Source organism: Egicoccus sp. AB-alg6-2 (assembly GCF_041821025.1).
Classification (GTDB): Bacteria; Actinomycetota; Nitriliruptoria; order Nitriliruptorales; family Nitriliruptoraceae; genus Egicoccus.
In genome coordinates this window covers 288,174-344,536 of record NZ_JBGUAY010000006.1, presented here as the reverse complement: position 1 = coordinate 344,536, position 56,363 = coordinate 288,174, and the positions used below count along the sequence as shown (strand labels likewise).

The following is a 56,363-nucleotide window of genomic DNA, read 5'->3' as shown; positions in this document are numbered from 1 at the left end:
GTCGAGACCTTCCGGGACGCCGTCGGTCCGGCGGCTCGGCGCCTGGGGGAGCTCTTCTCGCGCCTGTTCGGCGTGAGCGAGGAGCTTGACCGCAAGCTGCGGCGGATCCACTCCGACGTCGACGTGACCGAGTTCAGGGTCCGGCAGGTCGGCTGGTCCCTGGCGGCGTTGCTCGCCGGCGGACTGTCCAGCGCCGCGCTGCGTCCCTCCGCCCCCGTCGCGCTGCTGTTCACCGTCGGCAGCCTGTTGCTCGCCTTCCTGCTCGTCGAGCACCAGGTCGGTTCGTCGTCGACGCGATGGAAGCGGACCGTGCACCTCGAGCTGCCCGTGGTGGCCGAACAGGTCGCCATGCTGCTCGCAGCCGGCTACTCGCTGGCGGGCGCGCTCGACCGCGTCGCACGTCGGGGTCAGGGGGCGGTGGCCAGCGACCTGCGACGGGTCCTGACGCGGGTCCGGCAGGGCCTGAGCGAGGAGCGGGCCCTGCAGGAGTGGGCCGAACTCGCCGACGTCGCGTCCGTGGACCGGTTCGTCGCCGTTCTCGCCCTCAATCGCGAAGCCAGCGATCTCGGCCGTCTCATCGCCGAAGAAGCCCGGGCCATCCGGCACGACGTCCAGCGTGAACTGGTGGAACGGCTGGAGCGGCGCGGGCAACAGGTGTGGATCCCGGTCACCGTGGCGACCCTGCTGCCCGGTGTCATCTTCATCGCGATCCCGTTCACCCGGGCGCTCGACGGCTTCCTGGGACGCTGAGGCGTGCGAGGCGCGCGCTCGTCCACAGGCCCGGCGATTCTTCACGTGCACGATCGAACCGGATAGGGCACCATCCGTTCGGACTAGACCGCCCGGGGGACGCATGAACACCACGCTCAGCCACCTGCTCCGCTTTCGCCGTGACCAGGGGGGTGAAGGCGTCATCTCGGCCGCGATCGTGGTCCTGATCATGGCGCTGCTCGGCGCCGCCATGTGGTCGGCGTTCAACGGCATCTTCGTCGACGCGACCACGGACATCCAGAACACCGTGGACTCGATCGGCAGTTGAGATGGGCGCCGGTGAGTCGGGGACCAGTCCGGTCACCGCGGTCTTCGGCGTCACCATCTTCCTCGCCTTCATCATGCTGGCGACCCAGACGCTGACGCACCTGTACGCCACCTCGGTGGTGACCGGCGTCGTGTTCGACGCCGCCCGCCGTGCCGCCTCGGAGCACGGTGGCGGCTGCGAGCTGGCCGAGACCCACCTGCGTGCCGGCATGGGTGCGCATGGGGCCGGCGCCACCGTCCATTGCCTCGACGACGGCGACCAACTGCACCTGCGGGTACGAACCGCGTCGCCGGCGCGCCTCGTCGAGGGGGTGGGCGGGCACATCGACCGCGCCGCCGCCGTGCGCATCGAGCGCGGCCGATGACCGACGGCGTCGACGCGAACGAACAGGGCTTCGTCGCCGGCCTCGAGGCGCTCGCCTTCGGGGTGCTCATCTTCGTGCTGGGCACGCTCGTGGTCGTCAACGCCTGGGCGGTCGTCGACACCAAGTTCGCCGCCAGTGCCGCCGCGCGCGAAGCCGTCCGCGCGGCCGTCGAAGCGCCTGTCGACGCCGACCAGTCCCTGGTGGCCGCGGTCGCCGCCCGCCAGGCACTCGAGGGTCACGGCGTCGACGCCGAGGCACGGCTCATGCCGCTGCTACTCGGGCTCGAGCGCTGCCAGGAAGTCGCCTTCGAGGTCCGGATCGAGGTACCGGCACTGGTGCTGCCCGGTCTGTCGACGCGGCTGGCGCCCTTCGAGGTCGTCGCCGCGCACCGCGAGGTCGTCGACCCCTACCGCTCGGGGCTCGCCGTCCGGCAGGGGGAGGTTCCCGGCTGTGGCTTCTGATCGCCCGCGGCTCGCCGAGGAACACGGCAACACGCTGGTCCTGATGCCTGCCGCCGTGCTGGTGCTGGTGATCCTGGCCTCGCTGGCCTTCGACGCCGCCGCCGTCCACCTCCAGCAGCGACGGCTCGGCGACCTCGCCGCGAGCCTCGCCAACGACGCCGTCGCCGGACTCGACCTGGGATCGCTGTACGCCTTCGACGACGTCCCCGACCTCGACCCGGCGCGTGCCGCCGAGCTTGCGAACCTCCGCCTGGCGGCGTTCGCCCACGACGACACCCTCCGGGACGTCGCGTGTACGCCGGCGGTCGCCGGTGCCGCCGTCACGGTGACCTGCGAGGGACGTGTGGTAGGTGTGTTCGGCCGCGCCCTGTCCTCCGAGCGTGCCGCCTTCCGGGTCCGCGCGGTCGAGACCGCCCGGGCGGCGGTGAGCTAGCGACCAACCGTGACTGCACTGCCCTCCCGCGCCGCCCGCCGACGCCGCGTCGTCACCCTCGCCGTCCCCGCGATCGCGACCCTGGTCGCCGATCCACTGCTCGGCCTGGTCGACACCGCCGTCGTCGGTCGCCTCGGTGCCGCCGAACTCGGTGCGCTCGGACTGGCCGTGTCGGTGCTCGGCGCGCTGTCGTGGATCTTCAACTTCCTCGTCTTCGGCACCACCTCGACCGTCGCGCGCGCCGTCGGCGCCGGCGACCTGCAGGCCGCCGGCCGGCGCGTCAGCCACGCCGGGCAGGTCGCGCTGGTGCTCGGCATCTCCATCGGCGCCGTGCTGTTCGTGGCGGCCGGGCCGATCCTGCGGCTGCTGGGCACGGTCGAGGAACTGCTGCCCCCGGCGATCACCTACCTGCAGGTCCGGGCCGTCGGCGTGCCCCTGCTCCTGCTGACCTACGTCGGGCACGGCGCCTTCCGCGGCGTGTCCGACACGCGCACCCCGATGGGGGTCGTCGTCGCCGCCAACGTGGTCAACGCCGTCCTCACCGTCGTGCTGGTGTTCCCCCTCGGGATGGGGATCGCCGGCGCCGCGTGGGCGACGGTCGCCGCGGAGGCGCTGACGGCCCTGGCCTTCGTGCTCCTGCTGCGTCGGACCGGCCTGCCGCTGGCCGGCCACCGCCGCCCCGACCGGACCCAGCTGCGCGCGCTGGTCGTGGTCAGCCGCGACCTGTTCCTGCGCACGGGCGGGCTCCTGCTGGGTCTGCTGGCCATCACCGCGGCCGCCGGACGAACCGGCGCCGTCACCGCCGCGGGCCACCAAGTGCTCTACCAGACCTTCCTGCTGGTCTCGTTCCTGATGGACGGCTTCGCCATCTCGGCGCAGGCGATCGTCGGCACCGCGCTCGGCGCCGGACGCGTCGACGAGGCGCGGGCCTACGGCCGCGACCTGGTGCTGTGGGGGGTCGGTGGTGGCGCCGTCATCGCGCTGCTGCTGCTCGCCGGCGGCGGGGTGCTCCCTCGCCTGCTCACCGACGATCCGCAGGTGCTGGCCGTGATCGCGACGGCGTGGTGGTTCGCCGCGCTCGGCCACGTCGTCAACGGCCCGGTGTTCGCCCTCGACGGCGTCCTGATGGGCGCCGAGGACTTCGCCTACCTGCGGACCTGGACGGTGCTCGCCGCGATCGTCGGCGGTGTCGGTGGGCAACTCGTCGCGAGCTTGGGAGGCGGGCTGCTCGGGCTCTGGGTCGCGGTGCAGGCCATGATGGTGGTCCGGCTGGTCTCGCTGGTGGTCCGCGTCCGCGGCAGCGACTGGACCCGGACCGGTGCCGGGCTCGTCGTCGAACCGTGATGATGTCGCGCTTCCGGCTCCATGTCGCGCCAGCCCCGCACGGCTGCGGGATCGGCGCGACATGGCGTGACTGGCGCGACATGGTCCGGTTGGCGCGCCATCCGTGCGGCGATGAGTTCACGGCGGACGGGTCGTCAGCATGCGGTCCACGAGGAACGACGGAGGAGCGAGGAACATGCGGTTGGTGGTCATGGAGTTCATGAGCCTGGACGGCGTCGTCCAGGCACCGGGCGGGCCCGAGGAGGACACCGACGGCGGCTTCGCCCACGGTGGCTGGTCGCACCCGTTCTTCGACGTCGAGGTGATGGGCGGCGCCTTCGACGCGACCATGGCCGAGACCGACGCGGTCCTGTTCGGCCGCCGCACGTGGCAGGCGATGGCCGCGGCCTGGCCGCACCGTGCCGGCGACCCGTTCGCGGACCGGCTCAACGCCGCCCCCAAGTACGTGGTCTCCGACACGCTCGCCGACGACGACCTGACCTGGGAGCACACGACGCGGATCCGGGGTGACGAGGTCGTGGCACGCGTCCGGGCGCTCAAGCAGGGCGGCGAGGGCACCCTGCTCGTGATGGGCAGTCCAACCCTGGTGCGCACGCTGTTGCAGGAGGACCTGGTGGACGAGCTGCGGCTCATGGTCGAGCCGGTCCTGCTCGGCGGCGGCAAGACGATCTTCCCCGACGACGGGCGACTGCGGACGCTCGAACTGGTGTCCACGGTGACCAGCGGCACCGGCGTGAACATCTGCACGTACCGCGCAGGCGGCGGCTGATCGCCCCGGGCCCCAGTCGGTCGCGGTCGGCACCGTCGCTACGCTGCCCCGCGTCGTCGAGCCGAGGGAGCACGGGCGTATGGCGGGTGGTGGGCCGGCGGCTGCCGGTCGGGTCGCGCTGCTGTGGGACGACGCCTTCGCGGCCTACGACCTCGGACACGGCCACCCCCTGGCGCCGGTGCGGGTCGAGCTGACGATGGCCCTGATCCGGGCGACGGGACTGCTCGGTCCCGACGCCGTGGAGTTGGGGCCCGGGCCGTTCGACGAGGCCGAACTGCTGCGCCTGCACCGGCCCGAGTTCGTCGACACGGTCAAGCGGCTGTCCGCCGATCCGACCGCCCGCGCCGACGACCAGTTCGGGCTCGGGGCCGGCGACACGCCCGCGTTTCCCGACATGCATCCCACCTCGATGCTGATCTGCGCGGCGTCCAAGGAAGCGGCCCGCCAGGTCTGGGAGGGGGAGTCGGACCACGCCTTCAACCCCGCCGGTGGTCTCCACCACGCCATGCCCGACCGCGCCGCCGGCTTCTGCATCTACAACGACCCGGCCATCGCCATCGACTGGCTGCTCGAACACGGCGCCGAACGTGTCGCCTACGTCGACGTCGACGTGCACCACGGCGACGGGGTCGAGGTCGCGTTCGCCGACGACCCACGCGTGCTGACGATCTCGCTGCACGAGTCCGGTCGTTTCCTGTTCCCCGGCACGGGACACGTCACCGACATCGGCGGCGCCGGTGCGCCGGGCTCGGCCGCCAACGTGCCGCTGTACCCGGGGACCACCGGCGACATCTGGCTCGACGCCTTCGACGCTGTCGTCGAACCGCTGCTGCGGGCGTTCGCGCCCGACATCCTGCTCACCCAGCTCGGTTGCGACACCCATGCCGCGGATCCGCTCGCGCACCTGTCGCTGACCGTGGACGACGACGCCGCGATCTATCGCCGCCTGCACCAACTGGCGCACGAGCTGTGCGAGGGTCGCTGGGTCGCCTTCGGTGGCGGCGGATACCAGATCGTCGAGGTCGTGCCGCGCGCCTGGACGCTGGCGTTCGCCGAGATGGCCGGGCACAACGCCCCGATGGACACGCCGATGGCGTGGCAGGAGCTCGCCTACGCCCGCACCGGCCGTACGCCGCCGCGCTCGTTCACCGACGACCCGGCGCGCGTCGGTGTGGAGCTGCGGGCGCAGGCGCGAACGGCTGCCGCGGAGGCCGTCGAGGCGGTCCGGCGTCTCGTCCTTCCCCACCACGGCGTGCAGGCGCCGCCGCTGCACGGCTGAAGGAGGCCCGGTCCGGGTCGGCCGGCCGCCGGCGGTCTGGTTCACTCGGTCGCCCATCAGCGACGAGAGCAGGAGCGCGCGTGGAGCAGGGCCGACGGGTGCTCGTCACGGGCGTCGCCGGTGACCTGGCCGGGCTCGTGACCGCCGCGTTGGAGCGCCGTGACGACGTGGCGGCGATCTTCGGCGTCGACGTCCGCACGCCCTCGACGGACCTGCAGCGCACCGAGTTCGTGCGCGCCGACGTGCGCAATCCCGTGGTGGCGCGTCTGCTGACCACCGAACGCATCGACACCGTGCTGCACATGAGCACGGCCAGCACCCCCGCGCGCAGCGGCGGCCGCGCGATGATGAAGGAACGCAACGTCATCGGGGCGATGCAACTGCTGGCCGCCTGTCAGAACACCCCGACGCTACGCCGGTTCGTGCTCAAGTCGACGGCCGCCGTCTACGGCTCCGAGCACACCGACCCGGTCAGCTTCCGCGAAACCGACCTGCCGCGCACCCCGCCGCGTCACGGGTACGCCAAGGACGCCAGCGAGATCGAAACGTACGCGCGCTCGTTCGCGCGGCGCCGCACCGACGTGGAGTTGACGGTGCTGCGGTTCGCCAACTTCGTCGGTGGCCACCTCGACTCCGCCTTCAGTGCCCTGTTCAGCCTGCCAGCCGTCCCGACGGTGCTCGGCTACGACCCCCGCCTGCAGTTCTGCCACGAGGAGGACGCGGTCGCCGTCCTCGAACGGGTCACCTGTGCCAGCCATCCCGGCACCTACAACGTCGCCGGCGACGGGGTGGTCTACCTGTCCCAGGCCATCCGCCTCGCGGGGCGGGTGCCCGCCCCCGTTCCCCAACCGTTCGTCGACGTCGTCGCCGGCATGGTGCGCCGCAGCGGCCGCCTGGACGTCTCCGCCGAGCAGTTGCGCTTCCTGCAGTTCGGTCGCGTCATCGACACGACCCGCCTGCGCGAGGACGTCGGTTACGTGCCGCGCTGGTCCAGCCGGGCCGCGTTCGAGGACCTCGTCCGGCAGCGACGGATCCGCGGTCTGCTCGCCCACGACGACGTCCGCCGGCTCGAGCGCGAGGTCAACGCCTTCCTCGCCCGCCAGGACCAGCGCCGGTTCCTGGCCGGTCGTTCGGAGGGGCAGCCGTGAGCGCCGCGCGGCCCCCTGCCGAGGTGATCTCGATCGCCGCCGAACGCGCGGCGCGGCAGCGCGCGAACGACCCCGACGCCACGCCCAGGCCGCGATGTGCGGCGATCACCGTCGCGGGGACGCCGTGCCGCAACTACGCCGTCGCGGACGGCCGTTGCCGCGTGCATGCCCTGGTGCCTCCGGCGGACCGGCAGGAACCGGCGGTCGACGACGCGGCCGCCGCGAGGGATGCGGACGATCGCGAGGAGCCCCGGCACGCGGACGGCCCGAGGCGCGCGGACGACCGCGAGTCGGCCCGGCGAGCGGCCGAGCGCGAGGCGGCGCGTCGTGGGTGGCAGCCCCCGACCGATGCCTTGGCACTCCTGGGCCGGTTCCTCGGGGCCGGGTGGAGCCATCAGCTCACCGACGCCGCCGCCTTCCTCCGCCGCCGGCTCACCGGTGACTACGAGATCGACGAGTTCGGGTTCGACGAGGACCTGACCACCAACGTCCTCATGCCCTTGATCCGGCCGCTGCACCGGTACTGGTGGCGGGTCGGCTCGTACGGGGCCGAACACATCCCGACCTCGGGCGGCGCGCTCGTCGTCGCCAACCATGCGGGCACGCTGCCCGCCGACGCGCTCATCACCCGCCTCGACATCCTCGAGCAGACCGGCCGCCACGCCCGCGAGCTGGCGGCCGACCTCGCATTGCGGACGCCGTTCGCCGGGCCCTTCGCCCGCAAGACGGGCGCCACGCTCGCATCCGGTCCCGACGCGGACCGTCTGCTCGACCGTGGCGAGCTCGTGGCGGTCTGGCCCGAGGGGTTCAAGGGCGTCGGCAAGCCCTGGCGCGACCGCTACCGGTTGCAGCGGTTCGGGCGTGGAGGGTTCGTTGCGACGGCGCTGCGTGCGCAGGTACCGATCATCCCGACCGCGATCGTGGGCAGCGAGGAGATCTATCCGCTGCTGTTCGACCTGCGACTGTTGGCGCGGGTGCTCGGGCTGCCGTATTTCCCGGTGGTGCCGCAGATGTTCGCGCTGCCGGTTCTCGGCCCGCTGGCGCTGCTGCCACTGCCGTCGAAGTGGGTCATCGAGTACGGCGAGCCCATCGACACCAGCCCCTACGGCCCCGACGCCGCCGACGACCCCATGGCGGTCTTCGAGCTCACCGACGCCGTGCGCGACACGATCCAGCGGATGCTGCACCGCAACCTGATGGGACGTCGCTCGGTCTTCCTGTGAGGCTGGCCGTGACGTTCGTGTGAGCAGGGTGGAGCGAACTCAGCGGCGGCGCAGCGCGACGGCGCCCGCCATGGCGGCCAGGCCGAGCACGCCGGTCAGACCCGCGCCCGTATGGGGCAGCGGCTCGTCGGGGACCTCGGCGGCAACGACCTCGACCGGTTCGGCGTTGACCCCCACGCGGGTCTCGTTGGCATGGACGATGACGGCGATCTCGCCGCCCACCTCGCTCAGGCCCGGCAGGCCGGCCAGGGGCAGCGTCGCCGCGACGACGAACGGCGTCGTCCCCGCCGAGGTCCCGGCGCCCTCGATGTCGCCGGTGTAGGCCTGGCCCGGCGTCAGCGCCCGGGTGGAGAGAGCCGCCAACAGTTGGTCGAGTCCGCCGAAGACCGGGGCGAGCGCACCGCCGAGCAGGTCGTCGCGCACGACCCGCTCGAGAACGGCGACGTCGCCGAGCGGCCCCTCGGCCGCGACCAGCCGGAGCAGGCTCTGTTCCTGCGGGCAGGCGCGCACCTGCACGTCCGGGGCGGTCGCCGACCGTGCCGCCTCGATGCCGTCGGTCGACGCGGTGGCGGTGAAGGTGGCCGGCGCCTCACCGTCGCCGCCGAGACAGGCGATGCCGAGCGCGTTGAGGTGGCTGAAGGTGGAGGTCGCCGTCGCCGTCACGGTGCCGTCGTCGTGGACGATCTCGGACGTCGCCGCGACCAGGCCGAGGTCGACCAGCGGGATGTCGGCGTCCAGCGGGTTGTGCAGACGCAGCACCGACGAGGCGCCGTTGCCGTCGGTCTCGCACAGCGAACCGCCCCCGAGGAGCCCGTCGAGCACGGGGTCGCTGAGCTCGCACAGCGCCGGGTCGAGCTGGCCGAGCAGCTGTTCGTTGAGGCCGTCCACGACCTGGCCGAGCGCGTCACGTGCCTCGACGGGCAGGCCATGTTCGACCAGGTTGCCGAGCCCGATGTCCACGCCGGCGATCCGGACGTCGGCGAAGGCCCGGGCGTCGTCGCTGGCGCAGTCGACGCCCAGCAGCGTGAAGGTCACGAGCGGTGGGCCGTCGGGGGGCAGTGTGGCCTCCATCGGCCCACCCTCGCAGGCACCCGGTTGGTCGGCGGCCTCGGAGGCGAGCAGGAGGTTGGTGACGAAGGCCCTGGCATCCGCGTCGATCGGCTCGTCGGCCGCGGCACGACGCAGGTCGGTCTCGGCCTTGCCGAGGTCGAGACGGATGCCCGCGGTGCGCGTCTCCCCGAAGTCGCATCCGCCGGCGATACCGAGACCTTCGAGGACCGGCGTCAGCCCCTCGGCAAGGGCGGCGGGCACGCCGACGCAGACGGTGGCGCCGCTGGCCTCGGCGTACGCCGCGAAACCGCCGACGCCGGCCTCGGGGGTCGTCGCGTCGCCGCCGATCCTGGGCGCCGCCGCGTCGGGCCGCTCGGCGTCCTCGGCGCCGTCATCGCCCTCGCCGCCGGGGTCGGGCAACCCGACCTCGTCGAGGAGCGCGAGGAGCTGGTCGAGGACCTGTTGCAGTTCGGGAGGCAGTTGCGGGGCGTCGCCACCCTCGCCGGTGAGCGCGTCCAGCAGCTGTCGACGTTCGTCGGGATCGAGCCCCCCGAGCAGGTCCTCGAGTCGTGCCGGATCGAGGACGTCCTCCAGCCCACCGAACTCGCCGGGAGCGGGTTGCGCGGCAGCAAGGCCGGGCACGCCGAGTGCCAACATCCCGGCGGCGACCAGTGCGGTCGCCCGCCTCCACCTGCGCGTCCCCATCCCGCAACCTCCCAGTCGCCCCACCGTCCCGTCGGCCCGGGTCCGGTGCGTTGGGCTCAACGAAGCGGTGTCGTTCCGGCAACGGGGCCACCGGCGCCACCAACGCCGCGTGCGCGAACCGCGCACCTGCGCAGGGACCGGTCGCGCGGGGTCCCCGCCGGCAAGGCGGGAAGCGAGCGTCGGTGACGGCTCAGTTGCCGCCGAGCCCGCCGAGGCCGCCGAGCCCGCCGGAGCCGCCGGAGCCGCCGAGGTTGCCGCCGATCGTCCCGGTGGTGTCGTCGACGGCGTCGCCGAGCCCGCCGACCGCATCGCCGATCGTGCCGACCGGATCCTTGACGACGCCGCCGATCGTCCCGCCGACGTCCTCGACCACCTGGCCGAGACCGTCACCGACCTCGTCGACGGTTTCGTCCACGGCGTCGCCGGCCTCGCCGCCGACGACCCCCCCGACGGCGTCCCCGACCTCGTCGGCCGTGTCGCGCACCGTGCCGCCGACGCGGCTGCCGGTGTCCTCGATCGTCTGGCCGGCGGATCCGGTCACGCCCGCGACGGCGTCGCCGGTGCCCGTCCCACCCGAGGTGGTCGACGGGGAGCGGCCCACGCCGCCGTCGTCGCTGCCCGTGGATTCGCCAAGCGTTCCCTCGACACGGGCGACGGCCGCTGCCTCGGCCTCGGCCAGCCCTTCGCTCAGACGTGAGCGGTCTGGTGAGGCGGTCGGCGCCGGCAGGGCCGCCGAGCGCAGCCGCTCGGCCAGGGTGGCGCCTCCGCCCAGCGGGACGACGCCGTTGTCGGCGAGGGCGACGCAGTCGCACGCCTGCGCCACCGGGAACAGCAACTCGAGCCGGATCCGGCGCAGTACGCCGAGCGAGTCCTCGGCCCGTGGGCGGACCTCGGCCGGCAGCGCGTCGTAGATCTCGACGAGCCGTGACGCCTGCCGCTGGGTGAAGGCGTCGACCTCGGCGAGCAGTTCCCCGTCGGCGGTGCGTTCGGCGGCGGCGATCAGGTCCTGCGCGCCGTCGAGCGAACGCTGGTCCATCTCGGCCAGCGCCTCGGTGAGCCGGTCGCTGCCGAGCCGGTCGCTGCCCGTGGCGACCTCGTCGAGGCGTTCCTCGGCGAAGCGCAGCTGGAGGCGGCCGTGCTGGACGACGTCGCCGGCCAGCGACAGGCGCGCGGTCTCGGTGGCCTGCTTCACGCGGTAGAGGGTGTCACCCGGCAGCGCGTCCTGGGCGGCGAACGCGACCCCGGCGCTGCCGAGCATCGCCGACGCCAGGCCGGTCGCGATCCCGACCCGGGTCGAACGGAAGCGCTCCTGGCGGGACGGACGCGCCGGGGCGGGCGCGGTCTCCGGGCGTTCGTTGGCGATGTCGGCGAGCAGCCGGGCGCGCATGGCCTCGCGGTTGGCCTGGCTCAACGTGACCGACTCGAAGGCGTCGTGCTCGACGACCGCCGTGGCAAGCCGGCCGAGGGAACGCGTGGCGCCGTCGACCTCGCCGGGCGCGCGCGTACCGTCGAGCAGCGCAGCGAGCTGCTCGATCTCGCGGGCGTGTCGGCGGGGTGTCACGAATGAGCCTGTCGGCGGTTGGTGAACGGGCGGACCGAGGTTGACATCGACGTCAACGAGGCGGGTCCGCCGGTGGTACGGACCTGTGCGGTGATCGCGCTGCATGTGCTCACAACGGCACCATCTTGAGCAGGGCGAGCAGGCCCCCGAGCCCGGTCGTCGCCAGTCGTGTCAGTTCCGGATGCCCCTCGACCTCGGTGGCCAGGGCCCGCAACGCCCGGTACTGCAGCGCCTTGGTGGCACCGACGGAGCGCTCCATCACCGCGGCGGTCTCGGCGACCGACAGGTCGTGGACGAAGCGCAGTTCGATGACCTCGCGATGCTCGTCCTTGAGGCGTGCGAGCGCCTGGCCGAGCGCCCGGGTCAGGTCCCGCGCGACCGCGACGCGCTCGGGATCGTCCGGCGTGCTGGGTCCCGGGTCGTCCCGCACGTCGTCGGTCGGCCGTTCGAGGCGGAATCGGGCGGACTTGAAGTGGTCGTGCACGCGGTTGCGCGCGATCGTCATGATCCACGCGCCGAGGTCCACGCCCTGCCACTCGAAGCTGGAGAGGCGCCGGTAGGCCCGCAGGAACACGTCGCCGACCAGGTCCTCGGCGAGTTGACGGTGCCCCACGCGCCGGTAGACGTAGGCGAAGGTCTGGTCGACGTAGCGGTCGTAGAGGTCGGCGAACGCCTGGGCGTCGCCGCCCTGGGCCCGTTCGACGAGCGCGACGACCTCGGGGTCGACCGCCTCACCGGCGAGAGGAGCGGCGCTCACAGGTTGGCCGCCCGGGTCAGTTGCACGATGGCGGCCACGACGATGACGGCGAGCAGCAGCAGCAGCGCCAACGACGTCCCAGCACGCACGCGGTCATCTCCCGGTCAGCGCGTGGACCGACTCCCCGCCGCCCCACGCCGCCGGACGAGGGTACGGGAACCTTCCCCGGCCGACCTCGATCCGGTGGCGAGTCAAGCGGAGAACGCCCGGAACTTCACCGTCCCTTGGGTCAGGGCGGCTCCGGAGCGCGGTTCAGGGGTTCAGCGGCGGGACGGTGGGTTGGTCCGGATCGTCCTCGTGGGCTCCAGGGGCGATCGCGACCACGTCGGGACGGCCGAGCACCTCCTCGGCAGGGGCACCGTCGAGCAGCGCGACGCACTTCTCGCGCTCCTGGCGCAGGTACCCGACCAGCGCGCTGCGATCGTCGAGGTAGCGGCGGCAGTCGAGCTCGAGCGTGATGGACGCACGCGGGCCGTCGGGGAGCTTGGCGTCCTCGCCGACCTCCGACAGGAAGGAGGCCAGCGGCAGCCGCCCGTGTCCGAGCGGGGCGTGGCTGTCACGGCCGCCGCCCCGGTTGTCGGACACGTGCAGGTGCACGGCCTGCTCGCGCAGACGCCGGTAGGCCGCGGTGATGTCGATGTCGGCGACGCCGAAATGGCTGGTGTCGAGCACGACGTGCCGGAAGGAGCGCAGGTGGTCGGGTTCGGTGTAGCGGTGGAACCGCACCGGCCGCCCCGCGACCGACACCGGGTAGAGGTTCTCGACCCCGATCCGTGTGCCCTGCTCCTCCGCCTCGGCGTCACCCTCGCGGAGCAACCACTGGTGGAACTCCCGCTGCCACCGGAACGGTGGGTGGACGATCATCAGGTCCGCGTCGAGGTCGCTGGCCAGTTCCAGCGAGCGCCGTGCCTTCTCGACCAGGTCCGTGCCGAAGACGCGGCGCGTCAACAGCAGGAACGGCCCGTGGACGACCGGCACGGCGATGCCCTCGGTCGCGGCGGCCGCCGCGACGCGCTCGGGCTCCTGGGTCGCCGGGTCCTGGGTCACCATGAGCTCGACGCCGTCGTAGCCGGCCTCGGCGACGACCCCGAGCGCCCAGTCCAGAGGACGGGCGAACAGGGGGCCGGTGGAGGCGAGCAGGCGCATGTCGCTCGAGCGTAGCCCCGTGGCGCCAACCGCCCTCCGGTCGCCGCGGCGTCCCACCGCCGACCGGTCGCCCCGGACGGCACGCGGCGGAGGGGGCGGCCCCTAGGCTGCGCGACCACGGCGATCCGGGCAGCGGAAGAGGGAGTGCGCGTGAACGGCACACCACCGGTCGACGTGGCCGCCCGTCTGCGTCGGGCCGCCGCCGAGCGTCCCGACCACCCCGCGCTGGTGTGGGACGGCGGCCGTCTCACGTACGGCGAACTGCACGCCCGCGTCGATGCCGGCACGGCGGCCCTGCAGCGCCTGGGGGTCGGCCCGGGGGACCGCGTGGCGCTGATCTGCGGCACCAACGTCACCTTCGTCGAGGTGGCCGCCGCGACCCTTCGCGCCGGCGCAGCCGTGGTCCCACTGCTGCCCGGCCTGGCGCCGGACGAGCTGCGTCACGCGCTGGCCGACAGCGGCGCCTCGGTCGCCGTCGTGGGTCCCGAACGCCTTGCCGCCGTGGTCGAGCTCGCCGACCACCTCGACGGCCTCCGCATCGTGTCGGCGGCATCCGCGGGTGACCTGCCGACCGGCGCCCTGCCGGACGACGACCTGCCGACATGGTCCGCGCTTCGGGACGTCGCCGGTGAACCGCGCCCGGTCGACCGTGCCCCCGACGATCTCGGTGCGCTGGTCTACACCTCGGGCACGACGGGACGGCCGCGCGGCGCGATGCTCTCGCGCGGCAACCTCGCGGCCAACCAGGACCAGTCGCTGGCGGGCCGGTTCGAGGTCACCGCCGACGACGTGGTCCTGCTGGTGCTGCCGCTGGCCCACATCTACGCGTTCAACGTGGGACTCGGTGCCGCGTTGACGGCGGGAGCGACGATGGTGCTCGTCGAGCGCTTCGACCCGGCGGCGACGCTGCGGGCGATGAGCGAGCACGGGGTCACCGTGCTGCTCGGGGCACCCTCGATCTACGTCGCCTGGATCCGGGGCGGCCACCTCGACGACGCGTCGCTGCCGACGCTGCGGTTGGCGGTGTCCGGAGCGGCACCGCTGCCACCCGCGGCCCTCGAGGCGTTCGCGGCCGCGACCGGGGTGACCATCGAGGAGGGCTACGGGTTGACCGAGGCGTCCCCGTCCGTCACCAGCAACGCCATGGGGCTCCGGCCGCGCGCCGGCTCCGTCGGACTGCCGTTGCCGCAGGTGGAGCTGCGCCTGGTCGACGACGACGGACGCGACGTGGAGGACGGTGACCCGGGCGAGGTCTGGGTCCGCGGCCCCAACGTGTTCCAGGGCTACCACGGAGATGCCGAGGCGACCGCACGTGCGCTGACCGCGGACGGGTGGCTGCGGACCGGCGACGTCGCGACCCGGGACGCCGACGGCTACCTCTTCCTCGTCGACCGCAAGCGCGACCTGATCATCGTCAACGGCTTCAACGTCTATCCGCGCGAGGTCGAGCGCGTCCTCCTCGAGGATCCCGAGGTCCTCGATGCCGCGGTCGTCGGCGCGGACCACCCACTCACGGGGGAGACGGTCGTCGCCCACGTCGTGGCCCGCGACGACACGATCGACGTCGAACGGCTCGGCGATGTCTGCCGCGCCCGCCTCGCCCGTTACAAGTGCCCGACCCGCATCGAGGTGGTGGACCAGCTCCCCCTCACGGCCAGCGGCAAGGTCCGCCGCCGTGAACTGCGCGAGCCGTCCTGATGCGGCTGCGCCGTCGTGCCCGTCGGCCAGCCGTGCTCGTCTACACGCGTGCGACCTGCGGGCTGTGCCGGCGCGCCGAGGCGATCGTCGCGCGCGAGGCACGGGGTGCCGACGTGACGCACGTCGACGTCGACGGCGACGACGTGCTGGTGTCGCGCTACGGCGTGCGGGTGCCGGTGGTCGTGGTCGACGGCCGCGAGGTCGCCGAACTCGAGGTGCCGCCCGGCAGCGTCCGGGCCGCGGTCCGACAGGCGCGACGCAGCGCCTGAGCGCCCGCCCGATGGGACGAATTGGCCGGTCCGCACGAGCCACGTAGCCTCGCTCGAGCATCGACGGCCCGGTTGCGTTATGACCGGCCACGACCAACGGAGGGCGGGCGTGTCGCAGCGGCGGATCCCCGAGGCCACGGTCGCCCGACTGCCGCGCTACCTGCAGGTACTGGTCGAGGCGGCCGACGCGGGGCGACAGACCCTTTCCAGCGACGACCTCGCCAAGGCGTCCGGCCTCACCTCGGCGAAGGTCCGCAAGGACCTGTCGTTCCTCGGCACCTACGGCACGCGCGGGGTCGGCTACACCGTGGCGCAGCTGGCCACCGAGATCTCGACCGTGCTCGGGCTGACCGATGACCGCCCCGTCGTGATCGTGGGGATCGGCAACCTCGGTCGCGCCCTGGCCAGCTACGACGGCTTCTCGCGCCGCGGCTTCCGGGTCGAGGCGCTGGTGGACGCCGACCCGGCCAAGATCGGCACGCCGGTCGGGGAGCACGTCGTGCGGCCGCCCTCCGACCTCCCGACGCTCGTACGCGACCACGGCATCACCATCGCGGTGCTCACCACCCCCGCAGAACGCGCCCAGGCCGTCGCCGAGGAGGTGGTCGCCGCGGGTGTCACGGCCATCCTCAACTTCGCCCCGGGCCACCTCGAGGTTCCTGACCAGATCACCGTCCGCACGGTGGACATGTCCACGGAACTGCAGATCCTGTCGTTCTACGAGCAGCTCAACGAGGTCTCCGCCGCCGCCAGCTGACCGGACGCCACCGGACGTGGAGCGCGCCCGGGGGAGCTGGCACGGTCGGTGCCTGCGCGATCCTTCTGTGGCATTGGTTCGCCCCCGAACCGACCGGTACGCTCGCGGACGACGGAGACGTGCGGGCTCGACGCCGGTCGCGTCGCTGCATCCGGTACGCCGGTGCCGTCCCGCCACGCGCAGAGCGTGACGCCTTCCAGCCACCAGATCGGGCCCATGTCCCTCCTCGTCGTCGGGTGCAACCACCGCAGCGCGGACCTGTCGCTGCTGGAACGGCTCGCCGTGCCCGCCGAGCAGCTGCCGAAGGCCCTGAAGGCGCTGACCGGCCTCGAGCACGTGCAGGAAGCCGTCGTGCTCTCCACGTGCAACCGGGTCGAGATCTATGCCTCGGTGAGCCGGTTCCACCCCGGTCTGCAGGAACTGCGGGGCTGGCTCGCGGAACGCGGCGACATCCACCCGCAGGACCTCGACGAGCTGCAGTACAGCTACCACGACGACCGGGCCGCGGCGCACCTGTTCGCCGTCACGGCCGGCCTCGACTCGATGGTGCTCGGTGAGCGCCAGGTCGCGATGCAGGTCAAGCAGGCGATGGAGACCGCGCGCCAGGAGGGCAGCGCCCGCCGGGTCCTGCAGCGGCTGTTCCGGCAGGCCGTCCGGGTGGGCCGCCGGGTCCGCCACGAGACCGCCATCTCCAGCGGCGCGTCCTCGATGGTCGACGTCGGCCTCGACGTCGCCGCCGCGCGGCTCGGGACCGCGCTCACCGGCAGCCACGTGCTGCTGGTCGGCGCGGGCAAGATGGGTGGGCTGACCGCGCGCCGCCTGGTCGACGAGGCCGCGGGCCGCATCGACGTGTGGAACCGGTCCGAGGACAAGGCGGAGCGGCTCGCCGCCCGCACCGGCGGGCGCATCATCGCCGCCGGCGCCCTGCAGCAGGCCGTGGGTGACGCCGACCTCGTGGTGTGCACGACCGGCGCTCCCGAACCCGTCCTCGACCTCGACCTGGTGCTCGCCGCGGTCCAACAGCGCCGCGCCGACGGGCACGGGACCCGGCCACTGGTCCTGCTCGACCTGGCCATGCCCCGCAACGTCGACCCGCGCTGTCACGACGTTCCCGGCGTCGAGGTGGTCGACATCGCCGACGTCCGCGCCGTCGCCATGGGCGCCGGGGTCGAGTACGGCGCAGACCGCGGCGTCAACGGCGACGTGGTCGCCGCCGCACGCTCCATCGTCGACGTCGAGGCGGAACGCTTCCTCGCATGGACGCGCGCGAGCGAGGTCGAGCCGACGATCCGCGACCTGCGGCGTACGGCCGAGCAGGTCCGTGCCGCCGAGCTCGAGCGTCTCTCCGGTCGCCTGTCGTCGCTCGACGACCGGCAGCGTGAAACCGTCGAGGCGCTCACACGCGGCATCGTCAACACGCTGCTGCACACGCCGACGGTCCGGTTGAAGGAGCTCGCGGACGGCACCGGCGCCGAGGGGCACGCCGACGCGGTGCGGGACCTGTTCGGCCTGGACGACCCGGACCCGGACCGCGAAGCGTGAGCTCCGCCGAGGACGGTCCCTGGCGGATCGCGACCCGTCGCTCCGCGCTGGCCCAGGTGCAGGCGCGCCACGTCGGCACGGCGCTCGAGGCCGCGACGGGCCGGGCGTTCGAACTGGTCCCGATGTCGACCACGGGTGACGACCACCCCGACCGGGCGCTCGAGTCGTTCGACGCCAAGGGCCTGTTCGTGGACGCGACGCGCCGGGCGGTGCTCGAGGGCGACTGCCACCTGGTCGTCCACTCCTACAAGGACCTGCCGACCGAGCACGCCGCCGGCCTGACCATCGCCGCCGTGCCCGAGCGGGTCGACCCCCGCGACGCCCTGGTCACCCGCGCCGGGCACCGGCTCGCCGACCTGCCCCGGGACCGCCAGGTCACGATCGGCACCTCGTCGCCGCGACGACGGGCGCAGTTGCAGAAAGCACGCCGCGACGTGCTGGTCCAGCCGATCCGCGGCAACCTCGAGACCCGGCTCGGCAAGGTCGTGGCCGGCGAGGTCGACGGCATCGTCCTCGCGGTCGCCGGCCTGCTGCGCCTGCAACCGCAGGGGTTCGATCTCACGGTCGTCCCGCTCGAGCACGGCGAGATGCTGCACGCGCCGGCACAGGGCGCACTGGCCATCGAGTGCCGCAGCGACGACGCCGCGACACGCAAGGCGCTGCGGCGCATCGACCACGCCGACACCCGCACCGAGGTCACGGCCGAGCGCGAGTTGCTGCTCCAGCTCCAGGGTGGTTGCACCGCGCCGATCGGTGCGCACGCGACCCTGCTTCCCGCCCCTGGCGGAACGGGTGGTGCTCAGGCGGAGAACGGTCACCGGCGCCTCGAACTGCTGGGCATGTTGTCCGATCCGACGGGCACGCGGCTGTTCCGGGCCTCCCACGAGACCGCCGCCGACGAGCCGCAGTTGTTGGGCCGGGTCATGGCCGCGACGCTGCTGGAGGCGGGTGGTCAGGACGTGCTCGAGCGGCTGCGGCAGCCTTCGGCGTGACCGTGGACGCCGCGACCGTGCGACCGTTGGCCGGCCGTCGGGTGCTCGTCGCCCGCTCGCGTGCCCAGGCGTCGGCCCTCGCCGACCGCGTCCGCGATCTGGGCGGTGACCCGGTCGAGGCTCCCGTGCTGCGCATCGAGGACGGTGACGTCGGTTCGCTCCGCGCTGCGCTGCACGATCTCGCGGACGGGGCCTTCGCGGCCGTGTGCCTCACCTCCCCGAACGGGGTCGACGCGGTGGCGTCGGCGATCGAGCAGGACGGGCTCGACGCCCGCGTGTTCGCCGCCGTGCCGCTCGTCGCCTGCGTCGGTCCCGGCACGGCGGGCCGGCTGTGGGAGCGGCTGCGCGTACGCGCCGACCTCGTGCCGGACCGCGCCACCACCGAGGCGCTCGGTGAAGCGCTGCCGCACGGCAGCGGGCGCGTGTTGCTTCCGCGCGCCGACATCGCCAGTCCGATCCTGCACCAGCTGGTGGTCGACAAGGGCTACGAGCCGCTCGAGGTGGTCGCCTACCGGACCGTCGCGCCCGACACGCTGCCGGACGCGGTGCTCGACGACCTCGAGGCCGGACGGATCGACCTGCTCGCCTTCGCGTCCTCCTCGACGGTGCGCAACTTCGTGACGCTGGTCGGGCAGCGGCCCTGGCGGGGCGCGGTCGTCTCGATCGGCCCCGTGACCACGCGCACCTGCCGTGAGCTCGACATCCCGGTGGCCGTCGAGGCCGATCCACACGACCTCGACGGTCTCGTCGCCGCCCTGGTCACCGCCGCCGGGTCCGACGGCAGCTGAGTCGCACCTCGCAGCGACCATTCCGATGCGTGCATCCTGGGGCGCACGACCCCAGCACCGGATGCACGTATCGGCGCATGACCTGCCGCCGGGCCGCTCGCGGGCATACGGCCGGTCGTCGATGGACCCTGATGCCGGTTTGGGTGATCATGCCGCGCGGGCCGACCGGTTCCGCGCCGGTCCGGGGAGGAAGACGCCGTGACGCAGCACGCGGTCGACATCGTCTGGGAGTTCAGTCCGTACGGCGGGGAGCGCCTGCTGTTCCACCTCGCCTTCGCCAAGCACGCCGTCCTCGACGACGCCGATCCGGGATTCCACGAGCAGGTCTTGGAGTCCGCGCTGCCCGACATCGCCCAGGACGCCCGCATGACGGCCGACGCGGCCGCGGGGCACCTGGCGCAGCTGTTGCAGGACGGCATCGTGTATCCGGCCGACGGCTCAGGCGCGGACGACGATCGCGAGACGACGGTCTACGCGCTCAATCCCCTGCCGCTGCCCGACTAGCGGCGCGGCTGGTGCCCGCTCGCCCACGCCTGCGCCGCCCATCGACGGGCCCCGGTCCCTAGCCTTCCCGATCCATCGGCGGCCGGAGGAGACCGGATGGCGCTCAAGGACAAGCTCGAGTCGCTGCCCGTGATCGGGACCGCGCTGCAGATGCAGCAGCGCTACCGCCTCGACGCCGCCGACCAGTTCGCCGGCGCGATCGCGCTGTTCGGGTTCCTGTCCCTGGTGCCGCTGCTCGTCCTCGCCGTGGCGATCGCGGGGTTCGTGTTCCAGGATCCTGCGGAGCAGGCCGACATCGCCCGTGCGCTCGCCACCGCCGTTCCGGGCCTGCAGGCGGCGTTCGATGCCACCGGTCAGGGGATGGACGGGTTCGTGCAGACCGTCGTCGACAACCGCGGCGCCCTCGCCGGCTTCGGCGCCGTGACCCTGCTGTTGACCGGCCTGAAGGTGATCAACGCCGGCATGGTCGCGACCACGATGGTGTTCCGCGGTGCGCTGCCGACGGGCGCGAAGGGCAAGCTGCTGCAGGTGGTGGCCATGCCCGTGCTCGGGATCGTGGCGTTGGCCGCCGCGGGCGCGTCCAGCCTCGTCGGGGTGCTCGACCTCCCCGGTTGGGCCGCGACGCCGATCGCGCTGGTGGCGACCTTCCCGCTCGACCTGCTGCTGTTCCTGGCTGCCTACCGCATGTTCTCGCCGACCAGCGAGCTCGGCTGGCGACGGTTGCTGCCGGGTGCCGCGCTGGGGGCGTTCGGCTGGGCGGCGCTGAAGATCGCCGGTGCCTCGTACGTGGCGAACCAGGCCGAGGACGCCAACGCCCTCTACGGCGCGTTCGGCGGCATCATCGCCCTGCTGCTGTTGCTCTACCTCGCCGGTCGCCTCTATCTCTACGGCGCCGAACTCAACGCCCTGTTGACCGAGCGCCGACGCGGGATGCTGGTCTCGCCCGAGCGCCACGGGGTGCCGCTGGTCGACCAGGGCGACGTCGAGGAGGGCCCCTCGGACGCCGAGGCGGACGGGATGGCGGCCGCGGAACAGGCGCCGCAGCTGCCGAGCATCCAGGCCGGCAACCGGCCGCTGCCACAGGACGTCGCGGCGGGTCGTGCCCCGGCCGCGCGAGCGTCCCGGGCGCTCGGATCGGCGGCAAGCGGACAGCGGTCGCGGACGGCTCCTCCGACCCGACCGCGACCGTCGGGAGGGCGGACGACCGCTCTCCCGGCCGATACCGCACGCCCCGGGACCGAGCGTGTCACCGCGTTCGGCGTCGCCGCCGTCTCCGTCGCCGCCGCCTGGCGGTTGTGGCGGGCCGGCCGCGGCTGAGCCAGCGGCCCGGCGGTCTCGCGGGGAGCCCCGCCTCCTACACTCGCGCCACACCTGTTCGCCGCCGTCCGTCGCCGAGGTCGTCGTGCCCTTCCCCGAGACCCGCCTGCGCCGCCTCCGACGGACCGCCGCCCTCCGCCGTGCCTTCGCCGAGACCCGGATCGACCCGGCGGGGCTGGTCCTGCCGGTCTTCGTCAAGGACGGCATCGAGGGGGCGCACCCGATCGGCTCGATGCCCGGCGTGGCGCAGCACGACGTCGCCTCGGCCGTCGACCTCGCCCGGCGCGCCGCCGACGTGGGCGTCGGCGGCGTGATCCTGTTCGGCATCCCCGAGGTCAAGGACCAACTCGGCTCGTCGGGCTGGGACCCCGAAGGCCCGGTGCCGCGTGCCGCCCGCGCCATGCGCGACGCCCTCGGCGACGAACTGGTGCTGTGGGCCGACGTGTGCCAGTGCGAGTACACCGACCACGGCCACTGCGGTCCCCTCGACGCTCGCGGGCAGGTCGTCAACGACGCCGCCGTCGAGGCCTACGTCCGCGACGCGCTGACCTACGCCGACGCGGGCGTCGACGTGGTCGCGCCGTCGGGGATGATGGACGGCCAGGTCGGCGCCATCCGGCAGGCGCTCGACGGCAAGGGCTTCGAGGACGTGGTGCTGGTCGCCTACGCGGCCAAGTACGCGTCGGCGTTCTACGGCCCGTTCCGTGAGGCCGCCGAGTCGACGATGCAGGACGGCGACCGTGCCGGCCACCAGATGGACCCGGCCAACCGCCGCGAGGCGCTGCGCGAACTGGCGTCGGACGTCGAGGAAGGTGCCGACGTGCTGATGGTCAAGCCCGCGCTGGCCTACCTCGACGTCATCGCCGATGCGCGGTCGACCTTCGACCTGCCCGTCGCCGCCTACCAGGTGTCCGGCGAGTACGCGATGGTGCAGGCCGCGGCCGAACGGGGCTGGCTGGACGGCCCGCGCGCGATGCGCGAGACGGTGACCTCCATCCGGCGTGCGGGCGCCGACCTCGTGCTCACCTACGCCGCCATCGAACTGGCCGCCGGCGCGTGAGCGGGGTGGTGGCGCCCGCCTGGCTCTCCGACACCCCGCTGGCGCACCGGGGCTTGCACGGCGACGGAATCCCCGAGAACTCCTGCGCGTCCTTCCGTGCCGCCGCCGAGTCGGGTTACGGGGTCGAGCTCGACGTGATGCTGGCTCGCGACGGCACGCCGGTCGTCGTCCACGACCAGGTCCTGCGCCGGGTCACCGGGAGTGACCGGCGGGTGGCCGACCTCGACGTGGAGAGCCTGCAGCAGCTGCCGCTGCTGACCGCGGACGGCGAGACCAGCGACGAGGTCGTCCCGACCCTGGCGCAGGCGTTGCAGGCGCTCGACGGGCACCCGGCGATGGTCGAGATCAAGTCGCACCGTCTGCGCGCCGGTCGATTGGAGGCGGCGGTCGCCGCGGTGCTCGACGAGCACGACGGGCCCCACTGCATCGCGAGCTTCAACCCGGCCACGGTGCGCTGGTTCCGTCGTCGACGACCCGGGACGGTGCGGGTGCTGACGGCAACCCCGGACGCCGATCCACGGCTGCCCGCCGTCGTCCGTCGACGCCTGGCGGAACTGCGGGACGCGCCGGCGCTGTCCCCGCACGCCATCTCCTACGACCTCGTCGGCCTGCCCAACCCCGCCACCGACGCCTGGCGCGATGCCGGCGGCACGCTGGTGACCTGGACCGTCCGCACGGAAGCCGACCTCGCCCGCGCCCGCGAGGTGGCCGACAACCCCATCTTCGAGCGCGTGCGTCCGTGACGGCGGGCGTCATGCTCACCCCGGCAATCGGGTGACGTGGTCCGACACCGCGGCCTCGACGCGGTCACGGGCCAGGTTCCAGGCGGTGAGGTGGGCGGCCCCCTCGACCCGCAGGTAGGTCACCTGCTCGGGCAACGCCGCGGCGAGTGCGTCAGCGAGTTCGACGGGCACGGTCGGATCGACGTCGCCGTGGATCAGCAACACCGGCAGCTCGGTCAGGTCCTCGAACGAGCCGAGCGAACGCCAGTCGATGCGTGCCCTCGCGCCGGCCAACGCCATGGTCGGTGGCAGCAGCAGCGGCAGGGCGGCAGCCGGCAGGCCCCGCTGCACCGCGGCGCTGCGCAGCACCGGCCCCCAGTCCAGCACCGGGGCCTCGAGCACCACGCCGACGACCCGGTCGCGGCGCGTCCAGCGGCGCAGGGTCTCGGCGACGCAGGCGCCGCCCATCGACAGCCCGACCAACACGAGGTCGTCGGCGCCGTTGGCGAGCGCCCAGGTGCCGGCGGCTGCGACGTCGGCCCACTCCGTCGCGCCGAGGTGGGACCGCCGGTCGGGGCTGGCGGGCGCCTCGGCGTCGTTGCGGTAGGAGGTGACGAGCACCGACACGCCCGCGCCGACCAGCGGTGCGACGTGACGGAACGTCTCGGCCCGGGTGCCGCTGCGGCCATGGACCAGCACGGCCGTCCGCGCCCGATCACCGGCAACCGGGGTCGGGAACCACCACGCCGGCATCGGCCCCAGCGGTCCGGTGACCGCGACCTCGCGCACCGGCAGGCCGAGCACCGTCGGGTCGTCGGGGGTCGCCCACGGATCGAACAGGGCGGCGACGCCGGTCGCGGGCGCCGTCCCGACCCGGAACTCGACCGGTCGCACCGCTTCGGTCCCGGCGGACGGCGCGGCCGTCGCCGTGGCCGCCACCGGTGGCCCGACGCGGGCGTAGCCGTCCTGCCACCGCAGCCCCCACCAGCCGGGACGCGCGGCGTCGGCGCCGACGAGCCGCAGGTGGCCGGTCCCGAGGTCGTGGAGCTCGACCCGGTCGCGGTCGAGCGGGGCGATGGGGCGGCGGTGCGCCGGCTCGGTCACGCGTCCGGCGTAGTACCAGGTCGCGCCGCCCGCGGCCGCGAGCAACGCCGCCGAGCCGGTCAGCCCCGCCACCCGCAACGCCCGTCGCGCCATCATGGGAGGCAGGCTACTGCGGCCCGCCGGGACCCTTCGGGAGCCGCCGCTAGCCTCGGTCCCCACGGCTGCTGGCGGCGAACCCACGCCAGCTGCCTCGCGCCCGACCCAGGAGTCGCCATGGGCAGTTCCACCTCCGAGCACCTCTTCGAGCGCGCACGGGCGGCCATCCCCGGGGGCGTCAACTCCCCGGTGCGGGCCTTCGACAGCGTCGGCGGGGTGCCCCGCTTCATCGCGCGGGGCGAGGGCGCCGAACTCGTCGACGTCGACGGCAACCGCTACCTCGACCTGGTCAACTCCTGGGGGCCGCTGCTCCTGGGCCACGTCCGCGACGAGGTGCGGCAGGCGGCGGTGGACGCGATCGGTCGCGGCTCCTCGTTCGGCGCCCCGACCGAGGGCGAGGTCGAGCTGGCCGAGGCGATCGTCGCGGCCGTCCCCTCGGTGCAGAAGGTGCGGCTGGTCAACTCGGGGACCGAGGCCGGGATGTCGGCGATCCGGCTCGCCCGCGGCGCCACGGGCCGCAGCAAGCTGCTCAAGTTCGTCGGCCACTACCACGGGCACTCCGACGCCCTGCTGGTCGCGGCCGGCTCCGGCGTGGCGACGCTCGGCATCCCCGGAAGTCCCGGGGTGACCGAGGGTGCCGCGGCCGACACGCTGCTCGTGCCGTGGAACGACCGGGACGCGGTCGCGGCCGCCGTCGCCGCCCACGGTGACGACCTCGCCGCGATCCTGTGCGAACCGGTCCCCGCCAACATGAACCTGGTGGCGCCCGAGGACGGCTTCCTGGCCTTCCTGCGCGCCCAGTCCGACGCCTGCGGTGCGGTGCTCGTCTTCGACGAGGTGATCAGCGGCTTCCGCGTCGCCCGCGGCGGCGCCCAGCAGTTGCACGACGTCGTCCCGGACCTGACCGTGCTCGGAAAGATCGTCGGCGGCGGGTTCCCCCTGGCGGCGTTCGGCGGCCGCGCGGACCTGATGGACCACCTGGCGCCGGCCGGACCGGTCTACCAGGCGGGCACGTTGTCGGGGAACCCCGTGGCGGTCGCCGCGGGGCTCGCGCAGCTGCGGCTGCTGACCGACGAGGTGTACGAGCGCCTCGGCGCCGTGACCGACCGGCTGGTGACGGGGCTTCGCGAGGCCTTCGACGCCGCCGGCGCCACCGTCCAGGTGCTCCAGCACGCCACCCTCGCCGGCGTGCTCTTCGCCGAGGGACCGCCGCGGCGCTACGAGGACGTCGCCGCCGCCGACCACGGCCGTTATGCCCGCTTCTTCCACGGCATGCTCGAGCGCGGGATCTACCTCGCCCCGTCCGGTTACGAGGTGGTGTTCACCTCGACGGCCCTGCGCGACGCGGACGTCGCCCGCATCGTCGAGGCCGCCGCCGAGGTGGCGTCCGCACTCGCCGCACGCGACTGACGCGGCCGCCGGGCGTCGGGGGCCGCTCACCGGGACCCGGTCGTTTGTTCGGGCTTCGCGGCGATTGGTAGCCTCGCGGTCCCGACCGGCACGCACTTGCGCGGGCGGGCCGGGGCGTGCCGTCATTCGAGGAGATTCCAGACGTGGGTGAGTGGTTCAGCCAGTTCGGCGCGGCACTTCCCGACGCGCTGCGCGCGGCCTACCGGTTCGGCGACCCGCTCGACCTCGGTCGCGGCTGGGTCGGCCTGGCCGTGATGGTGCTGTGGGTGGGTCCGCTGATGATCCTGCCGCTGTGGCTGGCCAAGCTCACCTACGGGAAGCGCGAATGGGTCTCGGCGACCATGGGCGTCATGGCCGGCAGCGCCTTTTTGTGGTGGCTGCACGGGGTCATCCCGCACGCCTGGATCCAGTTCACCGAGTCGAACGAGAACATCCTCAGCGGCACCATCATCCCGGCCACCGCCGGGATCGACGTCTCCGAGGACTACCGCCTCGACATCGCCTCCAACCTGTACTCGGTGATCACCGAGGGCGTGGTCGGGGCGATGATGGTCATCGGCATCGTGCTGACCTGCTGGCTCGCGCTGCGGGTGCAGAAGTCGCTGCCGAAGACCCTGGCCGCGGGCGAGACCAAGCCCGAGGCCGGCGGTTACAAGTAGGACCCGACCACCGACCGCACCACCGGTACCGACAGCGTGAGGAAAGGAGGACGACGTGGGCAAGACCGACAAGGGTGAACACCCGCTGATGTTCGACGACTACGTCGTCCAACAGGTCGACGCGCAGTGGCTGCAGGAACGCGTCAAGCCGAAGCGCCACATCGGCCTCACCCCCGAACTGTGCATCCTGTGCCGCGCCTGCGAGGACGTCTGCCCGTGGGAGTGCATCTACATGATGTCTCCCAACATCGTGAAGGACGCCGACAGCCCGTCGTTGATGACGCTGGCGTCGCAGTCCCACGCGGTCTTCATCATCGACGACAACGAGTGCACGCGCTGCGCCATCTGCGTCGAGCGCTGCCCGTCCGATGCCCTGTGGCTCGGACGCACCGACGGCTGAGGCCACCGACCTGACCGACCCGAGACCCACCCGCGGTGTCGGGCCCGACGAGCAAGAAGAGGACGAGCAACGTGGCGAGGAAGCCCCCCAGCTTCTCGGACGTCAAGACCAACGTCCAGGACAACGTGATCTGGAAGTCCATCTTCCGGCCGGGCTCGATCTACCGCAAGGGCTACCGCGACACCTCGCGGGACCGCGCCCTCGCGGCGATGAACAACGTGCTCTACCACCTGCATCCGGTGAAGGTGAAGCGGCACGGTCTCAAGCTGACCTACACCTACTGCCTCGGCGGTCTCAGCTTCTTCCTGTTCATCCTGCTGACCATCACCGGCATCTTCCTGATGTTCTTCTACACCCCGGCCGCCGGCGCGGGCACCGAGATCGCGTACGCCAACATGCGCGACATCTCGGCGTCGATCACGTTCGGCAACCTGGTGCGCAACCTGCATCGATGGGGTGCGCACGCGATGGTGTTCACCGTGTTCTTGCACATGGCGCGGGTCTTCTACCACGGTGCCTACAAGCCACCGCGCGAGTTCAACTGGGTCGTCGGCGTCATCCTGCTGCTGCTGACCCTGCTGCTGAGCTTCACCGGCTACCTGTTGCCGTGGGACCAGCTCGCGCTGTGGGCCGTGACCGTCGGCACCAACATGATGGGCTACACCCCCGTGTTCGGCGACCAGGTGCAGTTCGTGCTCCTCGGTGGCGTCTCCATCGGCCCGAACACGCTGCTGCGCTGGTACGTCCTGCACGTGCTGTTCATCCCGTTCGTCACCGTCATCTTCCTCGCGGTCCACTTCTGGCGGATCCGCAAGGACGGCGGCATCTCGGGACCACTGTGATGCGCGCTCCGAAGCGGTTCATGCGCCCGTGGGGGGTCGAATAATGGCGGAAGAGGTACAGATCGATCAGGAGGTCTACGACCGCCTGATCGCCGCGGGAACCTCCGAGCGGATCGCCCGGGCAAAGGCCAAGGCGGCGTCGGTCCGCAAGGCCAAGATCGCCGAGGGCGCCAACCTCGGGCCGCGTCCGGCCGAGCAGGCGACCAAGGCGCTCGAGGAGTTCCGTTCGTCGCACGGCGGCGGCGGGACCGCGGTCGCGACCAAGGCCGGCGCCGACGAAGCCGGCAACGGCGGGGGCCGGCTCACGCCCGAGGAACGCTCGGCCCGCGTGGCGGCTTCGCTCGGCGGCAACGGCAACACCTCCATCGGCGTGCCGACGTCCTCGCAGCACACCCACCGGCTGCTGGCACTGGTGCCGCCGGCCGGCATCCAGCAGGTGCAGTCCAAGCAGATGGACAAGGTCTACACCTGGCCCCACCTGCTGCTGGTCGAGTTCGTCGCGTTGCTCGCGATGGGCTCGCTGCTGCTGATCGTGTCGTTCTTCCTCGACGCACCGCTCGGTTCGCTGGCCAACCCCAACCAGGTGCCCGCCATCAACAAGGCGCCCTGGTACTTCATGGGCCTGCAGGAACTGCTCCGCTACTTCCACCCGATGGTCGCCGGCGTGACGCTGCCGGGTGTTGCCGTCGTGATGTTGATGGCCATTCCCTACCTGGACAAGAACCCGTCCGCGCGTCCGGAGAACCGCAAGGTCGCCAACATGGCCTTCACGTTCTTCCTGACGTTCTGGACCGTGCTCGTGATCATCGGCTCGTTCCTGCGGGGCGCCGGTTACGAGTGGGTCTGGCCGTGGACGCAGGGTCTGGGCTTCACCCTCTAGAGCCCCTTGTCGCACCCGTCACACGCCCGCGCGGCGAGAGACGACCGAGGAACCCATGGCAGACGAGACCAAGAGCCGCCGGCTGCAGCCGGTCGGACGGCGCACGTTCCTGCGCTACAGCCTGTTCGGTGCCACCAGCGCCGGTCTGGGCGGCTTCGGCCTGGCCGCGCTGGCCCAGCTGTGGCCGCGTCCGGGCGACGAGCTGACCGGTGAGGTCCCGATCGGCGTCGCCGCCGAACTCGCCTCCGAGATCGACGGCGAGCGCGCCCCCTACCGCGTCCCCGAGGGCGGGCTGTCGATCGTGCGTTGGGACCCCGCCAACGCCGCCGCCGAGCGCGCCTACGGCGAGGACCACGCCGTCGGCGAGGGGTTCGGGCTGATGGCGCTCTACACCCAGGCCTGCCCGCACCTCGGCTGCGCGGTCCCGTGGTGCCAGAGCTCGCAGTGGTTCGAGTGCCCCTGCCACGGCTCGCGCTACAACCGCTACGGCGAGTGGACCGGTGGTCCGGCGCCGCGCGGCCTGGACCGCTACGCCTCGTTCATCGAGGACGGCGTGTTCGTGGTCGACTTCAGCAACCTCATCACCGGTCCCGCCCGGACGGCCAACGCTCTCGAGCAGTCCGCCGAGGGCCCGTCCTGCGTCGACGCCTGAGCTTCACGGAGTTCGTCCATGCCTGGTCTGTTCATCCTCGCCGAAGGCGGCGGTAGCGGCGGAAACGCCCCGATGGTCATCCTCGTCGGTGCCCTCGCGGCGTTCGCGATCGCCTACTTCGTCGTCGGCCCGGGCAAGCGCAAGCGTGGCCCGCAGCGCCTCGGCGACATCCCGCTGTCGATGCGCCCGTACCACTCCGACGAGGAGCTCGAGACCACCGGGATGGAGCGGGCGATGGCCTGGGGGGTCGCCCTCGCGGTCTTCGCCTCGCTGTTCCTGCCGTTGTACTGGCTCATCGAGCCGGGCCGCATCAACAACCGCGTCGACGAGTTCTACGAGCAGGACGTCGCGGCCGGCCGCGCGCTGTTCGCCGAGGCCTGCGCCTCCTGCCACGGCACCAACCTCGAGGGAGGCTCGGCGCCGCATCCCAACCAGGACATCCAGGCGCCGTGGCCGGCACCGTCGCTGGACAACATCGTGGCCCGCTACCAGGACTCCGAGATCGTCACCGACGTGGCCGAGTTCATCTACATGACGATCGAGAAGGGTCGCGCGGGGACCCCGATGCCGGCCTTCGGGGTCGGCGAGGGTGGGCAGTACTCCGACCAGCAGCTGCAGGCGATCCGGACCTACATCCTGTCGGTGCAGACCGGTGAGGTCGACGCCGACGAGGGCGAGGCCGGCGAGGCGCAGGCGTTCGAGGGGGCGTCGGGCGAGGACATCTTCGGCGCCAACTGCGCCCGCTGCCACGGGCAGAACGCCGAGGGCTACGTCGGTCCGCAACTGCTGAACTTCTTCGAGCGTTACGGCTGGAGCGAGGGCGACGAGGAGTCGCTCGAGCAGGCCCGCGCCGTCGCACGCGACACGATCGTCAACGGCCGGCTCGTGCCCGGCCATGCCCCGATGCCGAGCTTCGGGCGGGTGCTCAGCGACGACGCCATCGAGGCCGTGATCGATCACCTCGAGAGCCTGCAGGAGACCGGTGGCCCCCGCTTCGGTCAGATCGGCGGCGACCCCGCCCCGGAGGGCGACGACGAATGAGCGAGCTTCTTTCCAGCCTGGTCCCGCTGCTCGGGGTCGAAAACGCCATCCCCTCGTCGCACCCGGCGGCACTGCTCGCCGTGCCGCTCGGGCTGCTGTTCTTCAGCGGCTCGGTCTACGCGCTGCTGTGGTCGAACTACGGCGCCCGCAAGGCGGGCGCGATCTACGGCGTCGCCTTCTTCGGCTTCGGGCTGCTGATCGGCCTGTTCTGGTGGTTTGGCGGCCCGGGGATCCCGCCCTACCTCGGCATCACGCACCTGCCCGGACAGAACAACGCCCACTACGCCGAGGGTTGGCTGCCGTTCGAGCCCGGCTCCGAGCGCAGCGAGTACTTCACCGCCGACGACGACCCTTCGGGGTTCGTGACGATCGAGCAGTACCTGGGCCTCGAGGGCCAGGCCGAGGACGACATCCTGGCCAACCCTGCCTACGCCAACCTCGCCGGCAGCACGCAGGCGGCGGCCGAGAACATGCAGAGCCAGTTCCTGCCCATCGACGCCAACGGCGTGGCGCAGATCGGCGTCGAGCGTCGCTCGGCGCTCGAGGACGAGGTGGCCGAGGTCCAACCCGAGGACAGCTTCCGCGCCAACCCGTTCTACACCGCGGACCTGGTCGGCGACCCGTTGATCACCGACGATCCCGAGACCGGCCTGCGCATCCTCACCGCCGAGTTCCAGACGTTCGCCAACTTCGTGGACGAGGACGGCGTTCCCGTCGGCGACCCGATCCCGGTCGGCGAGACCAGTGCGTGGTACTCGTTCTACGACCCGGGCATGCGCTGGCTGCCGTCGGCACTGTGGACCATCGTGTCGCTGCTCGGCTTCCTCGCGAGCCTCTTCTGGCTCGACCGCCTCGAGTTCCGCGAGAAGCGACTCCTCGCCCACGAGGTGGAGGAACCCGAAGACCTCGCCGTCCCCATCGCCCAGTAGCCGCCGAGTCGTGCCCGCTCCGGGGCGGGGCGGTCGCCTGCGCAGGGGGCGTTCCGCCCCGACCCACGCTTCACTCGCCAGCATCGCTTCGCTCGCTGTCAGCCCCTGCTACGGCGACCGCCCCGCCCCTCCGCTCGGCGCCCGAGGTCGATGACGCCGGGTTGGCGGAAATGGGCGGAGCCGGGCACCCTGGGGGTCCGCGGCTCGTTCTCCCTTCGTCGCCAGGATGCCTCGCGTGTCACGGCCCTTCCGGTTTCGCGTCCTGCCCGGCCTGCTCCTCGTCGTCGCGCTGCTCGCCGGAGGCTGTTCCGGCCAGTCCGGCGCGTCCTGCGACGAGGACATCCCCGGTGTGCGCCCCGGGGTGTGCCCCATCGCCGAGGAGGATCGTCGGCCGGCGCCCACCGACGCGATGCCGGTGCTCGGTGCCGACGGCGAGGAGCTGAGCATCGCCGAGCTGCAGGGCCGTGTGGTCGTGGTGAACTTCTGGGCCTCCTGGTGCGGGCCGTGCCGGGTGGAGCAGCCGTTCCTGAACGCGGCGCACGAGCTGCTGCCCGCCGACGAGGTCGCGTTCGTCGGGGTCAACATCGAGGACGCGCGCACCAACGCCCGCGCGCACGAGGCCGAGTTCGCGATCCCGTACCCGACCCTGTTCGACCCCGACAACGTCTACGCCTCCCGGTTCGGCGGGGTCGGGGCCCGCACCATCCCGACCACGCTGTTCCTCGACCCGCAGGGCCGGGTGGCGGCGCGACTGTTCGGTTCGCCGCGGGACGCCGTCGAGGTGGCGGCGCTCGCCGACGCGGTGGCGCGCGCGAGCGCGCCGACGGCCGCGGCAGGCGGTGGCGCGGATGGGTGAGACCGTCCAGCTGTTGATCTTCGACGCCAACGTGCTCGTGGCGGCGGCCATCGCCTTCACCGCCGGCCTGGTCTCGTTCGCCAGCCCCTGCGTCGTCCCGCTGGTGCCCGGGTACCTGTCGTTCATGACGGGCCTGTCTGGCCAGGACCTCGCCGAGGGCGGGGCGCGGGCTCGTGGCCGCGTGGCCCTGGGGTCGGTCCTGTTCGTCATCGGGTTCGCGATCCCCTTCGTCATGCTGGGCTCGTTCGTGGCGGCCTTCGACGTCCTGGCGCGCTCGACCGCGGCGCAGGTCACGATGGGCCTGATCGTGTTCGTCCTGGGTGCGCTGATGGCCAGCGGCCGGTTGATGCGCGAGTTCCGGCTCACCGACCGCGCGCCGACCGGGCTGGCGTCGGCCCCGGTGCTGGGCTTTGTCTTCGGCGTCGGTTGGACGCCGTGCATCGGCCCCGCAGCCGGCGCGATCCTGACCATGTCGGCCGGCGTGACCGACGGCGTGTCCGCACGCGGCGCCTTCCTCGGCTTCGTGTACGCCCTCGGGCTCGGGGTCCCCTTCATCGTCTTCGGGCTGCTGTTCCGCCGGCTCTCGGGAGCGCTGGACGTCCTCAAACGCAATGCCCGCACGCTGCAGATCGCCGGTGGTTCGTTGCTCGCCATGGTCGGCCTGGCCATCGCCACCGGTCTGTGGGAGCAGTTCATCCGCCTGCTGCGTCCGCTGATCACCGGCTTCGAACCGCCGATCTGAGCCCGCAACGGCCGCCGTCCACGGTGGCCGCCGGAGGTACGTTCCCCACGTGAGCCGCACCGATTCCGCCGCGCCCCCCGAGGCGAACCCGCAGGTCCGTCCTCCGCGCCGCGGTGGCGACGGCCCGCTCGGGTTCGTCTGGTCGTCGGTGGTCATGGGATGGCGCTGGCTCGTACGGATGCGCACGGCGCTGTACCTGCTGGGGCTGCTCGGCCTCGAGACGCTCATCGCGACCGTCGTGCCGCAGGAACCCAACGTCGCGGCGACCGTCGACGCCTGGCGGACCGGCGCCGAGGGTCCGGGGACGCTGGTGTCGGGGCTCATCGATCTCGTCGGTGGCTACGACGTCTACGGCTCACCGGCCTTCCTCGCGCTGCTGTTGCTGTTGTTCCTCAGCCTGACCGCCTGCCTGATCCCGCGCATCCGGGCCTGGGTCCGGCTGGTCCGGTACAGCCGCCCGCCGCTGACGCGCAGCGCCGGCCGGCAGGAGGTCGTCGCCCGGCTCACGACCAGCCGTGGGGTCGACGAGGCCCATCGCGCCGCCGCCGACCTGCTGCGCGCCAACCGTTGGCGCGTGCGCACCGAGACCGACGCCGGCGAGGACGGCGTGGTCGAGTCGGGTCCGCCACCCCAGGTCGCGGCCGAGAAGGGCCTGTGGTCGCGTGAAGGCGGCAGCCTGCTGTTCCACCTGAGTTTCTACGTGCTGCTGGCAGCGATCGTCTTCGGGCAGTTGCTCAGCTTCGAGGGCCAGCGCGCGGTCGTCGAGGGCGAGCGGTTCGCCGACACCCCGGTGTCGTACTGGACCTACGGGCCGGGACGCTGGTGGGGCGAGGACAGCCACCGTGGCTGGATCCTCGATCTCGAGCAGTTCCACGTCGACTGGGTCCGCGATCCCCTGGCGCCCGGCGCCGGGCAGCCCACGCTGTTCCGGTCCGACGTCGAGGTGACCCGCCCCGACGGCTCGACCCGACAGACGGTCATCGAGGGCAACCGTCCGCTGGTGGTGGACGGCATGAAGATCCACCAGCTCGACTGGGGGTATGCGCCGCTGGTGCAGGTCGAGGTGGACGGCGAGCTCGTCTACGAGGACTACCTGACCGCCACCGCCACCGACGCGGGGCACTTCCGGGCGGCGGTCAAGGCGCCGTCGGCCGACCCCGACCTCGGCATGTCGGTGTTCTTCTATCCCTACGCGCCCGACAACGAGGCCGGCGAGCCGGTGCCGACGGGCGCGCCGTTCGCCGACGCGCCGCTGGTGTTGTTCCAGCTCTTCCGCGGCGACCTGCAGCTCGGCCGGACACCCCAGACGATCAACGAGCTCGACACCTCGGCCCTCGAGAGTGCGGGTGGCGCGTGGTTGCGCGAGGGCGCCGAGGTCGACATGGGTGACGGCGTGGTGGTGCGCTTCGTCGAGCTGCGCCGCTGGGTCGGCTTCCAGGTGAGCGCCCGGCCGCAGATCCCGTACCTGCTGCTGGCCAGCGGCATGCTGCTCGCCGGGTTGTGGCCGGCGCTGTACGCCTTCCGCCGCCGCCTGTGGGTGGTGGCGGAGCGCGATCCCGGCAGCGGCCATACGATCGTCACCGTCGCGGGGCGGGCGTTCCAGCGCCCACAGGCGTTCGACGACGAGCACGCGGCGTTCGTCACCCGGCTCGCCCGGCACCTCGATGCCACGCCGAGCGACGCGGACGACCCCGACCGCATCCTCGAGCCGGTCTCGGAGGAGATGGAATGAGCGGCGGCGCAGGCCTCGTGTGGTGGTTTGGGAGGCCGCAGCCGGTCTCGGAGGAGATGGAATGAGCGGCGGCGCAGGCCTCGTGTGGTGGTTTGGGAGGCCGCAGCCGGTCTCGGAGGAGATGGAATGAGCCAGGATCAGCTCGCGGACCTGTCGCGGCTGCTGTACAGCCCCGTCACGCTGTTGCTGTACGTGAGCGCAGCGATCGTGTGCCTGTACTCGCTCACGACCCGGGCCGCGGTCCTGACCCGCAAGGGACGTCCCGCGGGCCAGTTCCTGCTGCGCGTCGGGCTCGCCCTGTCGTGGACCGCCGTGGCCGCGCACGTCACGCACGAGGTCGTTCGTGGGCTGGCCCAGAGCCGGCTCCCGCTGGGCAACATGTTCGAGTTCACGTCGCTGATGGCGCTGGCAGGCGCCGTTGCCGGGCTGGTCTACCTCACGATCGTCCGCAAGCGACCGGAGCTGGTCGGCTTCGTCATGCTGGGTGCGGCCGTGGTGGTCAGTTCGGCGATGCTGACCTACGCCGACCCCGGTCCGCTGATGCCGATCCTCGACACCTGGTGGCGGTCGTTCCACGTCAGCGTGATCGTGATCGCCGCCGGCATCTTCACGGTCGGGTTCCTGTTCAACGGTCTCCACCTGCTGCGCGACACGGCCGAGCAGGGCCTGGCCGACGCGCGCGCCTCGGCCCGCACGGGCGGCGTCACCGCTGCCAGTGGCAGTGGCGACAGCCGCGGTGGCCTGGCGACGCTGACCGCCGAAGGTGAGGTCTCCGGCCGGGTCATGCCCGACGAGGACCATGTCGGTGCGGCGGGTCCCGTGGAGGCCGAGCGTGGCGCCATGCGCGCGGCCATCTCGCCGCTGCGACTGGCCGTCGGCACCTTCCTCGGCACCTCGACCGTGTCGTGGGTCTTCATCGCGACGCCGACCACCACCATGCGGGAGGGCATCACGCGGGCGCTGACCGTCAACCTGACGCTGGTGGCCGTCGCGCTCATCGCGCGCTGGTTCGTCCCGTTCCTGCCGCAGGCGGCGACGCTGGACGGCCTCGCCTACCGCACCATCGCCCTGGCGTTCTTCGCCTGGACCTTCGGGGTCATCGCCGGCGCGATGTGGGCCGAACAGAGCTGGGGCCGGTTCTGGGGCTGGGACCCCAAGGAGACGGCGTCGTTTCTGACCTGGATCGCCTACGCCGCCTACCTGCACGCGCGCGCGACGCGGGGTACCCGTGGCCGTGGCGCGGCGTGGATCGGCATCGGGGCGTTCGCCGTGCTGATGTTCACCTACTACGCCGTCAACCTCGTCTTCGTCGGTCTGCACTCCTACGCCGGCCTGTCCTGACGTCGGCCGGCGTACGCACGTGACGGAGCAGCGCGTCCGGCAACCCGCGGAGGCGAGCACGCCGAACCACCTGCGGCAGCGCCTCCCCACCCGGGGAGGTCGGAGGCGACGACAGGCGGACGGCAGCATGGGCGAGGTGCCAGACTCCGGTGACGCCTCGGGCGGCCGCCGCCGGTTGCGACCCGTCGCCGCGAGCCGACCCGCTCCGACCGACGAGGACCTGTTGCTCGAGGTCGCCCGTGGTGACCAGCAGGCGTACGAGGAGCTGTTCGACCGGGTCGCGGGCCGGGTGTTCGGCGTGGTCCGGCGTGTCGTGCGCGACCCGGCCCAGTCCGAGGAGGTGGCCCAGGAGGTCCTGACCGAGGTGTGGCGGACGGCCACGCGCTTCGATCCCGACCGGGGCAGCGCGAACACCTGGATCCTGACGATGGCGCACCGACGCGCCATCGACCGGGTCCGGTCGGAGCAGGCCAGCCGCGACCGCACCGACCGGGTGGGCAGCGGCCAGCACCAGCGCGACTTCGACATGGTCGCCGAGGAGGTCGAGGTGGCGTTCGAGCACCAGCAGGTGCGCGCCGCCCTGGCGACCCTGACCGAGCTGCAGCGCGAGGCGGTGGAGTTGGCGTACTACCAGGGCCACACCTACCGGGAGGTGGCCGAGCTGCTCGACACGCCCCTCGGCACCATCAAGACCCGTATGCGGGACGGACTGATCCGGCTGCGCGACGCGATCGGGGTCACGGCATGACCGCGGACATCCACACCCTCACCGGCGCCTACGCCGTCGACGCGCTCGACGACGACGAGCGGGCGTTCTTCGAGCGGCACCTGCAGGACTGCGATGCCTGTGCCCTGGAGGTGCGCGAGCTGCAGGCCACCGCCGCCCGCCTCGGCGGCGCGGCGGCCGAGACCCCACCGCCGGGCCTGAAGGCGCGTGTCATGGCCGATGTCGACGCCATCCGGCAGGAACGCCGCCCCGCCGGGGACCGACGCCAGGGCGCCCCGTGGTGGGGCCGGGTCCTCGCGCCGGCCGCGGCCGTGCTGCTCGTGCTCGCCGTCGCCGCCGGTGTCCTGGCCGGTGGCCTGTACGGCCGCGTCAGCTCGCTGGAGGAGACGCAGTCGCGCTACACCGAGTTGCTCGCCGCGCCCGACGTCCAGATGGTCGAGACGCGGGGCGCGGACGGGTCGATGGGACGCGTCGTGCTCGCGGTGAGCCGTGGCGAGGCGATGTTCATGGTCGACGGGATGGAACCGGCGCCGCACGAGCACGTCTACGAACTGTGGCTCATCGGCGAGGCCGACGCGCAGCCGGCCGGACTCTTCGACGTCGACGAGGACGGTCGGGTGACCCACCTGCTCAGCGGCGACTTCGCCGAGGCGGCCGCGATCGGGGTCACCGTGGAGCCGGCGGGCGGCTCGCCGGCGCCCACCTCCGACCCCGTCATGGTGCTCGAACTGGGCACGTGAGACGGCCGCCGGGCGTGGCCAGGCGATGCCCTGCGCGCTCAGAGGGTCCAGGTGCGCCGAGTCATTCGGCGAGCAACTTGACCGCGGTCCGCGGCAGCTTGCCCATGGCGTCTCGGGGGAGCGCCTCGACCACGACCAGTGCGCGCGGCGCATAGGAGGCGGGGTACTCGCGCCGGACGTGTTCGCGCAGGTCGTCGAGCGAAGGTGGCTGCTGCGGGTCGCGCGGCACGATCACCGCGACGACCGTCTCACCCCACTCCGCGTCGGGGCGTCCGGCGACCGCGACGTCGCCGACCTGGGGGTGCGTGCGCAGGGTGGCGGCGACGGCGTTGGCCGGGACGTTGACCCCACCGGACACGATGACGTCGTCGACCCGACCAAAGACCTCCAGGCTGCCGGTTTCGCGCAGGCGCCCATGGTCGCCGGTCATGAACCAGCCGTCGTCGTCGGTGAGCGGCCGGGTGTCGTGACGGGTCCGGTAGCCGTCGGCGAGGACCGAGCCGCGCACGCGGATGCGCCCGACCCCGGTGTCGCCGTGACCGTCCGCGGGCTCCACGTCGACCTCGACACCCTCGAGCGGCCGGCCGTCGTAGACGCAGCCGCCGGCGGTCTCGGTCATGCCGTAGGACACCACGACACGGACGCCGGCGGCCTTGGCAGCCGCGAGCAGTGCCGGCTCCGGGCGGGCGCCGCCCAGCAGGATGGTGCGGAAGCGGCTGAGGTCCACCCCGGCGTCGAGCAGCCGGGTGAGCTGGGTCGGGACCAGCGAGACGTGGTTGGCGTCGCTGTCGCCGAGGTCGTCGCCTCCCGGTGGTGTGGTGTCGGGCTCGCCGCCGAGGGCACGCGCGCGCAGCACGACCTGGATGCCGGCCACGTGGTGGACGGGCAGTGCGAGCAGCCACCGGTCGCCGGGCTCGCAGCCGAGGCGTTCGATGCTGGCCTCGACCGAGGTACGCAGGGCGTCGTGGCCGAGCACCACGCCCTTCGGATGACCCGACGAGCCGGAAGTGGACACGACCAACGCGGTGCCGTCGGCGACGCCGGGCGCGTCCGCGAGCGGTTCGTCGACGAGCTGGCCGTCGGCGTCGAGGTGGCGCAGCACCGCGGGCCGCAACGCGCGCAGCATCCGCTGCACGGTCGCCGCGGGCGCGCCGAAGGCGATGGGGAGCACGGCGTCGCCGTCGGACCAGACACGGTCGAGCTCGGTGACGAACCGCTCCGGTGGCAACCGGAGCGCGACCAGACGTGCGGGCACGCGAACCTCCAACCGCGGTCTCGTCGCCGGCGCCGTACCGGCACCCCTCACGGGTCCCGGACGCCCACCGGCGGTGGGCGGAGGGACTCCGCCCCGGTGTTAGCGTAGAGCCGGAATGCCCGGGCCTTGGACGCGAGGACGAACGTGGTCTCCGAACTGTTCGACGCCAGCCGTTGGCGTGCCGTCGAAGGCTTCGACCTCACCGACGTCACCTACCACCGCGAGGTGGGTCCCGGACCGGACGGCACGTCCGTCGACCGCGGCACCGTGCGCATCGCGTTCGACCGGCCCGAGGTCCGCAACGCGTTCCGGCCGCACACCGTCGACGAGCTGTACCGCGCCCTCGACCACGCCCGCATGACCCCCGACGTCGGCTGCGTGCTGCTGACCGGAAACGGCCCGTCACCGAAGGACGGCGGGTGGGCCTTCTGTTCCGGAGGCGACCAGCGCATCCGCGGCCGCGACGGCTACCGCTACACCACGCCGGATCCCGCTGACCCGGGCGTACCCGGAGAACACGCCGAGGCGATCGACCCGGCCCGGGCGGGGCGACTGCACATCCTCGAGGTGCAGCGGCTGATCCGCATGATGCCCAAGGCCGTGATCTGCGTGGTGCCCGGCTGGGCGGCCGGCGGCGGCCACTCGCTGCACGTCGTCGCGGACCTCACCATCGCCAGCCGGCAACACGGCCGCTTCAAGCAGACCGACCTCGACGTCGCCTCGGTCGACGGTGGGTACGGGTCGGCCTACCTCGCCAAGCAGGTGGGCCAGAAGTTCGCCCGGGAGATCTTCCTGCTCGGCGAGGAGTACTCTGCCGACGACGCCCACCGCATGGGCATGGTCAACCTCGTCGTCGACCACGACCGCCTCGAGGACGCCGCGCTGGCGTGGGCCGCGAAGATCAACGCCAAGTCACCGACCGCCATGCGGATGTTCAAGTTCGCCATGAACCTCGCCGACGACGGGCTCGTCGGCCAGCAGGTCTTCGCCGGCGAGGCGACGCGGCTGATCTACGGCACCGACGAGGCGCAGGAGGGGCGCGACGCCTTCCTCGAGAAACGCGACCCCGACTGGTCCGCCTTCCCCTACCACTACTGATGAACCCCTACGTCGAGGCGGCGCGACCGCGCACCCTGCCGGCCGCCGTGGCGCCCGTGCTGGTCGGAACGGCCGCGGCGACCCGGCCGCTCGTCACGGTGTCGTGGCTGCGGTTCGCGCTCGCGTTGCTGGTGGCCCTGGCGCTGCAGGTCGCCGTCAACTACGCCAACGACTACTTCGACGGCGTCAAGGGCGTCGACACCGAGGCGCGCGTCGGTCCGCGGCGTGCCGTCGCCGCGGGCCTGATCGCCCCTCCGGCGATGAAGCGCGCGATCGTCGTGGCGCTGGTGGTGGCCGCCCTCGCCGGCCTGGTGCTCGCGTTCCTGGCCGGCTGGGTCCTGGTGGCGGTCGGCGGCGCGGGAATCCTCGCCGCACTCGGCTACAGCGGTGGCCCGAAGCCGTACGCGTCCGCGGGCCTCGGCGAGGTGTTCGTGTTCGTCTTCTTCGGACTGGTCGCCACGATCGGCTCGGCCTACGTGCAGGACGGCTACGTCACGGCGGTGGTCGTCCTGGCCGCCATCCCGATGGGATGCCTGGCCACGGCGCTGCTGGTCGTCAACAACCTGCGCGACATCCCCACCGACCGCGAGGCCGGCAAGGTGACGCTCGCCGTCCGACTCGGCGAGGCGCGTACACGGCGGCTCTATGTCGCGCTGGTCGGACTCGCCTACCTCGTCCTGCTCCCGCTGGCGTTGATGACGGCGCAGACGTGGCTGGTCCTGCCGCTCCTCAGCGTGCCCGTGCTCTGGCCCGGCGTCGCGCTGGTCCGCCACGCGGCGATCGGGCCGCGCCTGGTCGATGCGCTCGAGGCGACCGCGAAGGGGCAGCTGGCCTACGCGGTGCTGTTCGCGGTCGCGTTGGCGTTGGCCACCGGCGTGACGTCGCGGACGGGGGCGCTCGGATGAACCAGGTCAGCGAACTGCGGCCGTTCGTGGTCCCCATGCGCCTGCGGTTCCGTCGGGTCACCACCCGTGCGGGCGTCCTGCTGCGCGGCCCCGCGGGGTGGGGCGAGTTCTCGCCGTTCCCCGACTACGGACCCGCGTACGCGTCCCGCTGGCTGGCGGCGGCACAGGACGCGGCCACCCGGCCCTTTCCCGAGCCGGTCCGCGACCGGGTGCCCGTCAACACGACCGTGCCCGCCGTCGATCCCGACCGCGCACATGCGCTGGTGGCCGCCAGCGGCTGCACCACCGCGAAGGTCAAGGTGGCCGAGACCGGGCAGGACCTCGCCGCGGACGTCGCCAGGGTGGCCGCCGTCCGGGACGCGCTCGGCCCGCACGGACACGTCCGCGTCGACGCCAACGGCGGCTGGGACGTCGCGTCCGCGGCGCTCGCGCTGACCCGCCTTGCGCGGGCCGCCGGTGGCCTGCAGTACGCCGAGCAGCCCTGCGCGACCCTCGAGGAACTGCGGGACCTCCGGCGCCGCGTCGACGTGCCGTTGGCCGCCGACGAGTCCGTGCGCACCGCCGACGACCCGCTGCGGATCGCCGGGCTCGACGCCGCCGACGTCCTGGTCGTCAAGGTCCAGCCGCTGGGTGGGGTGCACCGCGCCCTGGAGGTCATCGACGCGGCCGGGCTGCCGGCCGTCGTGTCCTCGGCGCTGGAGACCTCGGTCGGGCTGGCGGCCGGAGTCGCGCTGGCCGCGGCACTGCCGGAGCTGCCCTACGCCTGCGGGCTCGGCACCGGCACGCTGCTGGCGGCCGACGTCACCGACCGCCCGCTGCTGCCCGAGGACGGCCACCTGCCGGTCCGGCGCGTCGCCCCCGAACCCGCCATGCTCGACCAGGCCGCACCCGACCCCGAGCAGATGTTGCAGCTGCTCGAGCGCCTGCAAGCGGCGTCGGAGCACCTGCCGCCGGTGGGGAACGGAGCGTGAGCTGATGGAGTCCGCCGCGAATCCCTCGCACGCGCTGGCGCTGGTCCTGGTCGACGAACTCGCCCGCGGCGGGATCACCGATGCGGTGCTGGCGCCCGGATCGCGCTCGACCGCCTTGGCGCTGGCGCTGCACGAGGACCCGCGGATCCGCCTGCACGTCGAGATCGACGAGCGCTCGGCCGGTTTCCTCGCCCTCGGACTCGCCCGGGCGACCGGCCGGCCCGCCCCTGTCGTCGTCACCAGCGGGTCGGCGGTGGCCAACCTCCACCCCGCCGTCGTCGAGGCCGACACCGGGCAGGTGCCCCTGCTGCTGCTGACGGCCGACCGTCCGCCCGAGTTGCGTCACACCGGTGCGAACCAGGCCATCGACCAGCTCGGCATCTTCGGACGGTCCGTGCGCTGGTTCGTCGAGGTGGGGGTTCCCGAGGATCGGCCGGGCGCGGTCGGCTACTGGCGCGCGACGGCCTGCCGGGCGCTCGCCGAGGCGGGGGGCCTGTCCGGCCCGCCGGGACCGGTGCACCTCAACCTCGCCTTCCGGGAGCCGACCGTCCCGCTCACCGACGACGGTCGCGCGCGGGTGGCCGGCCCCTTCGAGGCGTCCCTGGCGGGCCGCTCCGGCGGGCGACCGTGGACGATCGTCGGCCGGGCCCCGCGCCACGTCCCATCCGCGGAGCTGCGGTCGCTCGCGGCCCGCATCGCGGGTACCGAGCGCGGCCTGGTCGTGGTCGGCCAGACCGACGCGAACGTGGCGGTCGTGCTCGACCTGGCCCGGGCCGCCGGCTGGCCCGTCATCGCCGAGCCGGCCTCCAACGTGCGCACCGGCGACCCGGTCGTCGGCGCGGCCCACCACCTGCTCGGCAACGCCGCCTTCGCACGGGCCCACCGTCCGGATCTCGTGTTGCGCATCGGGCGGACGGGACTGTCCCGCAACGTCGCCGCCCTGCTCGGGCCCGACGTCCCCCAGCTGCTGATCGACCCGCACGGCGGCTGGCACGACCCGGACCGGGCGGTCTCCGAGCTGCTGGTCGCCGACGTCGCGGCGACGGCGGCCGGGCTGACCGCGTTGCTGGCCGTGACCGCCGGGTCCGACTGGGCCGACCGCTGGCTCGAGGCCGACCGGCGCGTCCGTCGGGTCGTCGGCTCGGTCCTCGACGAACACGACCGGCCGAGCGAGCCGCGCGTCGCCCGCGACCTCGGGGCGGGACTGCCGGACGGCGCCACCCTGGTCGTCGCCTCCTCGATGCCCGCCCGCGACCTCGACGCCTTCCTCGCGCCGCGTGACCACCTGCGCGTGATCTCCAACCGCGGTGCGTCGGGCATCGACGGGTTCGTCTCGACCGCGCTCGGCGTCGCCCTCGGCGGCGGCCGCCCGACGGTGGCGCTCACCGGGGACCTGTCGCTGCTGCACGACGCCAACGGGTTCCTGCTGTCCCCGGACGCGCCCGGCATCGACCTGGTCCTCGTGGTCGTCGACAACGACGGCGGCGGCATCTTCTCGTTCCTGCCCCAACGTCGGTTCGAGGCCTCCTTCGAGCGCGTCTTCGGCACCCCCCACGGGCGCGACCTCGCCGAACTGGCCCGGTTCCACGACCTCGGGCACGCGGACGTCTCGACCGCCGCCGAGCTGATGCCCGCGGTCGACGCGGCGCGCGAGGCCGGTGGCATCCACCTCGTCCACGTCCGCACCGATCGCGACGAGAACCTGGCGCTCCACCGCCGCATCCAGCACGAGGTCGACGCCGCGCTCGCCGACTTCGCATGAGCGTGCCGGCACCGGCCCGTTCCTTCCTGGATCCTGACGTGGTCCCGGCCGACGTCCACCGCCGGGCGGCGCGCGTCGTCCTGTTGGACGGCGACCGGGTGCTGCTCGAACACGTCCGTGTGCACGGCCAGCCCGAGCAGGGCAGCTGGTGGGAGCTCCCGGGCGGTGGTCTCGAGGGCACGGAGACCACCGCGGAAGCTGCGGCCCGTGAGGTGGCGGAGGAGACCGGATACGACGACGTGGACGTCGGCCCCGCACTCGCCACCGTCCGCGTGCGCTACCGCAGCGCCACACACGTCGCGGAACAACACACGGTGGTCCACGTCGCCTGGTTGCGGAGCCGTCGGCGGTGCCCGCGACGCATGGACGAACTCGAGACGGCTGGTCTGCTCGATCTGGCCTGGTGCACGTTGGACGAGGTGGCCGACGGACGCCGACTCGACCTGCCCGAGATTCGCGAACTGGCCCGTGACGCCCTGGCCGGCCGCTTCGTCCCGCGGCGTCTCACCGACCGCGACGTCGTGTGCTGGAGTGACGACGCGCCCGACGGGCAGCCCCTGGACGACGGCGCCCGCGCGACCATTCTCGACCAGCGCCTGGTCGTTCGTGACGCTGCCCCCTGGTCGGCGACCGTGCAGGCCTGGCTGGCCCACCTTCGCGAGTTCGGTGTCGACGATGTACCGGCGCCGCTCGGCATCGATGCCAACGGCCGCGAGGCGGTGTCCTTCGTCGACGGCGAGGTCTCCACAGCCCTTTGGCCCGCGTCGCTCCGTAGCGACGAGGGCATGGCTCGGCTCGGTCGGCTGCTCCGCCTCCTGTGGCGGGCGTCCGCCGGCTTCGTCGCGCCTCCGGACGCGGTGTGGCGAACGGGGCCGCGACCGCGGCTCGAGGGCGAGGTGATCGCCCACGGCGACGTCGGGCACGGAAATCTGGTCTGGCGCCCTGACGGCGCTCCGGCGCTGATCGACTGGGAGTTCGCGCACCCGGCGCAGCCACTGCACGACCTCGCGGGTGCGGCGGTCTGGCTCGTGCCGCTGACCGACTTCGACCACGAGCGTCGCGGCTTCGACGCGAGCCCCGACCGCCGCGCCCGGCTCCACGCCCTTGCCGCCGGGGCCGGGGTCACGGTCGACACCCTGCTCGAGGCGATCCCGCCGGTGTTGCGGTGGGAACGGCGACGGGTCGAGGAGCTCGGTGCGCTCGCCATCCGGCCCTTCGACGCCTACCTCGATGCCGGGCAACCCGCCGGGTTCTCGCGTGTCGAGGCCTGGCTGCGACGCCATGCGGGCGACCTTCGCTGACGCCGAGCGGATCAGGCGGTGGGGTCTTCACCCAGGGCGGTCTGCATGGCGAGCAGCTTGAGCCGGGTCTCCTCGAGCTCGGCCTCGGGAAGCGACCCCGCGACGACGCCGACACCTGCGAAGAGCCGCGCCCGGGCCCCGTCGAGTGACGCGCAGCGCAGGGCGATGCCCCACTCGCCGTTGCCCGTCAGGTCGGTCCAGCCGACCGGCGCGGCATAGCGGCCGCGGTCCATGCCCTCGAGTTCGGCGATGAGCTCGACCGCTTCGCGGCGCGGCGTGCCGCCGACGGCCGCCGTCGGGTGCAGGGCCGCGACGACCTCCAACGCCGACCGGTCCTCGGCCAGCGTGCCGGTGAACGTGGTCGCCAGGTGCTGGACGTTGTCCAGTCGCAGCAGCCGTGGGGTCGGGTCGTGATGCAGGGCGTCGGTCAAGGGTCGCAGGACGTCGCGCACCGAGTCCGCGGCGAACCGGTGCTCGGCCTGCTCCTTCGCCGAGGCCAGCAGCGCCGCGCCGAGTGCGGCGTCGTCGGCCTCGTCCTCGCTACGGCCGGCCGTGCCTGCCAGGACCCGGGAGAACACCTCGCGGTCGCGGCGCGAGAGCAGCAACTCGGGCGTGGCGCCGACGAAGCCATCGACGATGAAGGTGTGGCAGCTGGGGAAGCGGGCGAAGAGGCGTCGCGCCAGGTCGGCGGCGTCGAACGGCTGCTGCGACCACACGGCGTGGTCGCGGGCGAGCACGACCTTGTCGAGGGCACCGGCGCGGATCCGCTCGACCGCGGTCGCGACCGCCTCGAGCCAGTACCGGTCCGGTTGCGACGACCCCGCGAAACGCGCCCGGTCGCGTGCCGGTTCCGATCGCGCGGCCGCCGGGTCGGGGAGCCCGACCGGCGCGGGAGCGGTGCCGTCCGCCGGATCGATCGTGGTCAGCCAGGTCCTCCCGTCGCGCCGGCCGACGATGACGCGCGGCAGGGCGAGCAGCGAGCCCGGCGCGTCGTCGGTGAAGGCGAAGGTGCCGAACGCCACCGGCCCCGTGCCGAGGGCGCCGACCTCGTCGTCCACCTCGATGTCGAGGTCGCGGAACGCCTGCTCGGCGGCGGCGAACCGGTCGGCGCCGGGCGCGGGGACGAGCCGGGCCGCGACGCCCCAGCCGACCAGGCCCTCGTCCGACCCGGCGGCCGTGTGCACCCAGGCCAGGGCGTCCGCGGGGCCGCGTCCGCCGTGGTCGCGGGGCAGCAGCGACAGCAGCGGCCGGTCGTCGTCGAGCGCGACCGTGCGGGCGCGCAGCGTCATGCCCCGCCGTCCGTGTCGTCGCCGGCCAGCGCGCCCGGCACGCGCTGCGCCGCCTCCTGCAGCACCCGGCGACGGACGTGGTGGGCGACCAGCCGCTCGGTGGCCGGCAGCATCTGCTCGTAGGCGGTGACCAGGCGTTGCGCGGCCTCGGTCTCGCTCGCCGAGGTGCCGCGCACCGGGTCGCGGACGAAACGCAGGAACGCGTCGACGGCCGCGGTGGCGACCTCGCCGACCGCCGCGTCGGTCCGCCGGGCCAGGTCGAGCAGTTCACCCAGCGGCAGACCGGCGTCCAGCAGGGTCAGTCCGGCCCGGACGGCGGCGAGGTCGGCGGCCGAGTAGCGCGCTTCGCCGTCCTCGTCGACGTGGTGGGGGAGGAGCAGGCCGGTGCGCGCGACCGCGTCCAGCAGCGCACGGCCGGCACCGACCTCGGCCGCGACGTCGTCGAGGGTGTAGGGCGCCTCGAGGTCGTCGTCCGCAGTCGGCGGTGCGGGGGGACGTACGACGGCCTGTGCCAGCGCGGCGTCGGGCGCATCGAGGTCGCGGTCGGAGGCCATCGGCGTCGCTCACGTTCGGAGAAGGGGCGCTGCGCGGGCAGGCTACGCCACCGCGCCGACCGGACACCCGGTCAGCAGGCGCCGCAAGAGCTGCCGCGACCGAGACGGGGGACCCGGCCAGCGGGGCCGGGGGGCAACGAGGGAGCGCAGCGACCGAGACGGGGGACCCGGCCGGCGGGGCCGGGGGGCAACGAGGGACCGCAGCGACCGAGACGGGGGACCCGCCCGATCACGTGCAGTAGCCTCGAACGTCGTCCCGCTGCTGCCCGCGCCACACCGTGCCCAAGGCCGACCGTGACCATGCCAGACGCCGCCCCGCCAATCGTTCCGGACGCCGACGTGCTGCCGGCGGCCGGTCGCGAGGGCAAGGATGCGGCGCTGGTGCAGGCGATGTTCGACAAGGTCGCGGCCCGCTACGACCTCGCCAACGCGGCGCTGTCGCTGGGCCAGGACGCACACTGGCGGCGGGTGACGGCACAGGCGGCCGGGCCCGAAGGCGCCGAGGTGCTCGACGTCGCGGCGGGGCCGGGCAACGTGGCGGTCGAGCTCGTGGCCAGGGGGGCCGCACGCGTGACCGCCCTCGACCTGTCGTTCAACATGCTGGCCGAGGGCGCGCGGCGCGGCCACGAACGCATCGCCTGGGTCAACGGGGACGCCCGTGCGCTGCCGTTTCCCGACGCCTCGTTCGACGCCGTGACGATCTCGTTCGGGTTGCGCAACGTCCCCGATCCGGAACTGGCTCTGCGCGAGTTCGCGCGCGTGACCCGTCCCGGCGGCCGCGTGGTGGTGTGCGAGTTCGCGAACCCGACGTGGGCGCCCTTTCGTGCCGTCTACCGCCGCTACCTCGTCGGTGCCCTGCCTGCCGCCGCGAAGGTGGTGTCGTCGGCGCCGGCCGCCTACCGCTACCTGGCGGACTCCATCCTGGCGTGGCCGGATCGGCGTGCGGTCGCGACGTGGATCGCGTCCGCCGGCTACGAGCAGGTGCAGGTGAAGGATCTCGCCGGCGGGATCGTCGCCGTCCACCGCGGCTACCGCACGCCCTGACCGGCGGCCTGCCGCCTCCACCACGGCCGCGGTGCGCCGCCTGCGGCGGCAATGGCTAGACTGGAGGTGCTTGTGAACATGTTCACGAGCAGGGTCCGCTCCGCCACGCGCTGGCACCTCGGCCCGCCACCTCGACCCGATCGTCCGTGAGGAGTCGTCCATGGCACCCGACGCCGCCGGTCTCCCGCCACAGGTGGGGCCCAGGGGCGATGCGGCCTTGCCGACGACGACCGACGCGGACGTCGTGGTCGTCGGCGCCGGTCCGGGTGGCGCCGCCGCCGCCGCACACCTCGCGGCCATGGGTCGCGACGTCGTGCTGCTCGAGAAGGACGCGTTCCCCCGCGACAAGGTCTGCGGTGACGGCCTGACCCCGCGGGTGATCAGGGAACTGCTCGACCTCGGCATGGTCGACGAGGCGCACGGGCGCGTCGACGGCTGGGCGACGCAGAAGGGCCTGCGCATCCACGGTGGGCACACCGTCATGGAGCTGCCCTGGCCCGAACTCGACGACTGGCCCGGTTGGGGCGCGACCGCGACGCGCAAGGTCTTCGACGAGGCGGTGGCGCGACTGGCGCAGCGCCGGGGTGCCCGCCTGCACGAGGGCGTCACCGTCACCGGTCCCGTGTGGCGCGACCCCAGCGAGCGTCGGGTCGCCGGCGTGACCTGGCGGGATGCGGACGACCGCGAGGGCGTGGTCCGTGCACCGGTCGTCATCGCCGCGGACGGCGCCAGCGGCAGCATGGCGCGGGCGCTCGGCCTCAAGCGACGCGAGGACCGCCCCATGGCGGTCGCGGCCCGGACCTACTACCGCTCGTCGCGGTCGGACGACCCGTGGATCAGCTCCTTCCTCGACCTGCGCGACGCCGAGGGTGACCTGCTGTCGGGGTACGGGTGGATCTTCCCCCTCGACGACGGCACGCTCAACGTCGGACTCGGGCTGCTGTCGACCTCGAAGGAGTTCCAGGGCGTCAGCTACCGCAAGCTGCTCGAGTCGTGGGCGGGCGGTCTCGAGGACGAGTGGGAGACCACGCCGGCCAACCGCACCGACCGGATCCGGTCCGGCCCCATCCCGATGGGCTTCAACCGCACCCCGCTGCACCAGCGGGGCGTGCTCCTGGTCGGTGACAGCGGCGGCATGGTCAACCCCTTCAACGGCGAGGGCATCAGCTACGCGATGGAGGCGGCCAAGCTCGCCGCCGAGGTCGTCGACGGCGCGCTCGACCGGCGGCGGACCGCGGACCTCGACGCCTACGACGCCGAGCTGCGTCAGCGTTGGGGCGGCTACTACACGCTCGGCAAGGTGTTCGCCGAACTCGTCGGGCATCCGGCGGTCATGCACGTGTGCACCGAGTACGGGATGCCCAACCGGCCCCTGATGGAGCTGGTGCTCAAGCTGATGGCGCACCTGACCGACGCCCGTCCCTCGGATGCCAAGGACGTGATCATCAACACCCTGCAGCGCCTGGCGCCGGCGGCATGAGCGCAACCGCCTGCCACCCCGCCGCCTGGGGACCGCCTCGGTCCCGGTCAGCCGACCGGCACGCGTCTTGCGAGCCTCGTCGGCCGGCCCCTACCGTTGGGCGCGTCGCCGGGGTATCGCCGTCCCCGTTGTGCTGCCTTCGCACGGCCCCGGTCGGGCCGGACGCCGAAAGAGATTGACCGTGCTCTCCGACTACTTCCCGATCCTGCTGTTGTTCGGGCTCGCCATGCTCTTCGCGGCGGGCGGTGCGGTGACCAGCGCCTTCATCGGTCCCAAGGCGCCCAACCCGACCAAGCTCGGTGCCTACGAGTCCGGCAACGAGCCGCTCGCCAAGATCCGCGGCACCCGGTTCACCGTGAAGTTCTACATGGTGGCCATGTTGTTCCTCATCTTCGACGTCGAGGCGGTCTTCCTCTACCCGTGGGCGGTCGTCTTCCGCGAACTCGGCTGGTTCGGGCTGGCCCAGATGGGCATCTTCGTCGTGATCCTCGGGGTCGCGTTCGTGTACGAACTCGGCCGTGGAGGTCTCGAATGGGACTAGAGAGCAAGCTTCCGAACGGCGTGCTGCTGACGAACCTCGAGAAGTTCGTCAACTACGGCCGCTCCACCTCGATGTGGCCGGCCACCTTCGGGTTGGCGTGCTGCGCCATCGAGATGATGAGCGCCGGCGGTCCGCGCCACGACATGGCGCGTTTCGGCATGGAGGTGTTCCGTGCCTCGCCGCGCCAGGCCGACCTGATGATCGTGGCGGGCCGCCTGTCGAACAAGATGGCCCCCGTGCTGCGCCGGATCTACGACCAGATGTCCGACCCGAAGTGGGTCATCTCGATGGGCGTCTGCGCCACCTCCGGCGGGATGTTCAACAACTACGCGCTGGTGCAGGGCGTCGACCACGTCGTTCCGGTGGACATGTACGTCCCCGGCTGCCCGCCGCGTCCGGAGATGCTGATGGACGGGATCCTCAAGCTGCACGCCAAGGTCCGCGGCGAGGAGTTCGCGGACAAGGCGGCGCGCTCATGAGCAGTGCGGCAGCGGCCCCCAGCGACGGCGACCTCAGCGGTCGGCTCGGCACCGACGTCCCGGCTCCCGGCCGCGGCACGGGCGGCGACGCGTTGAACCTCGAGCAGTTGCGCGAGCGGATCCTGCGGCGCTTCCCGGACCTGCGCGCCGACGAGTACCGCGGCGAGCTCACGGTGTTCGTCGCGCCCGAGCAGCTGCTCGAGGTCATGACGTTCTGCCGCGACGACGACGAGCTCGCCTGCGAGCTGCTGTCGGACCTCTCGGGCGTCCACTGGCCCGCAGGCGACCACGTCATCGAGCGCCAGATCTCGACCACGGGGTGGCCCGAGTACCGCGTCTCGCGGGAGCAGGGCGTCATCGAGGTCAACTACATCCTGCGCTCGGTGCGCCGCAACCACGTCCTGCGCGTGTCGGTCGGCACCCCCGACGACGCGGCCAGCATCCCGTCGGTCACCTCGCTGTACCCGACGGCGAACTTCCACGAGCGCGAGGTGTTCGACATGTTCGGGGTCGACTTCCCCGGGCACCCGGCCCTCAACCGGATCCTGATGCCCGACGACTGGCTCGGGCATCCGCAGCGCAAGGACTACCCACTGGGCGGCGTCGAGATCAACTACGAGAACGACAAGTTCATCCCACCGCCGCACGAGCGCAACCTCCGCGAGGTGGTCGAATGAGCCTCGACCAGAACGCCGCCGTCGACCCGGCCACCGGGACGCGAAGCGTGGACCCGGCCAACGAGCTGTTCGTCGAGGGCGCCGACTGGGAGACCGTCGTCGACGCGATCGAGGACGAGACCCTCACGGTCAACATGGGGCCCCAGCACCCGTCGACCCACGGCGTACTGCGCCTGGTGCTCGAACTCGACGGCGAGACCGTGCTCAAGGTGTCGCCGATCATCGGCTACCTGCACACCGGTATCGAGAAGAACGCCGAGTACCGCACCTGGGTGCAGGGCTCGACGTTCGTGACCCGCATGGACTACGTCGCCCCACTGTTCAACGAGTGGGTCTACGCCATGGGGGTCGAGCGGCTGCTCGACGTCGAGGTGCCCGAGCGGGCCCAGGCGGTCCGCGTGATCCTGTCCGAGTTCAACCGCATCTCGAGCCACCTCGTGTGGGTCGCGACGGGCGGCATGGAGCTCGGCGCGACCACGGTGATGACCAACGGCTTCGGGGCCCGCGAGCACATCCTCGACCTGTTCGAGTCCCAGTCCGGCCTGCGCATGAACCACGCCTTCTTCCGTCCGGGCGGGCTCGCGCAGGACGTCACCGAGGACTTCGTCGAACGCTGCGAGTCGCTGCTGGCGTACCTGCCGCGCAAGATCGCCGACCTCGAGGACCTGCTCACGCGCAACCCGATCTTCGTCGACCGCACCCAGGGCATCGGCGTCCTCACCGCCGAGGACGCGCTCGCCTTCGGCGTGACCGGTCCGCTGCTGCGGGCCGCGGGCGTCCCGCACGATCTGCGCAAGGCCCAGCCGCACTCGGGCTACGAGCAGTACGAGTTCGACGTCCCGACCGAGACCGCCGGCGACTCCTACGCGCGCTACCTCGTGCGGATGGAGGAGATGCGCCAGTCGCTGCGCATCATCCGTCAGGCCCTCGACACGCTGCCGGGCGGCGAGGTCATGGTCGCCGACAAGAAGATCCGCTGGCCCTCGCAACAGGCCCTCGGGCCCGACGGCATCGGCAACGACCCCGACTACATCCGCCACATCATGGGTGAGTCGATGGAGTCGCTGATCAACCACTTCAAGCTGGTGACCCAGGGCTTCACCGTGCCGGCGGGCCAGGTCTACGTCGCCACCGAGTCGCCGCGCGGCGAACTGGGCTGCGCGCTCACCTCCAACGGCACCAACAAGCCCTACCGGCTCCACCTGCGCGACTCGTCGTTCGTCGGCCTGCAGGCCATCGACCACATGAGCCGCGGTCACGGCATCTCCGACGTGATCGTCGTCGTCGCCAGCATCGACCCCGTCATGGGCGGGTGCGACCGCTAGGTCGCCCCACCCGCGCGAGACAGCCTTCACCCCGAGGAGCACGTGCCCGTGCCCATCTCCGAGAACACCCGCGAGGAAGCGCAGCGCCTGGCCAGGCGCTATCCCGTCGCGCGCTCCGCGCTGTTGCCGATGTTGCACCTGGTGCAGTCCGACGAGGGCTACGTCAGCGAGGACGGCATCGCCCTGTGCGCCCAGGTGCTCGGCCTCACCAAGGCCGAGGTGGGCGCCGTCGCCACCTTCTACACCATGTTCAAGCGCCAGCCGGTGGGCGACTACCTGCTCAGCGTCTGCACCAACCCGACCTGCAAGATCGCGGGCGCCCAGGACATCTACGAGGCCTACGTCGACAAGTGCGGGGGTGGCCACCACACCGACGAGGGGTCGGGGGTGACCGTCGAACACGCCGAGTGCCTCGGGATCTGCGACGCCGCGCCCGTGGTGCAGATCAACTACGAGATGTACGGTCCGGTCAGTCACGACCAGGCGATGGAGCTGTTCGAGCAGGCGAAGGCGGGCTCGCCCCCGGCCTCGAACTGGTCGAACGAGGTGCCGACCGACTTCCGCGGCGTCGAACGCCAGCTGTCGGGCATCGAGGACGGCACCGACGACCACCTCGTCGAGGCGGCCCGGCTGCAGGCGCTGGCCGAGGTGCCGCCGGCGTACCGCACCGGCGAGACCGACCTGCCCGTCACCCACCCCGGCGGTGACCCGTTCGGGCACGGCGGCGAGGCGTTCCGCAGCCAGGCCCGGCTGGGCGACACCAGCGAGCGGCCCGAGCAGCAGGTCGAGCAGCTCAGCCCCACCGAGGCGGCGAAGGTCGACGACATCGCGCAGAAGCAGACCGGCGTGGCGGGTGAACTCGCCGAGCACCTGCAGTCGCCGCGGCCCGAGACCCCGTCCGCGCAGGAGCAGCCCTCGGTCGCGGCCGACGGTGGTTCGTCGAAGCCGGCCGAGGCCGAGCGCGACCGTGCGGCGGCCGGCTCCGAGCAGGACCCGCAGGACTCGGTGGCCGGTGAGGCCGGCGCCGAGGAGGTCGACGACCCTCCGACGGACAAGGCGCCCGACAACGATCCCGACGTGAGCGGCGGCGAGCCGACCGGTTCGGGCGACGAGGACCTGCGCACCTACCAGGGTGAGCGGCGCTCCGACGACGACACACCAGAGGAGGGCTGACATGGGACAGACCGGGACCTGCGTCGCCCTGACCGAACGCTACGGCATCGAGGGCGCGGACGACCTCGAGGTCTACGAGCAGCACGGCGGCTACGTCGGGCTGCGCAAGGCACTCGAGATGGCGCCGTCCGAGATCATCGACGTCGTCAAGGAGGCCGGGGTCCGCGGCCGAGGTGGTGCCGGGTTCCCGACCGGGATGAAGTGGTCGTTCGTGGCCCAGGACACCGGCAAGCCGGTCTACATCGTCTGCAACGCCGACGAGGGCGAACCGGGCACCTTCAAGGACCGCGAACTGATGGAGAAGGACCCCCATCAGCTCGTCGAGGGCATGATCGTGGGCGGCCTGGCGCTCAACTCGGTGCAGGGCTACATCTACCTGCGCGGCGAGTTCGCCCACGCGGGCCGTCAGCTGGCCAAGGCGATCCGGCAGGCCTACGCCAAGGGCTACCTCGGCGCGGACGTGATGGGTTCGGGCAAGCGCTTCGACCTCACGCTGCACCGCGGCGCCGGCGCCTACATCTGTGGCGAGGAGACCGCGCTGCTCGACTCGCTCGAGGGACGCCGCGGCCAGCCACGCCTGCGGCCGCCGTTCCCGGCGACGCACGGGCTGTACGGCTGCCCGACCACGGTCAACAACGTCGAGTCCATCTCGTCGGTGCCGTTCATCCTGCGCCACGGCGTCGACTGGTACCGCCAGTGGGGCACCGAGAAGAGCCCGGGCCCGAAGCTGATGTGCATCTCGGGTGAGCTCGAGAAGCCGGGCAACTACGAGTTCGCGCTCGGTACGCCGGTCAGCGAGATGATCGAGGCGTGCGGCGGGATGCTCGAGGGACGAAACCTCAAGTTCTTCTGCCCCGGCGGGTCGTCGACCCCGATGCTGCCCGCGTCGAAGGCGGACGTGCCCTACACCTACGAGGACATCATGGAGGCCGGGTCGATGCTCGGCACGGGCGCCCTGATGGTGTACTCGGACCAGACCTGCGTCGTCGACACGGTCCTGCGGTTCACCGAGTTCTACGAGCACGAGTCCTGCGGCAAGTGCACCCCCTGTCGCGAGGGCGGCTACTGGCTCTCACAGGTACTCCGTCGCATCGAGACCGGCAGCGGCCGCATGGACGACCTCGAGTTGCTGCAGGACGTCTGCGACAACATCTTCGGCCGCAGCTTCTGCGCCCTCGGAGACGGCATGACGTCGTCGATCACGTCCGGGCTCGAGTACTTCCGCGACGAGTTCGAGGCACACATCGTGGAACGGCGGTGCCCGCTGGGTGCCAGCGAGCCCCGCAGCGACATCGCCATGCTCGAGGTGGGCGGTGGCGCCGGCTACGCCCCCGAGACCGGCCGCGCCGAGATCCCGGCCATGCCCGCGAGAAGTACTGCGGCGACCACGGGAGCGACCGACGCTTCGACCGCGGGCCGCCAGCCCCAAGGGCAGGCCTGACATGACTGCTCCGGAGAACCCCGTGGACACCGTCACGCTGACCATCGACGGCCAGGAGGTCACCGTTCCCAAGGGGACGCTGATCATCCGGGCCGCCGAACAGCTCGGCACGATCGTGCCCCGCTTCTGCGACCACCCACTGCTCGACCCCGTCGGTGCCTGCCGCCAGTGCGTCGTCGAGGTCGAGGGCCAACGCAAGCCGGTGATGTCCTGCACGATGCCGGTCGCCCCGGACATGGTGGTCAAGACCCACCTCAGCTCCGACATGGCCAAGAAGGCGCAGGAGGGCACGCTCGAGTTCCTGCTCATCAACCACCCCCTCGACTGCCCGATGTGCGACAAGGGCGGCGAGTGCCCGCTGCAGGACCAGGCGCTGGCGCACGGCGCCAACATCTCGCGGTTCGTGGACCAGAAGCGGCGCTACAGCAAGCCGGTCGCGGTCAGCTCCCAGATCCTGCTCGACCGCGAGCGGTGCGTGCTGTGTGCCCGCTGCACCCGTTTCAGCGAGCAGGTCTCGGGCGACCCGTTCATCGAGCTGTTCGAGCGCGGCGCCCTCGAACAGGTCGCCATCTACGAGGACGAGCCGTACGAGAGCTACTTCTCCGGCAACGTGATCCAGATCTGCCCGGTCGGCGCGTTGACGTCGGCCGGTTACCGGTTCAAGGCGCGCCCGTTCGACGTCGTCACGACGCCGTCGGTCTGCGACCACTGCTCGGCCGGCTGCACCCTCACCGTCCAGTCCCGCCGCGGCGAGATCCAGCGTCAGCTCGCCCGTACCAACATGGCCGTCAACGAGGCCTGGAACTGTGACAAGGGCCGCTTCGGCTACGCCCACCTCACCAGCGAGCTGCGCATCGCCGAGCCGAAGCTGCGTGGCACGGACGGCCTCGAGAAGGCGTCGTGGTCCGACGTGCTGCTGCGCGTCACGGGAGCGATCCAGGAAGCGCGTGACGCCGGCCCCGGCCGCGTCGCCGTCGTCGCCGGCTCCCGGCTCGCCGACGAGGACGCCTACGCGGTCGCCAAGTACGTGCGGACCGTGCTCCACAGCGACGACCTCGACCACCGCACGCGCTTCGCCGCGCCGGGCGAGGACGCGGAACTGACGGCGCTGGTCGGCCACGAGACGGCGGAATACCGCGACGTCGAGGACGCCCCGGTGATCGTGGTCGCCGGCCTCGATCCCGAGGAAGAGGTGCCGATCCTGCACCTGCGGATCCGCAAGGCGTGGCGGGCCCACAAGGCCCGCATCGTCGTGGTCGGTCCGCACCTGGGCACCCTGGCGGACATCGCCTGGCGTCGCGTCCCGACCGCCCCCGGCGACGAGGCGGCCGCACTGCGGGCGTTGCTCGACGACGACGGCGAGGTCGCCGAAGCACTGCGGGGCGAGGGCGCCCCGGTCGTGCTCGTCGGCGAGCGCGCCGGTGCCGGGTCCGTGACGGCGGGCGCCGCCCTGGCCGACGCCGTCGGCGGCAAGATGGCGTGGGTCCCGCGGCGCGCCAACGCCCGCGGCTGCCTCGAGGCCGGCCTGGCCGCCGGGATCCTTCCCGGTGGCCGCCGTCTGGACGACGCCGCGGACCGCGCCGAGGTCGAGCAGGTGTGGGGGGTCGACCTGCCCGCCGAGCGCGGCCGTGACCTGCACCAGATCCTCACCGACGCCGCCGCCGGCCGGATCGACGTGCTCCACCTCATCGGCGTCGACCTCGTCCGTGACTGCGCCTCGCCCGACCTGGCACGCAGGGCGCTCGAGAAGGTCAAGCTCGTCGTCGCCCAGGACCTGGCCGCGACCGAGACCGTCAGCGGGTTCGCCGACGTCGTCCTGCCCGCCACCGGCACCCAGGAACGCTTCGGCAGCCAGACCAACTGGGAGGGCCGCACGCAGCGGTTCGCCAAGGCCGTCGACGGACCGGTGCTCGCCCAGGAGGACTGGGAGATCGTGGTCCAGCTCGCGGCGCTGCTCGGCGAGGACCTCGGCTTCTCCGACCTCGAGCA

Annotated in this window: 56 protein-coding genes (2 of these 56 cut by a window edge); 48 read left to right on the top strand and 8 right to left on the bottom strand. The window is 72.7% G+C overall.

Going from position 1 to position 56,363, the window contains the following annotated elements; all coding sequences use genetic code 11:
• The 10 genes from ACERMF_RS13140 to ACERMF_RS13095 all read left to right on the top strand — a co-directional run.
• Positions 1-750, top strand: the 3' portion of a protein-coding gene (locus ACERMF_RS13140) for a type II secretion system F family protein (RefSeq protein WP_373669553.1). Its footprint begins 159 nt before the window's first position; the window shows 750 of its 909 coding nt (coding positions 160-909); its start codon lies off the left edge, out of view; the stop codon is at positions 748-750.
• A gap of 103 nt (positions 751-853) precedes the next feature.
• Positions 854-1,039 carry a hypothetical protein gene (locus ACERMF_RS13135; protein ID WP_373669552.1) on the top strand — a complete coding sequence of 62 codons (186 nt, stop codon included), beginning with the start codon at positions 854-856 and terminating at the stop codon, positions 1,037-1,039.
• Position 1,040: 1 nt separating this feature from the next.
• Positions 1,041-1,403 (top strand): hypothetical protein, encoded by a 363-nt coding sequence (locus tag ACERMF_RS13130; RefSeq protein WP_373669551.1) that lies wholly within the window; start codon positions 1,041-1,043, stop codon positions 1,401-1,403.
• Positions 1,400-1,864 carry a hypothetical protein gene (locus tag ACERMF_RS13125; protein WP_373669550.1) on the top strand — a complete coding sequence of 155 codons (465 nt, stop codon included), beginning with the start codon at positions 1,400-1,402 and terminating at the stop codon, positions 1,862-1,864. The genes ACERMF_RS13130 and ACERMF_RS13125 overlap by 4 nt, the downstream gene beginning before the upstream one ends.
• Positions 1,854-2,297: a hypothetical protein gene (locus ACERMF_RS13120; RefSeq protein ID WP_373669549.1), complete on the top strand. Its 444-nt coding sequence runs from the start codon at positions 1,854-1,856 to the stop codon at positions 2,295-2,297. Before ACERMF_RS13125 ends, ACERMF_RS13120 begins: the two co-directional genes overlap by 11 nt.
• Positions 2,298-2,306: 9 nt before the next feature.
• Positions 2,307-3,641, top strand: a complete 1,335-nt coding sequence (locus ACERMF_RS13115; RefSeq protein WP_373669548.1) for an MATE family efflux transporter — start codon at positions 2,307-2,309, stop codon at positions 3,639-3,641.
• A gap of 175 nt (positions 3,642-3,816) precedes the next feature.
• Positions 3,817-4,410, top strand: a complete 594-nt coding sequence (locus ACERMF_RS13110) for a dihydrofolate reductase family protein (protein WP_373669547.1) — start codon at positions 3,817-3,819, stop codon at positions 4,408-4,410.
• Between the two features lie 79 nt (positions 4,411-4,489).
• The gene (locus tag ACERMF_RS13105) at positions 4,490-5,689 is read left to right on the top strand and encodes an acetoin utilization protein AcuC (RefSeq protein ID WP_373669546.1); all 1,200 of its coding nucleotides are present in this window, start codon (positions 4,490-4,492) and stop codon (positions 5,687-5,689) included.
• 80 nt (positions 5,690-5,769) lie between these two features.
• Entirely contained in the window at positions 5,770-6,837 is a 1,068-nt protein-coding gene (locus ACERMF_RS13100) for an NAD-dependent epimerase/dehydratase family protein (protein WP_373669545.1), read from the top strand.
• Positions 6,834-8,060, top strand: a complete 1,227-nt coding sequence (locus ACERMF_RS13095) for a lysophospholipid acyltransferase family protein (RefSeq protein WP_373669544.1) — start codon at positions 6,834-6,836, stop codon at positions 8,058-8,060. The genes ACERMF_RS13100 and ACERMF_RS13095 overlap by 4 nt, the downstream gene beginning before the upstream one ends.
• Before the next feature lie 39 nt (positions 8,061-8,099).
• Here the strand turns inward: ACERMF_RS13095 and ACERMF_RS13090 are convergent, their stop codons facing one another.
• The 4 genes from ACERMF_RS13090 to ACERMF_RS13075 all read right to left on the bottom strand — a co-directional run bounded on the left by ACERMF_RS13090 (position 8,100) and on the right by ACERMF_RS13075 (position 13,279).
• Positions 8,100-9,815: a hypothetical protein gene (locus tag ACERMF_RS13090; RefSeq protein WP_373669543.1), complete on the bottom strand. Its 1,716-nt coding sequence runs from the start codon at positions 9,813-9,815 to the stop codon at positions 8,100-8,102.
• A gap of 190 nt (positions 9,816-10,005) precedes the next feature.
• The gene (locus ACERMF_RS13085; protein ID WP_373669542.1) at positions 10,006-11,376 is read right to left on the bottom strand and encodes a DUF5667 domain-containing protein; all 1,371 of its coding nucleotides are present in this window, start codon (positions 11,374-11,376) and stop codon (positions 10,006-10,008) included.
• Positions 11,377-11,485: 109 nt separating this feature from the next.
• Positions 11,486-12,133 (bottom strand): sigma-70 family RNA polymerase sigma factor, encoded by a 648-nt coding sequence (locus tag ACERMF_RS13080; RefSeq protein ID WP_373669541.1) that lies wholly within the window; start codon positions 12,131-12,133, stop codon positions 11,486-11,488.
• Between the two features lie 252 nt (positions 12,134-12,385).
• Entirely contained in the window at positions 12,386-13,279 is an 894-nt protein-coding gene (locus ACERMF_RS13075; protein WP_373669540.1) for a sugar phosphate isomerase/epimerase family protein, read from the bottom strand.
• A gap of 150 nt (positions 13,280-13,429) precedes the next feature.
• Between ACERMF_RS13075 and ACERMF_RS13070 the strand changes: the two genes are divergently transcribed.
• From ACERMF_RS13070 to ACERMF_RS13025, 10 genes are all read left to right on the top strand, one after another.
• Positions 13,430-14,977, top strand: coding sequence for an AMP-binding protein (locus ACERMF_RS13070; RefSeq protein ID WP_373669539.1), 1,548 nt, complete (start codon positions 13,430-13,432; stop codon positions 14,975-14,977).
• Positions 14,977-15,246, top strand: a complete 270-nt coding sequence (locus ACERMF_RS13065; RefSeq protein WP_373669538.1) for a glutaredoxin family protein — start codon at positions 14,977-14,979, stop codon at positions 15,244-15,246. Before ACERMF_RS13070 ends, ACERMF_RS13065 begins: the two co-directional genes overlap by 1 nt.
• Positions 15,247-15,355: 109 nt before the next feature.
• Positions 15,356-16,003, top strand: coding sequence for a redox-sensing transcriptional repressor Rex (locus tag ACERMF_RS13060; RefSeq protein ID WP_373669537.1), 648 nt, complete (start codon positions 15,356-15,358; stop codon positions 16,001-16,003).
• Between the two features lie 216 nt (positions 16,004-16,219).
• Entirely contained in the window at positions 16,220-17,545 is a 1,326-nt protein-coding gene (locus ACERMF_RS13055; protein ID WP_373669536.1) for a glutamyl-tRNA reductase, read from the top strand.
• Complete coding sequence (gene hemC, locus ACERMF_RS13050; RefSeq protein ID WP_373669535.1) at positions 17,542-18,537, top strand: hydroxymethylbilane synthase; 996 nt, start codon at positions 17,542-17,544, stop codon at positions 18,535-18,537. The genes ACERMF_RS13055 and hemC overlap by 4 nt, the downstream gene beginning before the upstream one ends.
• 2 nt (positions 18,538-18,539) lie before the next feature.
• On the top strand, positions 18,540-19,325 hold the full coding sequence (locus tag ACERMF_RS13045) for a uroporphyrinogen-III synthase (RefSeq protein WP_373669534.1): 786 nt from the start codon (positions 18,540-18,542) through the stop codon (positions 19,323-19,325).
• Between the two features lie 198 nt (positions 19,326-19,523).
• Positions 19,524-19,829: a hypothetical protein gene (locus ACERMF_RS13040; RefSeq protein ID WP_373669533.1), complete on the top strand. Its 306-nt coding sequence runs from the start codon at positions 19,524-19,526 to the stop codon at positions 19,827-19,829.
• Positions 19,830-19,925: 96 nt separating this feature from the next.
• Positions 19,926-21,146 carry a YihY/virulence factor BrkB family protein gene (locus ACERMF_RS13035; protein ID WP_373669532.1) on the top strand — a complete coding sequence of 407 codons (1,221 nt, stop codon included), beginning with the start codon at positions 19,926-19,928 and terminating at the stop codon, positions 21,144-21,146.
• An 85-nt stretch (positions 21,147-21,231) separates the two neighbouring features.
• The gene (gene hemB / locus ACERMF_RS13030) at positions 21,232-22,206 is read left to right on the top strand and encodes a porphobilinogen synthase (RefSeq protein WP_373669531.1); all 975 of its coding nucleotides are present in this window, start codon (positions 21,232-21,234) and stop codon (positions 22,204-22,206) included.
• Positions 22,203-22,949: a glycerophosphodiester phosphodiesterase family protein gene (locus ACERMF_RS13025; protein ID WP_373669530.1), complete on the top strand. Its 747-nt coding sequence runs from the start codon at positions 22,203-22,205 to the stop codon at positions 22,947-22,949. Before hemB ends, ACERMF_RS13025 begins: the two co-directional genes overlap by 4 nt.
• A 15-nt stretch (positions 22,950-22,964) precedes the next feature.
• Here ACERMF_RS13025 and ACERMF_RS13020 read toward each other — a convergent pair whose 3' ends face one another.
• Positions 22,965-24,128 (bottom strand): alpha/beta hydrolase family protein, encoded by a 1,164-nt coding sequence (locus ACERMF_RS13020; RefSeq protein WP_373669529.1) that lies wholly within the window; start codon positions 24,126-24,128, stop codon positions 22,965-22,967.
• A gap of 117 nt (positions 24,129-24,245) precedes the next feature.
• Between ACERMF_RS13020 and hemL the strand changes: the two genes are divergently transcribed.
• From hemL to ACERMF_RS12950, 14 genes are all read left to right on the top strand, one after another.
• Complete coding sequence (hemL, locus tag ACERMF_RS13015) at positions 24,246-25,538, top strand: glutamate-1-semialdehyde 2,1-aminomutase (protein ID WP_373669528.1); 1,293 nt, start codon at positions 24,246-24,248, stop codon at positions 25,536-25,538.
• Between the two features lie 143 nt (positions 25,539-25,681).
• Complete coding sequence (locus tag ACERMF_RS13010) at positions 25,682-26,197, top strand: hypothetical protein (RefSeq protein ID WP_373669527.1); 516 nt, start codon at positions 25,682-25,684, stop codon at positions 26,195-26,197.
• Between the two features lie 55 nt (positions 26,198-26,252).
• On the top strand, positions 26,253-26,597 hold the full coding sequence (locus ACERMF_RS13005) for a 4Fe-4S binding protein (RefSeq protein ID WP_325237481.1): 345 nt from the start codon (positions 26,253-26,255) through the stop codon (positions 26,595-26,597).
• 71 nt (positions 26,598-26,668) lie between these two features.
• Positions 26,669-27,439 (top strand): selenite/tellurite reduction operon b-type cytochrome ExtP, encoded by a 771-nt coding sequence (gene extP, locus ACERMF_RS13000; RefSeq protein WP_373669526.1) that lies wholly within the window; start codon positions 26,669-26,671, stop codon positions 27,437-27,439.
• 43 nt (positions 27,440-27,482) lie between these two features.
• The gene (locus ACERMF_RS12995; protein WP_373669525.1) at positions 27,483-28,319 is read left to right on the top strand and encodes a menaquinol-cytochrome c reductase cytochrome b subunit; all 837 of its coding nucleotides are present in this window, start codon (positions 27,483-27,485) and stop codon (positions 28,317-28,319) included.
• A 55-nt stretch (positions 28,320-28,374) separates the two neighbouring features.
• Entirely contained in the window at positions 28,375-28,971 is a 597-nt protein-coding gene (locus ACERMF_RS12990; RefSeq protein WP_373669524.1) for a ubiquinol-cytochrome c reductase iron-sulfur subunit, read from the top strand.
• Between the two features lie 18 nt (positions 28,972-28,989).
• On the top strand, positions 28,990-30,012 hold the full coding sequence (locus ACERMF_RS12985; RefSeq protein ID WP_373669523.1) for a c-type cytochrome: 1,023 nt from the start codon (positions 28,990-28,992) through the stop codon (positions 30,010-30,012).
• Positions 30,009-30,941, top strand: coding sequence for a hypothetical protein (locus ACERMF_RS12980; RefSeq protein WP_373669522.1), 933 nt, complete (start codon positions 30,009-30,011; stop codon positions 30,939-30,941). Before ACERMF_RS12985 ends, ACERMF_RS12980 begins: the two co-directional genes overlap by 4 nt.
• Before the next feature lie 235 nt (positions 30,942-31,176).
• Entirely contained in the window at positions 31,177-31,797 is a 621-nt protein-coding gene (locus ACERMF_RS12975; protein ID WP_373669521.1) for a TlpA family protein disulfide reductase, read from the top strand.
• Positions 31,790-32,539, top strand: a complete 750-nt coding sequence (locus ACERMF_RS12970; RefSeq protein ID WP_373669520.1) for a cytochrome c biogenesis CcdA family protein — start codon at positions 31,790-31,792, stop codon at positions 32,537-32,539. The genes ACERMF_RS12975 and ACERMF_RS12970 overlap by 8 nt, the downstream gene beginning before the upstream one ends.
• A 49-nt stretch (positions 32,540-32,588) precedes the next feature.
• Entirely contained in the window at positions 32,589-34,271 is a 1,683-nt protein-coding gene (locus ACERMF_RS12965; RefSeq protein WP_373669519.1) for a cytochrome c biogenesis protein ResB, read from the top strand.
• Positions 34,272-34,397: 126 nt separating this feature from the next.
• Complete coding sequence (gene ccsA / locus ACERMF_RS12960; protein ID WP_373669518.1) at positions 34,398-35,612, top strand: cytochrome c biogenesis protein CcsA; 1,215 nt, start codon at positions 34,398-34,400, stop codon at positions 35,610-35,612.
• A gap of 127 nt (positions 35,613-35,739) precedes the next feature.
• Positions 35,740-36,360, top strand: coding sequence for an ECF RNA polymerase sigma factor SigK (gene sigK / locus ACERMF_RS12955; protein ID WP_373669517.1), 621 nt, complete (start codon positions 35,740-35,742; stop codon positions 36,358-36,360).
• Complete coding sequence (locus ACERMF_RS12950) at positions 36,357-37,079, top strand: anti-sigma factor domain-containing protein (protein WP_373669516.1); 723 nt, start codon at positions 36,357-36,359, stop codon at positions 37,077-37,079. Before sigK ends, ACERMF_RS12950 begins: the two co-directional genes overlap by 4 nt.
• A gap of 61 nt (positions 37,080-37,140) precedes the next feature.
• Here the strand turns inward: ACERMF_RS12950 and ACERMF_RS12945 are convergent, their stop codons facing one another.
• A complete protein-coding gene (locus ACERMF_RS12945; RefSeq protein WP_373669515.1) occupies positions 37,141-38,334 on the bottom strand; it encodes an AMP-binding protein in 1,194 nt (397 codons plus the stop codon).
• 144 nt (positions 38,335-38,478) lie between these two features.
• Here ACERMF_RS12945 and ACERMF_RS12940 point away from each other — a divergent pair, with 144 nt between their 5' ends.
• Genes ACERMF_RS12940 through ACERMF_RS12920 form a run of 5 tightly spaced genes read left to right on the top strand, consistent with a single transcriptional unit; the run spans position 38,479 to position 44,371 of the window.
• A complete protein-coding gene (locus tag ACERMF_RS12940) occupies positions 38,479-39,432 on the top strand; it encodes a 1,4-dihydroxy-2-naphthoyl-CoA synthase (RefSeq protein WP_373669514.1) in 954 nt (317 codons plus the stop codon).
• Positions 39,432-40,337 (top strand): 1,4-dihydroxy-2-naphthoate polyprenyltransferase, encoded by a 906-nt coding sequence (locus ACERMF_RS12935; protein WP_373669513.1) that lies wholly within the window; start codon positions 39,432-39,434, stop codon positions 40,335-40,337. Before ACERMF_RS12940 ends, ACERMF_RS12935 begins: the two co-directional genes overlap by 1 nt.
• A complete protein-coding gene (locus tag ACERMF_RS12930; protein ID WP_373669512.1) occupies positions 40,334-41,308 on the top strand; it encodes an o-succinylbenzoate synthase in 975 nt (324 codons plus the stop codon). The genes ACERMF_RS12935 and ACERMF_RS12930 overlap by 4 nt, the downstream gene beginning before the upstream one ends.
• Positions 41,309-41,312: 4 nt before the next feature.
• Positions 41,313-43,070, top strand: a complete 1,758-nt coding sequence (menD, locus tag ACERMF_RS12925) for a 2-succinyl-5-enolpyruvyl-6-hydroxy-3-cyclohexene-1-carboxylic-acid synthase (RefSeq protein WP_373669511.1) — start codon at positions 41,313-41,315, stop codon at positions 43,068-43,070.
• A complete protein-coding gene (locus ACERMF_RS12920; RefSeq protein ID WP_373669510.1) occupies positions 43,067-44,371 on the top strand; it encodes an NUDIX domain-containing protein in 1,305 nt (434 codons plus the stop codon). Before menD ends, ACERMF_RS12920 begins: the two co-directional genes overlap by 4 nt.
• A gap of 11 nt (positions 44,372-44,382) precedes the next feature.
• Here ACERMF_RS12920 and ACERMF_RS12915 read toward each other — a convergent pair whose 3' ends face one another.
• Both ACERMF_RS12915 and ACERMF_RS12910 read right to left on the bottom strand, forming a co-directional pair.
• On the bottom strand, positions 44,383-45,660 hold the full coding sequence (locus ACERMF_RS12915) for an isochorismate synthase MenF (protein ID WP_373669509.1): 1,278 nt from the start codon (positions 45,658-45,660) through the stop codon (positions 44,383-44,385).
• On the bottom strand, positions 45,657-46,214 hold the full coding sequence (locus ACERMF_RS12910) for a MerR family transcriptional regulator (RefSeq protein ID WP_373669508.1): 558 nt from the start codon (positions 46,212-46,214) through the stop codon (positions 45,657-45,659). The genes ACERMF_RS12915 and ACERMF_RS12910 overlap by 4 nt, the downstream gene beginning before the upstream one ends.
• 300 nt (positions 46,215-46,514) lie before the next feature.
• On the opposite strand from ACERMF_RS12910, the gene ACERMF_RS12905 reads away from it, so the two are divergent.
• From ACERMF_RS12905 to ACERMF_RS12865, 9 genes are all read left to right on the top strand, one after another.
• Entirely contained in the window at positions 46,515-47,258 is a 744-nt protein-coding gene (locus tag ACERMF_RS12905; protein ID WP_373669650.1) for a class I SAM-dependent methyltransferase, read from the top strand.
• A 160-nt stretch (positions 47,259-47,418) separates the two neighbouring features.
• Positions 47,419-48,738, top strand: coding sequence for a geranylgeranyl reductase family protein (locus ACERMF_RS12900; RefSeq protein WP_373669507.1), 1,320 nt, complete (start codon positions 47,419-47,421; stop codon positions 48,736-48,738).
• 181 nt (positions 48,739-48,919) lie between these two features.
• Positions 48,920-49,279 (top strand): NADH-quinone oxidoreductase subunit A, encoded by a 360-nt coding sequence (locus tag ACERMF_RS12895; protein ID WP_373669506.1) that lies wholly within the window; start codon positions 48,920-48,922, stop codon positions 49,277-49,279.
• On the top strand, positions 49,270-49,758 hold the full coding sequence (locus ACERMF_RS12890; RefSeq protein ID WP_373669505.1) for an NADH-quinone oxidoreductase subunit B family protein: 489 nt from the start codon (positions 49,270-49,272) through the stop codon (positions 49,756-49,758). Before ACERMF_RS12895 ends, ACERMF_RS12890 begins: the two co-directional genes overlap by 10 nt.
• Positions 49,755-50,435, top strand: coding sequence for an NADH-quinone oxidoreductase subunit C (locus ACERMF_RS12885; RefSeq protein WP_373669504.1), 681 nt, complete (start codon positions 49,755-49,757; stop codon positions 50,433-50,435). The genes ACERMF_RS12890 and ACERMF_RS12885 overlap by 4 nt, the downstream gene beginning before the upstream one ends.
• Complete coding sequence (locus tag ACERMF_RS12880; RefSeq protein ID WP_373669503.1) at positions 50,432-51,760, top strand: NADH-quinone oxidoreductase subunit D; 1,329 nt, start codon at positions 50,432-50,434, stop codon at positions 51,758-51,760. The genes ACERMF_RS12885 and ACERMF_RS12880 overlap by 4 nt, the downstream gene beginning before the upstream one ends.
• 48 nt (positions 51,761-51,808) lie before the next feature.
• Positions 51,809-52,933, top strand: a complete 1,125-nt coding sequence (locus tag ACERMF_RS12875) for an NAD(P)H-dependent oxidoreductase subunit E (protein ID WP_373669502.1) — start codon at positions 51,809-51,811, stop codon at positions 52,931-52,933.
• Between the two features lies 1 nt (position 52,934).
• The gene (gene nuoF, locus ACERMF_RS12870) at positions 52,935-54,374 is read left to right on the top strand and encodes an NADH-quinone oxidoreductase subunit NuoF (RefSeq protein WP_373669501.1); all 1,440 of its coding nucleotides are present in this window, start codon (positions 52,935-52,937) and stop codon (positions 54,372-54,374) included.
• Position 54,375: 1 nt separating this feature from the next.
• Positions 54,376-56,363 carry the 5' portion of an NADH-quinone oxidoreductase subunit G gene (locus ACERMF_RS12865; protein ID WP_373669500.1) on the top strand. 427 nt of this gene lie beyond the right edge of the window, so only the first 1,988 of its 2,415 coding nucleotides appear in the window; its start codon is at positions 54,376-54,378; its stop codon lies beyond the right edge, outside the window.

Bases quoted from the DNA above. Each gene is read 5' to 3' on its own strand.
- ACERMF_RS13135 (WP_373669552.1), top strand. From the start codon at position 854: ATGAACACCACGCTCAGCCACCTGCTCCGCTTTCGCCGTGACCAGGGG.
- ACERMF_RS13130 (WP_373669551.1), top strand. From the start codon at position 1,041: ATGGGCGCCGGTGAGTCGGGGACCAGTCCGGTCACCGCGGTCTTCGGC.
- ACERMF_RS13125 (WP_373669550.1), top strand. From the start codon at position 1,400: ATGACCGACGGCGTCGACGCGAACGAACAGGGCTTCGTCGCCGGCCTC.
- ACERMF_RS13110 (WP_373669547.1), top strand. From the start codon at position 3,817: ATGCGGTTGGTGGTCATGGAGTTCATGAGCCTGGACGGCGTCGTCCAG.
- ACERMF_RS13105 (WP_373669546.1), top strand. From the start codon at position 4,490: ATGGCGGGTGGTGGGCCGGCGGCTGCCGGTCGGGTCGCGCTGCTGTGG.
- ACERMF_RS13090 (WP_373669543.1), bottom strand. From the start codon at position 9,815: ATGGGGACGCGCAGGTGGAGGCGGGCGACCGCACTGGTCGCCGCCGGG.
- ACERMF_RS13075 (WP_373669540.1), bottom strand. From the start codon at position 13,279: ATGCGCCTGCTCGCCTCCACCGGCCCCCTGTTCGCCCGTCCTCTGGAC.
- ACERMF_RS13065 (WP_373669538.1), top strand. From the start codon at position 14,977: ATGCGGCTGCGCCGTCGTGCCCGTCGGCCAGCCGTGCTCGTCTACACG.
- ACERMF_RS13055 (WP_373669536.1), top strand. From the start codon at position 16,220: ATGTCCCTCCTCGTCGTCGGGTGCAACCACCGCAGCGCGGACCTGTCG.
- ACERMF_RS13035 (WP_373669532.1), top strand. From the start codon at position 19,926: ATGGCGCTCAAGGACAAGCTCGAGTCGCTGCCCGTGATCGGGACCGCG.
- ACERMF_RS13020 (WP_373669529.1), bottom strand. From the start codon at position 24,128: ATGATGGCGCGACGGGCGTTGCGGGTGGCGGGGCTGACCGGCTCGGCG.
- hemL (WP_373669528.1), top strand. From the start codon at position 24,246: ATGGGCAGTTCCACCTCCGAGCACCTCTTCGAGCGCGCACGGGCGGCC.
- ACERMF_RS12995 (WP_373669525.1), top strand. From the start codon at position 27,483: ATGGCGGAAGAGGTACAGATCGATCAGGAGGTCTACGACCGCCTGATC.
- ACERMF_RS12990 (WP_373669524.1), top strand. From the start codon at position 28,375: ATGGCAGACGAGACCAAGAGCCGCCGGCTGCAGCCGGTCGGACGGCGC.
- ACERMF_RS12985 (WP_373669523.1), top strand. From the start codon at position 28,990: ATGCCTGGTCTGTTCATCCTCGCCGAAGGCGGCGGTAGCGGCGGAAAC.
- ACERMF_RS12980 (WP_373669522.1), top strand. From the start codon at position 30,009: ATGAGCGAGCTTCTTTCCAGCCTGGTCCCGCTGCTCGGGGTCGAAAAC.
- ACERMF_RS12970 (WP_373669520.1), top strand. From the start codon at position 31,790: ATGGGTGAGACCGTCCAGCTGTTGATCTTCGACGCCAACGTGCTCGTG.
- ccsA (WP_373669518.1), top strand. From the start codon at position 34,398: ATGAGCCAGGATCAGCTCGCGGACCTGTCGCGGCTGCTGTACAGCCCC.
- sigK (WP_373669517.1), top strand. From the start codon at position 35,740: ATGGGCGAGGTGCCAGACTCCGGTGACGCCTCGGGCGGCCGCCGCCGG.
- ACERMF_RS12950 (WP_373669516.1), top strand. From the start codon at position 36,357: ATGACCGCGGACATCCACACCCTCACCGGCGCCTACGCCGTCGACGCG.
- ACERMF_RS12935 (WP_373669513.1), top strand. From the start codon at position 39,432: ATGAACCCCTACGTCGAGGCGGCGCGACCGCGCACCCTGCCGGCCGCC.
- ACERMF_RS12930 (WP_373669512.1), top strand. From the start codon at position 40,334: ATGAACCAGGTCAGCGAACTGCGGCCGTTCGTGGTCCCCATGCGCCTG.
- menD (WP_373669511.1), top strand. From the start codon at position 41,313: ATGGAGTCCGCCGCGAATCCCTCGCACGCGCTGGCGCTGGTCCTGGTC.
- ACERMF_RS12920 (WP_373669510.1), top strand. From the start codon at position 43,067: ATGAGCGTGCCGGCACCGGCCCGTTCCTTCCTGGATCCTGACGTGGTC.
- ACERMF_RS12915 (WP_373669509.1), bottom strand. From the start codon at position 45,660: ATGACGCTGCGCGCCCGCACGGTCGCGCTCGACGACGACCGGCCGCTG.
- ACERMF_RS12910 (WP_373669508.1), bottom strand. From the start codon at position 46,214: ATGGCCTCCGACCGCGACCTCGATGCGCCCGACGCCGCGCTGGCACAG.
- ACERMF_RS12905 (WP_373669650.1), top strand. From the start codon at position 46,515: ATGCCAGACGCCGCCCCGCCAATCGTTCCGGACGCCGACGTGCTGCCG.
- ACERMF_RS12900 (WP_373669507.1), top strand. From the start codon at position 47,419: ATGGCACCCGACGCCGCCGGTCTCCCGCCACAGGTGGGGCCCAGGGGC.
- ACERMF_RS12890 (WP_373669505.1), top strand. From the start codon at position 49,270: ATGGGACTAGAGAGCAAGCTTCCGAACGGCGTGCTGCTGACGAACCTC.
- ACERMF_RS12885 (WP_373669504.1), top strand. From the start codon at position 49,755: ATGAGCAGTGCGGCAGCGGCCCCCAGCGACGGCGACCTCAGCGGTCGG.
- ACERMF_RS12880 (WP_373669503.1), top strand. From the start codon at position 50,432: ATGAGCCTCGACCAGAACGCCGCCGTCGACCCGGCCACCGGGACGCGA.
- nuoF (WP_373669501.1), top strand. From the start codon at position 52,935: ATGGGACAGACCGGGACCTGCGTCGCCCTGACCGAACGCTACGGCATC.